The organism is Pseudomonas sp. GL_103, from assembly GCF_057835175.1.
Genome location: NZ_CM174420.1, coordinates 1,989,102 through 2,046,190, shown reverse-complemented (window position 1 = coordinate 2,046,190; position 57,089 = coordinate 1,989,102). Strand labels below are relative to the sequence as shown.

At 59.9% G+C, this 57,089-nt stretch carries 51 protein-coding genes and 1 tRNA gene (2 of these 52 cut by a window edge); 18 read left to right on the top strand and 34 right to left on the bottom strand.

Translation table 11 applies throughout. The annotated features are described in order from the left end of the window. The 4 genes in view from nirB to cobA are tightly spaced (at most 10 nt apart) and all read left to right on the top strand, a layout consistent with a single transcriptional unit that may run on beyond the window. A protein-coding gene (gene nirB / locus AC3IP0_RS09345) for a nitrite reductase large subunit NirB (protein ID WP_489319018.1) crosses the window boundary here: on the top strand, positions 1–2,251 show its 3' portion. The gene continues 203 nt to the left of window position 1, outside the view; only the last 2,251 of its 2,454 coding nucleotides appear in the window; its start codon lies off the left edge, out of view; it ends in the stop codon at positions 2,249–2,251. Further along, positions 2,248–2,565 carry a nitrite reductase small subunit NirD gene (nirD, locus tag AC3IP0_RS09340; protein WP_085723155.1) on the top strand — a complete coding sequence of 106 codons (318 nt, stop codon included), beginning with the start codon at positions 2,248–2,250 and terminating at the stop codon, positions 2,563–2,565. Before nirB ends, nirD begins: the two co-directional genes overlap by 4 nt. After that, positions 2,565–5,282 (top strand): nitrate reductase, encoded by a 2,718-nt coding sequence (locus AC3IP0_RS09335; protein ID WP_489327208.1) that lies wholly within the window; start codon positions 2,565–2,567, stop codon positions 5,280–5,282. The genes nirD and AC3IP0_RS09335 overlap by 1 nt, the downstream gene beginning before the upstream one ends. 10 nt (positions 5,283–5,292) lie before the next feature. After that, entirely contained in the window at positions 5,293–6,057 is a 765-nt protein-coding gene (gene cobA, locus AC3IP0_RS09330) for a uroporphyrinogen-III C-methyltransferase (RefSeq protein WP_102668979.1), read from the top strand. A gap of 73 nt (positions 6,058–6,130) precedes the next feature. Here cobA and AC3IP0_RS09325 read toward each other — a convergent pair whose 3' ends face one another. The 8 genes from AC3IP0_RS09325 to ppsA form a co-directional block, all read right to left on the bottom strand. Beyond that, positions 6,131–7,162, bottom strand: a complete 1,032-nt coding sequence (locus AC3IP0_RS09325) for an OmpA family protein (protein WP_489319016.1) — start codon at positions 7,160–7,162, stop codon at positions 6,131–6,133. 107 nt (positions 7,163–7,269) lie between these two features. Beyond that, positions 7,270–7,860: an RNA polymerase sigma factor SigX gene (gene sigX / locus AC3IP0_RS09320; protein WP_095945166.1), complete on the bottom strand. Its 591-nt coding sequence runs from the start codon at positions 7,858–7,860 to the stop codon at positions 7,270–7,272. A gap of 90 nt (positions 7,861–7,950) precedes the next feature. Next, the gene (locus tag AC3IP0_RS09315) at positions 7,951–8,775 is read right to left on the bottom strand and encodes a mechanosensitive ion channel family protein (protein ID WP_008048604.1); all 825 of its coding nucleotides are present in this window, start codon (positions 8,773–8,775) and stop codon (positions 7,951–7,953) included. A gap of 2 nt (positions 8,776–8,777) precedes the next feature. After that, positions 8,778–9,026 (bottom strand): hypothetical protein, encoded by a 249-nt coding sequence (locus tag AC3IP0_RS09310; RefSeq protein ID WP_008048593.1) that lies wholly within the window; start codon positions 9,024–9,026, stop codon positions 8,778–8,780. Positions 9,027–9,088: 62 nt separating this feature from the next. Then, positions 9,089–10,084, bottom strand: a complete 996-nt coding sequence (locus tag AC3IP0_RS09305) for a zinc transporter ZntB (RefSeq protein ID WP_489319015.1) — start codon at positions 10,082–10,084, stop codon at positions 9,089–9,091. A 26-nt stretch (positions 10,085–10,110) separates the two neighbouring features. Further along, positions 10,111–10,599, bottom strand: coding sequence for a ribonuclease E activity regulator RraA (gene rraA, locus AC3IP0_RS09300; RefSeq protein ID WP_414876898.1), 489 nt, complete (start codon positions 10,597–10,599; stop codon positions 10,111–10,113). 140 nt (positions 10,600–10,739) lie between these two features. Next, positions 10,740–11,729, bottom strand: a complete 990-nt coding sequence (locus AC3IP0_RS09295) for an alpha/beta fold hydrolase (protein ID WP_489327207.1) — start codon at positions 11,727–11,729, stop codon at positions 10,740–10,742. Between the two features lie 93 nt (positions 11,730–11,822). Further along, positions 11,823–14,198: a phosphoenolpyruvate synthase gene (gene ppsA / locus AC3IP0_RS09290; RefSeq protein ID WP_489319013.1), complete on the bottom strand. Its 2,376-nt coding sequence runs from the start codon at positions 14,196–14,198 to the stop codon at positions 11,823–11,825. A 174-nt stretch (positions 14,199–14,372) separates the two neighbouring features. On the opposite strand from ppsA, the gene ppsR reads away from it, so the two are divergent. Next, positions 14,373–15,191, top strand: a complete 819-nt coding sequence (gene ppsR, locus AC3IP0_RS09285; RefSeq protein WP_057399413.1) for a posphoenolpyruvate synthetase regulatory kinase/phosphorylase PpsR — start codon at positions 14,373–14,375, stop codon at positions 15,189–15,191. A 117-nt stretch (positions 15,192–15,308) separates the two neighbouring features. Here ppsR and prpD read toward each other — a convergent pair whose 3' ends face one another. The 6 genes from prpD to AC3IP0_RS09255 all read right to left on the bottom strand — a co-directional run bounded on the left by prpD (position 15,309) and on the right by AC3IP0_RS09255 (position 23,785). Then, the gene (gene prpD, locus AC3IP0_RS09280; protein WP_489319012.1) at positions 15,309–16,793 is read right to left on the bottom strand and encodes a 2-methylcitrate dehydratase; all 1,485 of its coding nucleotides are present in this window, start codon (positions 16,791–16,793) and stop codon (positions 15,309–15,311) included. A 154-nt stretch (positions 16,794–16,947) separates the two neighbouring features. Further along, positions 16,948–18,138, bottom strand: coding sequence for a 2-methylaconitate cis-trans isomerase PrpF (prpF, locus tag AC3IP0_RS09275; protein WP_489319011.1), 1,191 nt, complete (start codon positions 18,136–18,138; stop codon positions 16,948–16,950). Positions 18,139–18,205: 67 nt separating this feature from the next. After that, positions 18,206–20,800 carry a Fe/S-dependent 2-methylisocitrate dehydratase AcnD gene (acnD, locus tag AC3IP0_RS09270; RefSeq protein WP_489327206.1) on the bottom strand — a complete coding sequence of 865 codons (2,595 nt, stop codon included), beginning with the start codon at positions 20,798–20,800 and terminating at the stop codon, positions 18,206–18,208. 206 nt (positions 20,801–21,006) lie between these two features. Beyond that, positions 21,007–22,134 carry a bifunctional 2-methylcitrate synthase/citrate synthase gene (prpC, locus tag AC3IP0_RS09265; protein ID WP_489319009.1) on the bottom strand — a complete coding sequence of 376 codons (1,128 nt, stop codon included), beginning with the start codon at positions 22,132–22,134 and terminating at the stop codon, positions 21,007–21,009. A 44-nt stretch (positions 22,135–22,178) separates the two neighbouring features. Then, positions 22,179–23,069: a methylisocitrate lyase gene (gene prpB / locus AC3IP0_RS09260; protein ID WP_008061726.1), complete on the bottom strand. Its 891-nt coding sequence runs from the start codon at positions 23,067–23,069 to the stop codon at positions 22,179–22,181. Next, a complete protein-coding gene (locus AC3IP0_RS09255) occupies positions 23,066–23,785 on the bottom strand; it encodes a GntR family transcriptional regulator (RefSeq protein WP_008048579.1) in 720 nt (239 codons plus the stop codon). The genes prpB and AC3IP0_RS09255 overlap by 4 nt, the downstream gene beginning before the upstream one ends. A gap of 297 nt (positions 23,786–24,082) precedes the next feature. On the opposite strand from AC3IP0_RS09255, the gene rloA reads away from it, so the two are divergent. From rloA to pabB, 4 genes are all read left to right on the top strand, one after another. Continuing rightward, the gene (gene rloA / locus AC3IP0_RS09250) at positions 24,083–24,619 is read left to right on the top strand and encodes a retropepsin-like aspartic peptidase RloA (protein WP_046042906.1); all 537 of its coding nucleotides are present in this window, start codon (positions 24,083–24,085) and stop codon (positions 24,617–24,619) included. A gap of 5 nt (positions 24,620–24,624) precedes the next feature. Next, positions 24,625–26,160 carry an osmotic stress tolerance membrane protein RloB gene (gene rloB / locus AC3IP0_RS09245; protein WP_489319008.1) on the top strand — a complete coding sequence of 512 codons (1,536 nt, stop codon included), beginning with the start codon at positions 24,625–24,627 and terminating at the stop codon, positions 26,158–26,160. Continuing rightward, positions 26,160–27,146: an alpha-L-glutamate ligase-like protein gene (locus AC3IP0_RS09240; RefSeq protein WP_489327203.1), complete on the top strand. Its 987-nt coding sequence runs from the start codon at positions 26,160–26,162 to the stop codon at positions 27,144–27,146. Before rloB ends, AC3IP0_RS09240 begins: the two co-directional genes overlap by 1 nt. Positions 27,147–27,282: 136 nt before the next feature. Continuing rightward, on the top strand, positions 27,283–28,626 hold the full coding sequence (gene pabB, locus AC3IP0_RS09235; RefSeq protein WP_489319006.1) for an aminodeoxychorismate synthase component I: 1,344 nt from the start codon (positions 27,283–27,285) through the stop codon (positions 28,624–28,626). 85 nt (positions 28,627–28,711) lie between these two features. On the opposite strand, the gene thrH is transcribed toward pabB, so the two are convergent. Next, positions 28,712–29,329: a bifunctional phosphoserine phosphatase/homoserine phosphotransferase ThrH gene (gene thrH, locus AC3IP0_RS09230; protein ID WP_489319005.1), complete on the bottom strand. Its 618-nt coding sequence runs from the start codon at positions 29,327–29,329 to the stop codon at positions 28,712–28,714. 173 nt (positions 29,330–29,502) lie between these two features. On the opposite strand from thrH, the gene AC3IP0_RS09225 reads away from it, so the two are divergent. The 3 genes from AC3IP0_RS09225 (at position 29,503) to AC3IP0_RS09215 (ending at position 33,039) form a co-directional block, all read left to right on the top strand. Beyond that, positions 29,503–30,243 (top strand): phosphoadenylyl-sulfate reductase, encoded by a 741-nt coding sequence (locus tag AC3IP0_RS09225; protein WP_489319004.1) that lies wholly within the window; start codon positions 29,503–29,505, stop codon positions 30,241–30,243. Between the two features lie 478 nt (positions 30,244–30,721). Further along, on the top strand, positions 30,722–32,254 hold the full coding sequence (locus AC3IP0_RS09220; RefSeq protein ID WP_489319003.1) for an NCS1 family nucleobase:cation symporter-1: 1,533 nt from the start codon (positions 30,722–30,724) through the stop codon (positions 32,252–32,254). A 56-nt stretch (positions 32,255–32,310) separates the two neighbouring features. Continuing rightward, entirely contained in the window at positions 32,311–33,039 is a 729-nt protein-coding gene (locus AC3IP0_RS09215; protein ID WP_489319002.1) for an aspartate/glutamate racemase family protein, read from the top strand. 61 nt (positions 33,040–33,100) lie between these two features. Here AC3IP0_RS09215 and AC3IP0_RS09210 read toward each other — a convergent pair whose 3' ends face one another. Next, positions 33,101–34,024 carry a LysR family transcriptional regulator gene (locus tag AC3IP0_RS09210; protein WP_489319001.1) on the bottom strand — a complete coding sequence of 308 codons (924 nt, stop codon included), beginning with the start codon at positions 34,022–34,024 and terminating at the stop codon, positions 33,101–33,103. 124 nt (positions 34,025–34,148) lie between these two features. Between AC3IP0_RS09210 and AC3IP0_RS09205 the strand changes: the two genes are divergently transcribed. Beyond that, positions 34,149–34,895 carry a 3-oxoacyl-ACP reductase family protein gene (locus AC3IP0_RS09205; RefSeq protein WP_151213299.1) on the top strand — a complete coding sequence of 249 codons (747 nt, stop codon included), beginning with the start codon at positions 34,149–34,151 and terminating at the stop codon, positions 34,893–34,895. Positions 34,896–35,035: 140 nt separating this feature from the next. Here AC3IP0_RS09205 and AC3IP0_RS09200 read toward each other — a convergent pair whose 3' ends face one another. Then, complete coding sequence (locus AC3IP0_RS09200) at positions 35,036–35,731, bottom strand: HAD-IA family hydrolase (RefSeq protein ID WP_489319000.1); 696 nt, start codon at positions 35,729–35,731, stop codon at positions 35,036–35,038. 412 nt (positions 35,732–36,143) lie between these two features. On the opposite strand from AC3IP0_RS09200, the gene AC3IP0_RS09195 reads away from it, so the two are divergent. After that, positions 36,144–39,344, top strand: coding sequence for an RHS repeat-associated core domain-containing protein (locus AC3IP0_RS09195; protein WP_489327789.1), 3,201 nt, complete (start codon positions 36,144–36,146; stop codon positions 39,342–39,344). A 48-nt stretch (positions 39,345–39,392) separates the two neighbouring features. On the opposite strand, the gene AC3IP0_RS09190 is transcribed toward AC3IP0_RS09195, so the two are convergent. The 10 genes from AC3IP0_RS09190 to AC3IP0_RS09145 all read right to left on the bottom strand — a co-directional run bounded on the left by AC3IP0_RS09190 (position 39,393) and on the right by AC3IP0_RS09145 (position 44,224). Beyond that, entirely contained in the window at positions 39,393–39,575 is a 183-nt protein-coding gene (locus AC3IP0_RS09190) for a hypothetical protein (protein ID WP_489318999.1), read from the bottom strand. A gap of 107 nt (positions 39,576–39,682) precedes the next feature. After that, positions 39,683–39,865 carry a hypothetical protein gene (locus AC3IP0_RS09185; RefSeq protein WP_442100922.1) on the bottom strand — a complete coding sequence of 61 codons (183 nt, stop codon included), beginning with the start codon at positions 39,863–39,865 and terminating at the stop codon, positions 39,683–39,685. Positions 39,866–39,881: 16 nt separating this feature from the next. Further along, a complete protein-coding gene (locus AC3IP0_RS09180; protein WP_489319737.1) occupies positions 39,882–40,349 on the bottom strand; it encodes a hypothetical protein in 468 nt (155 codons plus the stop codon). A gap of 113 nt (positions 40,350–40,462) precedes the next feature. Next, on the bottom strand, positions 40,463–40,831 hold the full coding sequence (locus AC3IP0_RS09175; RefSeq protein ID WP_007988063.1) for a hypothetical protein: 369 nt from the start codon (positions 40,829–40,831) through the stop codon (positions 40,463–40,465). A 313-nt stretch (positions 40,832–41,144) separates the two neighbouring features. Next, positions 41,145–41,333, bottom strand: a complete 189-nt coding sequence (locus tag AC3IP0_RS09170; protein ID WP_032829518.1) for a hypothetical protein — start codon at positions 41,331–41,333, stop codon at positions 41,145–41,147. Positions 41,334–41,478: 145 nt separating this feature from the next. Continuing rightward, positions 41,479–41,799: a YbjQ family protein gene (locus AC3IP0_RS09165; protein ID WP_046042927.1), complete on the bottom strand. Its 321-nt coding sequence runs from the start codon at positions 41,797–41,799 to the stop codon at positions 41,479–41,481. After that, positions 41,796–43,073 (bottom strand): serine hydrolase domain-containing protein, encoded by a 1,278-nt coding sequence (locus AC3IP0_RS09160; RefSeq protein ID WP_489327201.1) that lies wholly within the window; start codon positions 43,071–43,073, stop codon positions 41,796–41,798. Before AC3IP0_RS09160 ends, AC3IP0_RS09165 begins: the two co-directional genes overlap by 4 nt. A gap of 125 nt (positions 43,074–43,198) precedes the next feature. Next, positions 43,199–43,531 (bottom strand): type II toxin-antitoxin system HicB family antitoxin, encoded by a 333-nt coding sequence (locus AC3IP0_RS09155; protein WP_150812359.1) that lies wholly within the window; start codon positions 43,529–43,531, stop codon positions 43,199–43,201. Beyond that, positions 43,528–43,782, bottom strand: coding sequence for a type II toxin-antitoxin system HicA family toxin (locus tag AC3IP0_RS09150; RefSeq protein ID WP_489327199.1), 255 nt, complete (start codon positions 43,780–43,782; stop codon positions 43,528–43,530). The genes AC3IP0_RS09155 and AC3IP0_RS09150 overlap by 4 nt, the downstream gene beginning before the upstream one ends. A gap of 352 nt (positions 43,783–44,134) precedes the next feature. Beyond that, positions 44,135–44,224: transfer RNA gene (locus tag AC3IP0_RS09145), tRNA-Ser, on the bottom strand. A 308-nt stretch (positions 44,225–44,532) separates the two neighbouring features. On the opposite strand from AC3IP0_RS09145, the gene AC3IP0_RS09140 reads away from it, so the two are divergent. From AC3IP0_RS09140 to AC3IP0_RS09130, 3 genes are all read left to right on the top strand, one after another. After that, complete coding sequence (locus AC3IP0_RS09140; RefSeq protein ID WP_008048453.1) at positions 44,533–45,222, top strand: crotonase/enoyl-CoA hydratase family protein; 690 nt, start codon at positions 44,533–44,535, stop codon at positions 45,220–45,222. Between the two features lie 214 nt (positions 45,223–45,436). Next, positions 45,437–46,159: a lysophospholipid acyltransferase family protein gene (locus tag AC3IP0_RS09135; RefSeq protein WP_489318986.1), complete on the top strand. Its 723-nt coding sequence runs from the start codon at positions 45,437–45,439 to the stop codon at positions 46,157–46,159. Positions 46,160–46,331: 172 nt separating this feature from the next. Beyond that, positions 46,332–47,303, top strand: coding sequence for a magnesium and cobalt transport protein CorA (locus AC3IP0_RS09130; RefSeq protein WP_489318985.1), 972 nt, complete (start codon positions 46,332–46,334; stop codon positions 47,301–47,303). A gap of 152 nt (positions 47,304–47,455) precedes the next feature. Here AC3IP0_RS09130 and AC3IP0_RS09125 read toward each other — a convergent pair whose 3' ends face one another. The 3 genes from AC3IP0_RS09125 to AC3IP0_RS09115 form a co-directional block, all read right to left on the bottom strand. Then, entirely contained in the window at positions 47,456–48,178 is a 723-nt protein-coding gene (locus AC3IP0_RS09125) for an amidotransferase (RefSeq protein ID WP_489327197.1), read from the bottom strand. A gap of 95 nt (positions 48,179–48,273) precedes the next feature. Then, positions 48,274–50,418 carry a 3-hydroxyacyl-CoA dehydrogenase NAD-binding domain-containing protein gene (locus tag AC3IP0_RS09120; RefSeq protein WP_489327195.1) on the bottom strand — a complete coding sequence of 715 codons (2,145 nt, stop codon included), beginning with the start codon at positions 50,416–50,418 and terminating at the stop codon, positions 48,274–48,276. A gap of 24 nt (positions 50,419–50,442) precedes the next feature. Then, positions 50,443–51,648, bottom strand: coding sequence for an acetyl-CoA C-acetyltransferase (locus AC3IP0_RS09115; RefSeq protein WP_489318982.1), 1,206 nt, complete (start codon positions 51,646–51,648; stop codon positions 50,443–50,445). Between the two features lie 604 nt (positions 51,649–52,252). Here AC3IP0_RS09115 and AC3IP0_RS09110 point away from each other — a divergent pair. Beyond that, positions 52,253–53,074 carry a c-type cytochrome gene (locus tag AC3IP0_RS09110; protein ID WP_489318981.1) on the top strand — a complete coding sequence of 274 codons (822 nt, stop codon included), beginning with the start codon at positions 52,253–52,255 and terminating at the stop codon, positions 53,072–53,074. 105 nt (positions 53,075–53,179) lie between these two features. Here the strand turns inward: AC3IP0_RS09110 and AC3IP0_RS09105 are convergent, their stop codons facing one another. The 4 genes from AC3IP0_RS09105 to AC3IP0_RS09090 all read right to left on the bottom strand — a co-directional run. Beyond that, positions 53,180–53,989, bottom strand: coding sequence for a transglutaminase family protein (locus AC3IP0_RS09105; RefSeq protein ID WP_477774675.1), 810 nt, complete (start codon positions 53,987–53,989; stop codon positions 53,180–53,182). Next, positions 53,986–54,936: an alpha-E domain-containing protein gene (locus tag AC3IP0_RS09100; protein ID WP_007971901.1), complete on the bottom strand. Its 951-nt coding sequence runs from the start codon at positions 54,934–54,936 to the stop codon at positions 53,986–53,988. Before AC3IP0_RS09100 ends, AC3IP0_RS09105 begins: the two co-directional genes overlap by 4 nt. 12 nt (positions 54,937–54,948) lie before the next feature. After that, on the bottom strand, positions 54,949–56,358 hold the full coding sequence (locus AC3IP0_RS09095) for a circularly permuted type 2 ATP-grasp protein (protein WP_056721849.1): 1,410 nt from the start codon (positions 56,356–56,358) through the stop codon (positions 54,949–54,951). Between the two features lie 411 nt (positions 56,359–56,769). Further along, positions 56,770–57,089, bottom strand: partial view of a ribonuclease E inhibitor RraB gene (locus AC3IP0_RS09090; RefSeq protein ID WP_007971898.1) — the 3' portion only. Its footprint extends 25 nt past the window's final position; 320 of the gene's 345 nt are visible here — the last part of the coding sequence; its start codon lies off the right edge, out of view; its stop codon occupies positions 56,770–56,772.

Genomic DNA, 57,089 nt, shown 5'->3' with positions numbered 1-57,089 from the left:
GTACCTGGAAAACAACATCAAGCTGCTGCTCAACCGCAAGGTGGTGGAGATCGACCGGGTCAAGCGCCGGGTCATTGCCGAAGACGGCAGCGAAGCCGAATACGATCGCCTGTTGATCGCCACCGGCTCGACGCCGTTCATCCTGCCCATTCCCGGCAACACCCTTGAAGGCGTGATCGGCTACCGTGACATCGCCGACACTCAGGCCATGATCGACACCGCGAAAACCCACCGTCACGCCGTGGTGATCGGCGGCGGCCTGCTCGGCCTGGAAGCCGCCAACGGCCTGATGCTGCGGGGCATGCACGTGACTGTGGTGCATATCGGCGAGTGGTTGCTGGAACGGCAACTGGACAAGACCAGCGGCCAGCTACTGCAAAGCGCGCTGGAATCTCGCGGCCTGCACTTTCGCCTGTGCGAGCAGACCCAGGCCTTGCACGACGCGGGCAACGGCCGGGTCGGCTCGGTGCAATTCAAGAACGGCGACATCATCCCCGCCGACCTGGTAGTGATGGCCGCCGGCATTCGCCCCAATACCGAACTGGCGGAGAAATCCGGCATTCCATGCAGCCGCGGGATTCTGGTCAACGACACACTGCAAACCTACGACCCACGGATCTATGCCATCGGCGAGTGTGCCAGCCACCGCGGCATTGCCTATGGCTTGGTGGCGCCGCTGTTCGAACAGGCCAAAGTCTGCGCCAACCACCTCGCCCAACTGGGGTTTGCCACCTACAAGGGTTCGGTGACCTCGACCAAATTGAAGGTTACCGGCATCGACCTGTTCTCCGCCGGCGACTTCATGGGCGGCGAAGGCACCGAGACCATCACCCTCTCGGACCCGATTGGCGGGGTCTACAAGAAACTGGTGATCAAGGATGACGTGCTGGTCGGCGCCTGCCTGTACGGCGATACGGCAGATGGCGGCTGGTATTTCCGGCAGATCCGTGAGAATCACGCCATCGGCGAGATCCGCGATCATCTGATGTTCGGCGAAAACGCTTTGGGCGACGTAGGACATCAAGGCCAGGACAAAGCCATGAGCATGGCCGACACCGCCGAAGTCTGCGGCTGCAACGGTGTGTGCAAGGGCACCATCGTCAAGGCCATTCAGGAACACGGGCTGTTCAGCGTCGACGACGTCAAGAAACACACCAAGGCTGCCAGCTCCTGCGGCTCCTGCGCCGGCCTCGTCGAACAGATCCTGATCAACACCGTGGGCGGCGCCGCGGACGTCAAACCGAAAAGCGAAAAGGCCATCTGCGGCTGCAGCGACCTCAACCACGGGCAAATCCGCCAGGCCATCCGCGAGCAGCATCTGCTGACCATCGCCGGCACCATGAGCTACCTGAACTGGCGCACACCCAACGGCTGCGCCACCTGCCGGCCGGCGCTCAACTACTACCTGATTTCCACCTGGCCAGGAGAAGCCAGGGATGATCCGCAATCGCGCCTGATCAACGAACGCGCCCACGCCAACATTCAGAAAGACGGCACCTACTCTGTAGTCCCGCGGATGTGGGGCGGCGTGACCAATCCTTCAGAGCTGCGGCGCATTGCCGACGTCGCCGACAAGTACAACGTGCCGATGGTCAAGGTCACCGGTGGCCAGCGCATCGACTTGCTGGGCATTCGCAAGCAAGACCTGCCAGGGGTGTGGAAAGACCTGGACATGCCGTCCGGCCACGCCTACGGCAAATCCATCCGCACGGTGAAAACCTGCGTCGGTAGCGAATTCTGCCGCTTTGGCACGCAGAACTCCACACAGTTGGGCATTGAACTGGAACATGACCTGTTCAACATGTGGTCGCCGCACAAGGTGAAGCTGGCTGTCTCCGGTTGCCCGCGCAACTGCTCGGAAGCCGGTATCAAGGATGTGGGAATTATCGGTGTGGACTCCGGCTGGGAGATGTACATCGGTGGCAACGGCGGGATCAAGACCGAAGTCGCGGAGTTCTTCGTCAAACTGAAAACCGCCGAAGAAGTGCGCGAATACAACGGTGCATTCCTGCAGCTCTATCGCGAAGAAGCCTTCTACCTCGAACGCACCGTGCACTACCTGCAACGGGTCGGCATGGAACATATCAAGAAAGCCGTGCTGGAAGATCCGGAGCGTCGCAAGGCGCTCAACGATCGCCTGCAATTCTCCCTGTCGTTCGAACAGGACCCGTGGAAGGAGCGCCTGGAACAGCCCCAGCTGAAAAAAGAATTCGACGTCATCCCCGTGAAAAACCTGGAGGTGCTGGCATGAACTGGCTGGATATCTGCGCACTGGAAGAGATCAATGCCCTGGGCTCACGGATCATCGCCGGACCAAAGGGAGACATCGCGATTTTTCGTACCAGCGACGACGAAGTGTTCGCCCTGGACGACCGCTGCCCGCACAAGGGCGGCCCGTTGTCCCAAGGTCTGGTCTACGGCAAGCGGGTGGCCTGCCCGTTGCACAACTGGCAAATCGACCTGCAAAGCGGCGAAGCCCTGGCCCCGGATATCGGCTGTGCCCATCACCATCTCGCCCGGGTGGAAAATGGCCGGGTGATGCTGGCCCTGCGGGATGCAGGCTGATGGACCGCCAGATCACTGCATCCACCTGCTGTTACTGCGGGGTCGGCTGCGGCGTGCTGATCGAGCACGACGGCGAGCGCATCCTCGGCGTCAGCGGCGACCCGGCGCACCCGGCCAATTTCGGCAAACTGTGCAGCAAGGGCTCGACCCTGCACCTGACCGGCGACTTGACGGCGCGGGCGCTGTACCCCGAACTGCGCCTCGGTAAAGGCCTGGCCCGCCACCGCACCGACTGGGACACCGCCCTCGATCACGCCACCAGCGTGTTTGCCGCGACCATTGCCGAACATGGCCCTGACAGCGTCGCGTTCTACATTTCCGGGCAACTGTTGACCGAGGACTACTACGCCTTCAACAAGCTGGCACGTGCCCTGGTAGGCACCAACAACATCGACAGCAATTCGCGCCTGTGCATGTCCTCGGCGGTGGTCGGCTACAAGCGCAGCCTGGGTGCCGACGCCCCGCCCTGCAGCTACGAAGACCTGGAGCTGAGCGATTGCGTGATGATCGTCGGCAGCAACATGGCCTACGCCCACCCGGTGCTGTTTCGCCGGCTGGAAGCCGCCAAATCCCGCCGGCCGCAGATGAAGGTCATCGTCATTGACCCACGTCGTACAGACACCTGCGATCTGGCTGACCTGCACCTGGCGATCTTGCCGGGCACCGACGTCGCCCTGTTCCATGGGATTTTGCATCTGCTGCTGTGGGAAGACTGGATCGATCGTGACTTCATCCGGGACCACACCGAAGGCCTGGCCGAGCTGAAAAACCTGGTGCGTGACTACACACCGCAAATGGTTTCGCAGCTCTGCGGAATCAGCCTCGGGCAATTGCAGCAATGTGCCGAATGGATCGGCACATCACCGAGCTTTCTGTCGCTGTGGTGCATGGGGCTTAACCAGTCCACCGCCGGCAGCGCGAAAAACAGTGCACTGATCAATCTGCACCTGGCCACCGGGCAGATCGGTCGTCCCGGCGCCGGACCTTTCTCCCTCACCGGTCAGCCAAATGCCATGGGCGGGCGGGAAACCGGCAGTTTGTCCAACCTGCTGCCCGGCCACCGCGATACCGCCAATCCGCAACACCGTGATCAAGTGGCGTCCTACTGGGGCGTCGAGCAACTGCCGGAAAATCCCGGGCTCACCGCAATCGAGCTGTTCGAGCAAGTGCGCAACGGCAAGATCAAGGCGTTGTGGATCGCCTGTACCAACCCCGCGCAATCCATGCCGGACCAGACAGCCGTGCGCGCAGCCTTGCAAGCCTGCCCGTTCGTGGTGTTGCAGGAAGCCTTCAGCACCACTGAAACCGCGAAGTTCGCCGACCTTCTGCTGCCCGCCGCCAGCTGGGGGGAAAAGGAAGGTTGCGTGACCAACTCCGAGCGGCGCATTTCCCACGTACGCCAGGCAATCGTCGCACCGGGTGAGGCGCGGCCGGACTGGGCAATCACCGTAGATTTCGCACAACGCCTGGAAAAACACCTGCGTCCCGGCCAAACCAGCCTGTTTGAATTTGATAATCCCGCTCAGGTCTTTGATGAATACAAACAACTGACTCAAGGTCGCGACCTGGATCTGTCCGGTATCAGCCATGCACTGATCGATCGTCTTGGCCCGCAGCAGTGGCCCTTCCCTGCAGGTGCCGTTGAAGGCACGGCACGGCTGTACGTCGACGGGGTATTTGCCACTGCCAATGGGCGCGCACAGTTCGTGGCCGATCCATACCGCGCCGCCAAAGAGCAACGCGATGCACGCTTCCCGCTGACCCTGATCACCGGCCGCCTGCGCGATCAATGGCACGGCATGAGCCGCACCGGCACCGCCGCGCAACTGTTCGGTCATGTCAGCGAAGCGGAGTTGAGCCTGCACCCGGACGAACTGCGCCGCCATCGCCTGCAGCCGGGGGATCTGGTCAGCCTGAAAAGCCGGCGCGGCGCAGTCGTCGTCGCGGTCGCCAGCGATGACAGCGTACGTCCTGGCCAGGCCTTTTTGCCGATGCATTGGGGCGACCGCTTTCTCAAGGGCGGGGTGAACAGCCTCACCCTGCCCGCATTCGATCCTTTGTCGAAACAGCCCGAACTTAAACACAGCGGCGTTCGCCTGGATCCGGTGGACTTGCCCTGGAAACTGTTCGCACTGATCGAGGGCGATGTTCAACGGCATTTTGAGACGCTACGACCGCTTTGTGAGGCGTTTTCCTACGTCAGCCTCAGCCTGGTTGGTCGTGAGCGCCCTGCCCTGCTTGTACGGGCTGCCAATACTTCAGCACCTTCGGCAGAACTGCTTAGCGAAATCGATAAAAACCTGGCGCTCGATGACGGCCCGGTGCTGGCTTACGACGATCCTCGGCGAGCCATTGGCAAGCGCGTGCGGATCGAAAATGGCCGGATCACTGCCATTCGACTGGCCGGTGAAACCCTTGCCCAACACTGGTTGCAGGGGCTGTGGCTGGAAGGTCGCGCGGACCAGCAACTGCGGCGCTGGTTGCTGGCGCCGCTGAGCGCACCACCGGGCAATCTCGACGCGCCCGTCAACGCGAACAAGATCCTGTGCAATTGCAAGAACGTCGGCCAGAACGCGATCTGCGCCGGTATCAGCCGTGGCCTGGACTTGCAGGGACTCAAGCAAGAACTGGGTTGCGGCACGCAATGCGGGTCCTGCGTTCCGGAAATCAAACGCCTGCTGGCTGCCACGGCGCAGCCAATCACCGTCTTCTCGTGAGGAAAACACTATGAGTGCAAAAGTCTGGCTGGTAGGTGCGGGCCCGGGTGATCCGGAGTTGCTCACGTTGAAAGCGGTACGCGCCTTGCGCGAGGCAGATGTTGTGCTGATCGATGACCTGGTCAATGTCGCGGTACTCGAGCATTGCCCTGGGGCGCGGATCATCCCGGTGGGCAAGCGCGGCGGCTGCCGCTCTACCCCGCAAGCGTTCATCCATCGCCTGATGCTTCGTTATGCCCGGCAGGGTAAATGTGTGGCGCGGCTCAAGGGCGGCGATCCGTGCATTTTCGGCCGCGGTGGTGAAGAGGCGCAGTGGTTGCGTGAGCGTGGGGTCGAAGCCGAGTTGGTCAACGGCATCACTGCCGGGCTGGCGGGAGCAACGCAATGCGACATTCCGCTGACTTTGCGCGGTGTCGCCCGCGGTGTCACGCTGGTCACCGCACACACCCAGGACGACAGCCAATTGAACTGGCAGGCACTGGCCCAAGGCGGAACGACGTTGGTGATTTACATGGGAGTGGCCAAGCTCGGTGAAATCCGCGAGCAGCTATTGGCCGGCGGCATGGCGACGGATACGCCCGTGGCCATGATTGAAAATGCCTCCTTGCCCCATCAACGGGAATGTCGGAGCACTCTCACAGACATGGATGAAGCTGCCTACAGATTCCAACTGAAAAGCCCTGCCATAATGGTGATCGGTGCAGTGGCAGCCTGTGCAACTCAATCGCTGTGGGAGCGTGAATTGCCTGTAATGGCGGCAGATCAGTCAGCTTAGTTTCATCTGTTTCACCAAATCGCAGACAAAGAAAAGCCCGGCCTGAGCCGGGCTTTTCAGAGCTGCGAGCTAATTACTTAGCCTGAGCTTCAACCTGCGCTTCTACGCGACGGTTAACTGCACGACCAGCGTCAGTTTTGTTGTCAGCAACTGGGCGGGATTCGCCGTAGCCAACGGACTGAACGCGGGACGACTCAACACCGTACTGGTTGGTCAGAACTTGCTTAACGGCGTTTGCACGACGCTCGGACAGTTTCTGGTTGTAAGCGTCAGGACCGACGGAGTCAGTGTGACCTTCAACAGTAGTGGTGGTGGATGGGTACTGCTTCATGAAGTCAGCCAGGTTCTTGATGTCGCCGTAGCTGTTTGGCTTGACTACCGACTTGTCGAAGTCGAACTTAACGTCCAGCTCTACACGAACGACTTCAGCAACAGCTGGGCAGCCATCAGCGTCAACAGTTACGTTGGCCGGGGTGTCCGGGCACTTGTCAACGTTGTCGCAAACGCCGTCGTTGTCGCTGTCGGAGCAAACTTCCGGAGCTGGAACTGGAGCAGCAGCAGGCTTGCTGCCGCCACCGAAGTTCACACCGATACCGACGCTAGGAGCCCACTCGGTGTTGCCCTGGTCGATGTTGTACTGAGCTTCAACGCCAGCACGGGCGTAGAAGTTGTCGGTGAAATACAGCTTGGCACCGCCGCCAACGTTGGCGAAGGTGGAACGGTTACGACCGTTCGAGCCGTTCTGGTCGATGCTCTGGTCGGAGAAACCGCCCGAGACGTAAGGACGCAGCATGTCGCCTGGGTTGTTGAAGTGGTACAGAGCGTCCAGAGCGGTGTTCGCGCCCTTAACGTTCTTGCCGTCGTTTGCACGGGCGTTGTGAACTTCGTCGTAAGCCAGACGCAGTTCAACGTCGTCTGTCAGGAAGTAACCGATAGAACCACCCGGCAGGATGCCGTCGTTCTTGAAGTTACGGTCGCTATCGAAATATTGCTTCTTTGCGTAGCCTTCGATTTCAACTGCGCCTTGGCCCTGTGCCAATGCGCCGAACGAAGTAGCGGCAATAAGAGTACCAATGGCCAAGCCCAAGGTGTTTTTCAGTTTCATCCGTTAAATCCCCATCTGGTGATTGTGAAGCAGTCCCGCAAACCGGGGGACAACTCGGCGGCAAGTCTAACAGAACTTGCCTACACGTAAGAGATATTTGCGCTGAACTAAGTTTCAGCAATGCCTGCAAATTTCTCACGCAATTTATCTAGAGCGCGTTTGTACCGCATTTTTGTTGCACTCAAACCCATATGCATGATGTCTGCGATCTCCTGAAACTCCAGCTCTGCGACAAAACGTAGCACCAGAATTTCCCGGTCAATCGGGTTCACATACACCAACCAGCGATCAAGTCCACCCTTTTCCTCAGGTTTCGGCGTCTTTTCTTCTGACGCTTCCTCGAGAGGGTCAAGACTCAATGCGTCCATCAAGCGACGCTTTCGCCGTTCCTTTCGATACTGTGTAATGCACTCGTTGTACGTGATGCTATATAGCCATGTCTTGAACTTCGATTTACCTTCAAAGTTCTTCAGGCCATACAGCACCTTCAACATGACCTCCTGACAGACATCGTCTGCGTCGCGATCGTTCCCGAGATATCGTGCACACACGTTAAATAATGTTCGCTGGTAACGCCGCATCAGTTCTTCATAGGCGCGCGTTACGTGAAACAGCTCGGAATGCGAGCGCGCGACCAACTCCTCATCAGAGAGCTCGCGGGGGTCGTAGCGCATGGATAACGATTGGGCTTTATTCAAAACAAGTCGGGCCGACAGTCAGGTCAATGTCCGCCGCAGCCAGCGTGAGCAGGCATTTTGCGGCGGCATACATTAGCAGGGTTTGCCGGGTTAGCGGCTACTCACATGCTGCTCAAGGAGGATCCGATTGGAAAGAGAGACTAGCTCACCCTCATCGGTCAGCAATGTGGTTTTAACCGTGCCGATCTCTTCGATTTGGCCTTCGACCTCGCCAACACGCACTTGTTGCCCAACCTGGTACAGCTCACGCACGTAGATTCCCGCAAGAATCTGGCCGGCAATTTCCCGGCTTCCCAACCCCATGGCCAGCGCTACCGCCAGACCAACGGTTATCAACACAATCACGATCACATGGTTCAGCAGGTCAGTCTTGACCTCCAACTGGCTGATCGCAACCGAAATACTGATGATAATCACCAGGCCCTGGGCAATCCGCCCAAGCCCTGAAGCATAGTCCAGACCCACGCCTTCTGCTGCTCCGCGCACCAGCCCGTTGGCCAGTTGCGCAAGCAAGACACCTACCAGCAACACCAGCGCCGCGCCGAACACCTTCGGCAAATACAACGCAAGCATGTCCAGCGTAGCTGAAACCCGCTCAAGGCCAAGGGATTCTGCGGCAGAAACCAGAAAAATAAGCAGAACGAACCAATAGACGATCTTGCCGATCAGGGTCGAAATAGGAACCTGCAACCCTGCGCGGGACAGCAATTTGGTCAGGCCGGTGCCGCCCATCAAGCGGTCAAGGCCCAGTTTGGCGAGCAATTTGGAAAGCAGGGTGTCGAGCAGCTTGGCCACGACAAAACCCAAAAGCAGCACGACCAGTGCGCCGAACAGGTTCGGAATGAAGTTCGCAACCTTGGTCCACAACGCAGTCATTGCAGTGACGAGGCTCTGAGTCCAGAGATCAAGTTCCATATTCAATCAGCCTTATCAGCAGTGCGAGCAGCAGGTTTACGAAGACGGGATACCGGCGCGACATGGGCCGATCCGTTATTCAGGGCGATCATCAGTGCGGGCAACCAGCGCCCCAGCAGGCTGAACAGATCACCGGCGCCGACCTGGCGGTTGGCGGTTTTCAACACACGCCCCAGGCACGCATCGTCGTCCCGGGTGGACGGTGAGGCGTTGAGCATGTCGCGTAAAGACTGTTCAAACGGATCGTGCATACGCACCTCTCGTGATGTCTGTGGGAGACGCGGTCAGTTTTGGTCGGGTCACATGGTTTCCCTCAGACCCAGCGCAAACGTCGGAACAACCACCACTGCCCCAGCGCCACCGAGACCATCACCAGGCAGGCGATCAGAAAGCCGTAAGGGCTGGCAGAGAATGGAATTCCACCGACGTTGATCCCCAAAAGTCCGGCCAGAAAACTCATCGGCAAAAAGATTCCGGTGATGATCCCGAAGCGATACATCGTGCGATTCATGCGCACGCTCAAGCGACGGTCCTCAGCCTCCAGGACCAGCCCCACCCGCTCCCGGGTCAATTCCAGCTCTTCGAGGTAGCGGGTCAGGCTGTTGTTCAATTCGTTCCAGTAGTCACCGTCGTCCTCGACGAACCAGGGCAACTTGATTCGCGTCAGTTGACCGAAAATATCCCGCTGCGGAGCAAGAAAGCGCTTCAATGCAGCCGCCCGGCGACGAATCTGCAAAACCGATCCGTGCTCAGGAGTATACCGTTCGTCGGCATCCAGCTTTTCTTCTTCCTCATCGACCACTTCCGAGAGACAGCTGACCAGATCCTGCACCTTGTTGGTGAGGTACTGCGCCATGCAAAGGATGAGTTCGGAGGCGGTTTTCGGCCCTTTGCCCTCGGACAGTTGCGCCAGCAACTCGTCAGTGGCACGCAACGGACGCAAACGCAGGGAAATGACACGCTGGGCAGAGCCGAAGATCCGCACCGACACCATGTCTTCCGGCTCGGCACCAGGGTTCAGATTGACCCCGCGCAAAAATAGCAGCAGCTCGCTGTCTGAAAGCTGTAAAAGTCGCGGGCGGGTGTTTTCTTCGAGTAACAGGTCACAGCTGAATTCGCTCAGACCGCTGGATTTGCGCAACCAGGTCCGGGTTTGCGGATGACTGCGATCCCAGTGCAGCCACAGGCTTTCATGGGCCTGCAGCTGCAAGTCATCGAGTTCAGTCCGGGCAATCGAACGCGCGCCGCCTTTACCGTCCAGCACCAGGGCATGCACCAGCCCCCATTGCGCGTTTTCTTCCTCGAACATCCGCACTCCTTTGGTCGACCAGCGCTTTATTCAGGCATTTTCAGCGGGCTGGGCGAGATGATCACGCCGTTGTTGTCCGCATAGATGTAATGGCCCGGGTGGAACGTCACGCCGGCGAAGGTCACGGCAACGTTGAGATCGCCGAGCCCGCGCCTGTCGGATTTCCTCGGGTGGCTGGCGAGGGCCTGAACGCCCAGATCGGTCTGTGCGATGATATCGACGTCACGGATGCAACCGTAGATCACCAGCCCTTCCCAACCGTTTTTCGCGGCTTTCTCGGCCAGCATGTCACCCAGCAACGCATGACGCAGGGAGCCGCCACCGTCTACCACCAGCACTTTGCCATTCCCCTTGAGCTCGACTTGCTCCTTGACCCGCGAGTTGTCTTCGAAGCACTTGATGGTCACGATTTCGCCGCCGAAGGAATCACGGCCGCCGAAATTGCTGAACATCGGTTCCAGCACCTGCACCAGTTCCGGATAGGCATCGCACAGGTCAGGCGTGAGGTAATGGATCATCGAGAAACTCCTGTGAAGAGGAAGACAGCACGAACTTCAGTGATGGCTCAGTCACGCAAAGTGACCAGAACAGCTCAATGCGTCATATCTTAGCCGCAAGCCGACCAGAGCGAAATGCCCTTGTTAGAGCATCGGGCTCAGATTGCCGCGGCAAAATCCTGTTGTGCTCCCGGCAAAGGTGTCTGCTGATCGGCCAGCCAGCGCGTCACCAAAGGCCAGACTTCAGCCTGGGCAGCCTTGCTGACGAGCATTTCCACGTGACCGAAATTGTCGCCAAAGCCCTGCTCGCGCCCCAGGTTGATGAATTGCTTGTGCTCGGAACCGAACTGTTCGAACAGCTTGCGGCACGCCCACGCCGGGTCCTGATGATCACCCGCGGCACTGACCGCCAGTACGGGCAACTTGACCTCGGCCAGGCCTGCCCACCAGTCCTTGTCAGCATCGCCGAAGCGCCCGAACAAGCCAAACCAGCGCATGCTTTCCAGGGCCAGGCCGACGGGCTCGTCCTCCGGGCCGCGCTTGAGCCTTGAGCCGGACAACTGGGCAAAACGCTTGAGAATGAAGCGACCGCTCCACTCCACCGGCGGAATCTTCAATGGCCAGTAGGTGCGGCTGACTTGTGTACCGAAAAACGCCGCCGAGGCCACGACCGGCTCACCGATGTACTCGCCACCCAGCGCTGCGGCCAGTGTAGTACCGCCCAGCGAGTGACCGATCCAGTGCGGCACCTGCCCGCTCTGTTCGCGCACGAACGCGCCAATGGCCGGCAGGTCATAGCGTGCGTAGTCGGCAACACGGTTCTTGCGGTAGTCGTGGTTACGCGGGGACAGGCCGTGACCGCGCATTTCCGGAATCCAGACGTCGAACCCCAGGCGGGCCAGGTAAGCGCCCAACCCCAGGCCCTTGGGAGAAAACCAGAACCGGCGATTGGAAAAGCTGCCGTGCAGCAGGATAACCGGCACGCCACGGGAGGATGACTCATCGGCCATGCCAAGGCGTGTCACAGCCAGTTCGACGGTGAAGTCGGGGCTGTTACCGGGTTTCAAACGATACACATCTTCGCTCAGATCACCGCGCCGTTCGGCGCTGATCAGGGCGACAGGAAATAGGTTGCTGCTGCTTTGCATAATCTCTTGCACAAAAAAGGGCGGCATCCAGATGGAGCCCGCCCTGCTTGAATCCAAAGAGGCCGGTCAATGACCGGCCTCTTCACTCATCGATCAAGCCTGCGCCTGACCCTCTGCCAGGAAGAACCAGGTTTCCAGTACGGAGTCCGGGTTCAACGAAACGCTTTCAATGCCCTGCTCCATCAGCCACTTGGCCAGGTCCGGGTGGTCCGAAGGACCCTGACCGCAGATGCCGATGTATTTGCCGGCCTTGTTGCACGCGGCAATGGCATTGGCCAGCAGCTTCTTCACCGCCGGATTACGCTCGTCGAACAGGTGGGCGATGATGCCGGAGTCACGGTCCAGGCCCAGGGTCAGCTGGGTCAGGTCGTTGGAGCCGATGGAGAAACCGTCGAAGAATTCAAGGAATTCTTCCGCCAGGATGGCGTTGGACGGCAGTTCGCACATCATGATCACGCGCAGGCCGTTCTGGCCACGGGCCAGGCCGTTTTCCGCCAGCAGATCCACCACCTGGCTCGCTTCGCCCAGGGTACGGACGAACGGCACCATGATTTCGACGTTGGTCAGGCCCATCTCGTTGCGCACGCGCTTGAGGGCGCGGCATTCGAGTTCGAAGCAGTCACGGAACGATTCGCTGATGTAACGCGACGCACCGCGGAAGCCCAGCATCGGGTTCTCTTCTTCCGGCTCGTACAACTTGCCGCCGATCAGGTTGGCGTATTCGTTGGACTTGAAGTCCGACAGGCGCACGATGACCTTTTTCGGCCAGAACGCAGCCGCCAGGGTGCTGATGCCTTCAACCAGTTTCTCGACGTAGAAGCCGACCGGATCGTCGTAACCCGCGATACGCTTGTCGACGCTTTCCTTGATATCCAGCGGCAGACCGCCGTAGTTCAGCAGTGCCTTGGGGTGCACGCCAATCATGCGGTTGATGATGAACTCCAGACGAGCCAGGCCCACACCAGCGTTCGGCAGTTGCGCGAAGTCGAAGGCGCGGTCCGGGTTGCCGACGTTCATCATGATTTTGAACGGCAGCTCCGGCATGGCATCCACGGAGTTCTTCTTGATGTCGAAGCCCAGTTCGCCTTCGAAGATGAAGCCGGTATCGCCTTCAGCACAGGAAACGGTCACGCCCTGGCCGTCTTTCAACAGCTGGGTGGCGTTGCCGCAACCTACAACCGCTGGAATACCCAGCTCACGGGCGATGATCGCCGCGTGGCAAGTACGGCCGCCACGGTTGGTGACGATGGCGCTGGCGCGCTTCATGACCGGTTCCCAGTCCGGGTCGGTCATGTCGGAAACCAGTACGTCGCCTGGCTGGACCTTGTCCATCTCGGACACGTCCTTGATGATGCGGACCTTGCCGGCGCCGATACGCTGGCCAATGGCACGGCCTTCCACCAGCACGGTGCCGGTTTCCTTCAGCAGGTAACGTTCCATGACGTTGGCCTGGGTGCGGCTCTTCACGGTTTCCGGACGGGCCTGCACGATGTACAGCTTGCCGTCGTCACCGTCCTTGGCCCACTCGATGTCCATCGGGCACTTGTAGTGCTTCTCGATGATCATCGCCTGCTTGGCCAGTTCGCTGACTTCGGCATCGGTCAGGCAGAAACGTGCGCGTTCAGCCTTGTCCACGTCGACGGTCTTGACCGAACGACCGGCCTTGGCCTCGTCGCCGTAGATCATCTTGATGGCCTTGCTGCCCAGGTTGCGGCGCAGGATGGCCGGACGACCGGCAGCCAGCGTGCCCTTGTGGACGTAGAATTCGTCCGGGTTCACGGCGCCTTGCACGACGGTTTCACCCAGGCCGTAGGCGCCGGTGATGAACACCACGTCACGGAAGCCCGATTCGGTATCGAGGGTGAACATCACGCCGGCGGTGCCGGTTTCGGAGCGGACCATGCGCTGCACGCCAGCAGACAGGGCAACCAGCTTGTGGTCGAAGCCCTGGTGCACGCGATAGGAAATGGCACGGTCGTTGAACAGCGAGGCGAACACCTCTTTGGCGGCGCGAATGACGTTTTCGACACCACGGATGTTCAGGAAGGTTTCCTGCTGGCCGGCAAAGGAAGCGTCCGGCAAGTCTTCGGCGGTGGCGGAAGAACGCACGGCCACGGCCATGTCAGGGTTGCCGGCGGACAGCGTGGCGAACGCGGTACGAATTTCGGCATTCAGTTTTTCAGGGAACTCGGCTTCCATGATCCATTGGCGAATCTGGGCACCGGTCTTGGCCAGGGCATTCACGTCATCGACGTCCAGGGCATCGAGCGCATCGTGAATCTGCTGATTCAGGCCGCTCAACTCCAGGAAATCACGATACGCCTGAGCGGTCGTGGCGAAGCCACCGGGCACCGATACACCGGCACCTGCCAGGTTGCTGATCATCTCGCCCAGGGATGCGTTCTTGCCCCCCACGTGCTCAACGTCGTCTTTGCCGAGCTTGTCGAGGGAAACTACGTACTCTACCAAGGTGATCTCTCCACTAACTGTGTTGGATAAGCTCAGAAACCGGCTGCTTAATTGAGCATTTACCGGCTATATGGCCTGGACCTGGAAAATAAGTGAGAATGCGGGCCAATGGCGGCCGGCAAATCGCGCCTATCATATCCAAGATTCGTCACTAGCTTAAGGCCCAAGGTGCAAATGAAACGATCTGCTTTCTTTATCTCCGATGGTACCGGCATTACCGCCGAAACCCTGGGTCAAAGCCTTCTGGCGCAGTTCGAAAACATTACCTTCAGCAAAGTCACGCGGCCGTACATCGACAACGTGGACAAAGCGCGGGCCATGGTACAACAAATCAACAAAGCCGCCGAAACCGACGGCTTCCGTCCGATTATCTTCGACACCATCGTCAATCAGGACATTCGTGAGATTCTCGCAACCTCGAATGGTTTCATGATCGACATTTTCTCGACGTTCCTGGCACCGCTTGAACAGGAACTGACCGAGCATTCTTCCTACACCGTGGGCAAGTCCCACTCCATCGGTGCCAACACCAATTACATGGAGCGTATCGAGGCCGTTAACTTCGCCCTCGACAACGACGACGGCGCCCGCACGCACTATTACGACAAGGCCGACCTGATACTAGTGGGCGTGTCGCGATGTGGTAAGACACCGACGTGCCTGTACATGGCGATGCAATTCGGTATCCGCGCAGCCAACTACCCGCTGACCGAAGACGACATGGAACGCCTGCAACTGCCAAACGCCCTGCGCGCCCACCAGCACAAGCTGTTCGGCCTGACCATCGACCCCGACCGCCTCACCGCAATCCGCAACGAGCGCAAGCCCAACAGCCGCTATTCGAGCTACGCCCAGTGCGAGTTCGAAGTGCGCGAGGTCGAGAACCTGTTCCGCCGCGCAAACATCCCGCACATCAACTCCACGCATTTTTCCGTGGAAGAAATCTCCGCGAAAATCCTTGTGGAGAAAGGTGTGGAGCGGCGGTTCAAGTAAACCTTTATTGCCTGTTCGGTCCTCATCGCGAGCAAGCTCGCTCCCACAGTTGATTTGTGCTCACCGCAGATCCCCTGTGGGAGCGAGCTTGCTCGCGATGAACGATAACTCGGTCTCCTAGATAACAAACAAATCCACAAACCGATTTACCGCTGTCGCCTCAAGCCTCGCCTGATCCTTGCACAGCGCGAAAATCTCCTCGCTACGCTGCCCCGCGAATCGTGTCAGCAAGTTCGCCCTGAATTTCTCCTCCAGCAACGGAATACCTTCAGCTCTACGCCGACGATGCCCAATCGGGTATTCCACGACGACGTTTTCCGTGCTCGAACCGTCCTTGAAAAACACCTGCACCGCATTGGCAATCGAGCGCTTGTCGGCCTCCAGATATTCACGGGTGTAGCGCGGCTCTTCGACGATGACCATTTTCTCGCGCAGCACATCGATGATCGGATGCGCCTTGTGGAAGTCATCTTCGTAATACTCCGCAACCAGGTTGCCGAAGGCCAGCGGCACGGCAGTCATGTACTGGATGCAGTGATCGCGGTCGGCGGCATTGGCCAGCGGGCCGACCTTGGAAATAATGCGAATCGCCGACTCATGAGTGGTAATGACGATCCGGTCGATTTCGTGCAGACGATTGCGCACTTGCGGATGCAGGGTCACCGCCGCTTCACACGCGGTTTGCGCGTGAAACTCGGCCGGGAAACTGATCTTGAACAGCACATTTTCCATCACATAACTGCCGTACGGCCGCGAAAAACTGAAGCCGCGCTTGTCTTCAGGCTTGAGTGCCAGATCACTATTGGTGTGGCTGAACAATACGTCGTAAAACCCCCACTGTTTGGCACTCAATACACCGGGAATACCCATTTCGCCGCGCATCGCCATGTCCGCCAAACGCACGCCACGACTGGACGCATCCCCCGCCGCCCAGGATTTACGAGAACCGGCATTCGGTGCATGCCGATACGTGCGCAATGCCTGACCGTCAGCAAAGGCGTGGGACAGCGCCGACAACAACTGCTCGCGATTGGCACCCATCAGCTTGGCGGTGACTGCGGTGGAGGCCACTTTCACCAGAATGACGTGATCGAGGCCGACACGGTTGAACGAGTTTTCCAGCGCGATCACACCTTGAATCTCATGGGCCATGATCATCGCTTCAAGCACTGTACGCACGGTCAGCGGTGCCACGCCATTAGCCAGGTGCTTTTGTGATAAATGGTCGGCTACCGCGAGAATACCGCCGAGGTTGTCCGACGGATGCCCCCACTCGGCCGCAAGCCAGGTGTCGTTGTAATCGAGCCAACGCACGATACAGCCGATGTCCCACGCAGCCTTGACCGGATCAAGCCGATAAGACGTGCCCGGAACCCGGGCGCCGAACGGTACAACGGTGCCTTCGACTACAGGCCCGAGATGCTTGGTGCACTCGGGAAAACGCAGGGCCAGCAAGCCGCAACCCAAGGTATCGATCAGGCAGTTGCGCGCGGTATCCAGCGCTTGCTCGGACTCAATCTTGTAGTTCAGAACGTAGTCGGCAATATCCTGCAGGACCTGGTCATAGTCGGGGCGGTTGTTCAGGTCGACGTTGGCGCTCATGTTCGATTCACTCTATGAAGTGGGTCGTTAATGGGACCTCGGTTCAGGGCAATGTAGGAGCTGCCGCAGGCTGCGATCTTTTGATCTCGATTCTAAAAAAAACAAAGTCAAAAGATCGCAGCCGGCGGCAGCTCCTACAGGGTTCGGTGCCGGATTAGAACGAGTCGCCTGGCACGCGAACGAAACCTTCCATCAACACCCGCGCACTGCGGCTCATGATGGCTTTGTTCACGGTCCAATCGCCGTTCACCTGACTGGCCTCGGCGCCGACGCGCAAGGTACCGGACGGGTGGCCGAAGCGCACCGCGTTGCGTTCGATACCGCCTGCCGCGAGGTTCACCAACGTGCCGGAAATCGCTGCGGCCGTACCGATCGCCACTGCCGCCGTACCCATCATCGCGTGGTGCAACTTGCCCATGGACAGTGCACGCACCAGCAGGTCGACATCGCCTGCGGCAATGGCTTTGCCGCTGGACGAAACGTAGTCCGCCGGCTTGGCCACGAAGGCCACTTTTGGCGTGTGTTGACGTTTGGCCGCTTCATCGATGCTGGAAATCAGGCCCATGCGCAATGCGCCGTAAGCGCGGATGGTTTCGAACATCAGCAAGGCTTTCGGATCGCCGTTGATCGCGCCCTGCAACTCGGTGCCCTTGTAGCCGATGTCTTCGGCATTGATAAAAATTGTCGGGATGCCGGCGTTGATCATGGTCGCCTTGAAGGTACCGACACCGGGTACTTCCAGGTCATCCACAAGGTTGCCGGTAGGGAACATCGAACCGCCGCCGCCCTCTTCGTCCGCTGCGGGATCGAGGAACTCGATCTGCACTTCGGCCGCCGGGAAGGTCACGCCGTCGAGTTCGAAATCGCCGGTTTCCTGTACTTCACCATTGGTGATCGGCACATGGGCGATGATGGTCTTGCCGATGTTGGCCTGCCACACGCGAACCACCGCCACGCCGTTGTGCGGGATGCGGCTGGCGTCCACCAGGCCATTGCTGACGGCGAACGAACCGACCGCCGCCGACAGGTTGCCGCAGTTGCCGCTCCAGTCCACGAAGGGCTTGTCGATGGACACCTGACCGAACAGGTAATCGACATCGTGATCGGCCTTGATGCTTTTCGACAGAATCACGGTTTTGCTGGTGCTGGAGGTCGCGCCGCCCATGCCGTCGATTTGCTTGTCGTACGGGTCGGGGCTGCCGATCACGCGCAGCAGCAACGCATCGCGGGCCGGGCCTGGGACCTGTGCCGTTTCAGGCAAATCCTTCAGGCTGAAAAACACGCCTTTGCTGGTGCCGCCGCGCATGTAGGTTGCTGGAATCTTGATCTGAGCTGCGTGAGCCATGATGCTCGTTACTCCTTACCTTGAAAACAAACGCGGGACTTGAAGTCCCGCGTCTGCACAGCTTGTTTTAGACGGCAACCGCCGATTCTTCGAGGAAGTCCTGGGCGAAGCGTTGCAGCACGCCGCCAGCCTCGTAGATCGACACTTCTTCGGCGGTGTCGAGGCGGCAGGTCACCGGCACATCGACGCGCTCGCCGTTCTTGCGATGGATCACCAGCGTCAGTTCGGCGCGCGGGGTGCGTTCGCCAATTACGTCGTAGGTTTCGCTGCCATCGATGGCCAGGGTGTGGCGGTTGGTGCCCGGCTTGAACTCCAGCGGCAACACGCCCATGCCCACCAGGTTGGTGCGGTGAATGCGCTCGAAGCCTTCGGCGGCAATCGCTTCCACACCCGCCAGACGCACGCCCTTGGCCGCCCAGTCGCGGGACGAACCCTGACCGTAGTCGGCACCGGCAATGATGATCAGCGGCTGCTTGCGATCCATGTAGGTCTCGATGGCTTCCCACATGCGCATCACTTTGCCTTCCGGCTCGACACGGGCCAGCGAACCCTGCTTGACCTTGCCGTTTTCCTGAACCATTTCGTTGAACAGTTTCGGGTTGGCGAAGGTCGCGCGCTGCGCGGTCAGGTGATCACCACGGTGAGTCGCGTAAGAGTTGAAGTCCTCTTCCGGCAGGCCCATTTTCGCCAGGTATTCGCCAGCGGCGCTGTCGAGCATGATGGCGTTGGACGGCGACAGGTGATCGGTGGTGATGTTGTCCGGCAGCACTGCCAACGGACGCATGCCCTTGAGCGGACGAGCGCCGGCCAACGCACCTTCCCAGTACGGCGGACGGCGGATGTAGGTACTCATTTCACGCCAGTCGTACAGCGGCGTAACTTTCGGGCCGGTGTCTTCGTGGATGGCGAACATCGGGATGTAGACCTGACGGAACTGCTCAGGCTTGACCGACGCCTTGACCACTGCGTCGATTTCTTCGTCGCTCGGCCAGATGTCTTTCAGGCGGATTTCCTTGCCATCCACCACCCCCAGCACATCTTTTTCGATGTCGAAACGGATGGTGCCGGCGATGGCGTAAGCGACCACCAATGGCGGCGAAGCGAGGAACGCTTGCTTGGCATACGGGTGAATCCGGCCGTCGAAGTTACGGTTGCCGCTGAGTACCGCAGTGGCGTACAGGTCGCGGTCGATGATCTCTTGCTGGATCACCGGGTCCAGTGCACCGGACATGCCGTTGCAAGTGGTGCAGGCGAAGGCCACGACGCCGAAACCGAGCTTGTCCAGCTCATCGGTCAGGCCGGCTTCATCGAGGTACAGCGCGACGGTTTTCGAACCGGGTGCCAGGGACGATTTGACCCATGGCTTGCGGGTCAGGCCGAGCTTGTTGGCGTTGCGCGCCAGCAGGCCGGCGGCGATCACGTTGCGCGGGTTGCTGGTGTTGGTGCAACTGGTGATGGCGGCAATGATTACTGCGCCGTCCGGCATTTGGCCCGGCACATCGTCCCAATGGCCGGAGATGCCTTTGGCGGCCAGATCCGACACCGCGACGCGGGCGTGCGGGTTGCTCGGGCCGGCCATGTTGCGCACCACCGAGGACAAGTCGAAGGTCAGGCCGCGCTCGTATTGCGCGCCTTTGAGGCTGTCAGCCCACAGGCCGACCTGCTTGGCGTAGTTCTCCACCAACTGCACCTGCTCGTCTTCACGGCCGGTCAGCTTGAGGTAGTCGATGGTCTGCTGGTCGATGTAGAACATCGCTGCGGTAGCGCCGTATTCCGGGGCCATGTTGGAGATGGTCGCGCGGTCGCCGAGGGTCAGCGCGGAGGCGCCTTCGCCAAAGAACTCCAGCCATGCGCCAACGACTTTTTGCTTGCGCAGGAACTCGGTCAGCGCCAGCACCATGTCGGTGGCGGTGATGCCCGGTTGCAGCTTGCCAGTCAGTTCGACGCCAACGCTTTCCGGCAGACGCATCCACGATGCGCGGCCGAGCATCACGCTTTCAGCTTCCAGACCGCCGACACCGATGGCGATCACGCCCAGTGCATCGACGTGCGGAGTGTGGCTGTCGGTGCCGACGCAAGTGTCGGGGAACGCCACGCCGTCGCGCACCTGGATCACCGGAGACATTTTCTCCAGATTGATCTGGTGCATGATCCCGTTGCCCGGCGGGATCACATCAACGTTCTTGAAGGCCTTTTTGGTCCAGTTGATGAAGTGGAAACGGTCTTCGTTGCGACGGTCTTCGATGGCGCGGTTCTTCTCGAACGCATCTGGATCGAAACCACCGCGCTCGACGGCCAGGGAGTGGTCGACGATCAGTTGGGTCGGCACCACCGGGTTGACTTGCGCAGGATCGCCGCCTTGCAGGGCGATGGCGTCACGCAGGCCGGCGAGGTCGACCAAAGCGGTCTGACCGAGAATGTCGTGGCACACCACGCGAGCAGGGAACCACGGGAAGTCGAGGTCGCGCTTGCGCTCGATGAATTGCTTCAGGGATTCGGTGAGCGTGGCCGGGTCGCAGCGACGCACAAGGTTTTCCGCCAGCACACGGGAGGTGTACGGCAGGGTGTCGTAGGCGCCAGGCTGGATCGCCTCGACCGCTGCGCGGACATCGAAGTAATCCAGGTGGCTGCCGGGCAGCGGTTTACGGAATTCAGTGTTCATCGGTCAGGACTCGGTCACGGTAGTTTCGAAAGGTGGGGCCTGGTGCCGGCACTGAACTGGACTCGGTCAAATGTGGGAGCGGGCTTGCTCGCGAAAGCGGTGTATCAGTCAACATCAATGTTGGATGTCAGTCCGTCTTCGCGAGCAAGCCCGCTCCCACAGTGGTCCCCGGTTCAGTCAGTAACCCGTGCGGTAGCCTCCACCATTCAGCGTTGTTCGATTGGTACGAACTTGCGCTGTTCAACGCCGGTGTACTCGGCGCTTGGACGGATGATGCGGTTGTTGGCACGTTGTTCGTACACGTGGGCGGCCCAGCCGGTCAGGCGCGAGCAGACGAAAATCGGTGTGAACAACTTGGTCGGGATGCCCATGAAGTGGTACGCCGAGGCATGGTAGAAGTCGGCGTTCGGGAACAGTTTCTTCTGCTCCCACATGGTCTTGTCGATGGCTTCGGAAACCGGGAACAACACCTTGTCACCCACTTCGTCAGCGAGCTTTTTCGACCAGCCCTTGATCACCTCGTTGCGCGGATCGTTGTCCTTATAGATCGCGTGACCGAAGCCCATGATCTTGTCCTTGCGCTCGAGCATGCCGAGGGTGCCCTTGATCGCGTCTTCCGGCGACGAGAAACGCTCGATCATTTCCATCGCCGCTTCGTTGGCGCCGCCGTGCAGCGGGCCGCGCAGCGAGCCGATAGCTGCGGTGATGCATGAATACAGGTCGGACAGGGTCGACGCGCAAACACGTGCGGTGAAGGTCGACGCGTTGAATTCGTGCTCCGCGTAGAGGATCAGCGAAACGTTCATCACCTTCACGTGCAGTTCGCTCGGCTTCTTGCCGTGCAGCAGGTGCAGGAAGTGGCCGCCGATGGACTGCTCGTCGCTCACGCAATCGATGCGCTTGCCTTCGTGGGTGAAGCGATACCAGTAGGTCATGATCGCCGGGAACGCGGCCAGCAGGCGGTCGGTTTTGTCGTGTTGCTCGGAGAAGTTGTTCTCCGGCTCCAGGTTGCCCAGGAACGAGCAGCCAGTACGCATCACGTCCATCGGGTGGGCGTCGGCGGGGATGCGTTCCAGCACTTCTTTCAGCGCTTGCGGCAGGTCGCGCAGCTTGCTCAGTTTGGCAACGTAGGCTGCCAGTTGCGCTTTGTTCGGCAGTTCGCCGTACAGCAGCAGGTAGGCGACTTCTTCAAACTGCGCGTCTGCCGCCAGTTCACGGACGTCATAACCACGATAGGTCAGACCGGCACCTGACTGGCCCACGGTGGACAGTGCGGTTTGCCCGGCTACCTGGCCACGGAGCCCGGCGCCACTGAGTACTTTTGCTTCGGCCATTGCTGTCTCCAATTTTTCTTGAATTTGTCAGGGAGTTCTTCGACTTACTTCTTCGCTGCGAACAACGCATCGAGCTTCTGCTCGAAGGTGTGGTAGTCGATGCGATCGTAAAGCTCCATGCGGGTCTGCATGGTGTCGATGACGTTCTGTTGCGTGCCATCGCGACGGATCGCGGTGTAGACGTTTTCTGCAGCCTTATTCATGGCGCGGAACGCCGACAGCGGGTACAGCACCAGGGATACGTCGGCAGCGGCCAGTTGCTCGGTGGTGTACAGCGGCGTCGCGCCGAACTCGGTGATGTTGGCCAGGATCGGCGCTTTCACACGGCTGGCGAACAGCTTGTACATTTCAAGCTCGGTGATGGCTTCCGGGAACACCATGTCGGCGCCGGCCTCGATGCACGCAGCAGCGCGATCCAGGGCAGACTCCAGGCCTTCCACCGCCAGGGCGTCGGTACGGGCCATGATCACGAAGCTGTCATCGGTACGCGCATCGACGGCCGCCTTGATGCGGTCGACCATTTCCTGCTGGGTCACGATTTCCTTGTTAGGACGGTGACCGCAGCGCTTGGCGCCGACCTGGTCTTCGATGTGAATCGCCGCCGCGCCAAACTTGATCATCGACTTGACGGTACGAGCGACGTTGAACGCCGAGGAACCGAAACCGGTGTCCACGTCCACCAGCAGCGGCAGGTCGCAAACATCGGTGATACGGCGCACGTCGGTCAGCACGTCATCCAGGCCGGTGATGCCCAGGTCAGGCACGCCGAGGGAGCCGGCAGCCACCCCGCCACCCGACAGGTAGATCGCCTTGAAACCGGCGCGCTTGGCCAGCAGCGCATGGTTGGCGTTGATCGCGCCGACCACTTGCAATGGATGCTCGCTGGCGACCGCATCGCGGAAACGCTGGCCTGGAGTGCTCTTGTTCAAACTCATGACTCACCTCGTTTGGCTGTCGGGTTAGCGCCGTCCTGGTAATGACGGGCGATGTTGCGTTTGGAGGCGCCGATGTGACGGCGCATCAACAACTCGGCCAGTTCACCGTCACGGTCGGCGATGGCATCGAGAATTCGGTGGTGCTCGGCGAACGCCTGGTGCGGGCGATTGGGCGTAGTGGAAAACTGGATGCGGTACATGCGCACCAGTTGATACAGCTCGCCGCAGAGCATTTGGGTCAGCGTGCGGTTACCGCTGCCCTGGATGATTCGGTAATGGAAGTCGAAATCGCCTTCCTGCTGGTAGTAGCCTCTCCCGGCCTGAAACGCCTCATCGCGTTCGTGGGTTTCCAGGACCCGACGCAGTTCGTCGATTTCTTCGAGACTCATGCGCTCGGCGGCCAGGCGACAGGCCATGCCTTCCAGGGATTCGCGGATTTCATATAGCTCAATCAGTTCGGCGTGGTTGAGCGACACCACCCGTGCGCCGACATGCGGTACGCGAACCAGCAGGCGCTGGCCTTCCAGACGGTGGATGGCCTCGCGCAACGGGCCACGGCTGATACCGTAGGTGCGCGCCAGTTCCGGTTCGGAAATCTTGCTGCCCGGCGCGATATCGCCTTTGACGATAGCCGCCTGAATGCGGCGGAAGACGTTCTCGGAAAGCGTCTCCGTATCGTCTTGCGTAGAAACCGGGGGATCGAGTTGATCCAGCATATTGTCGACACCTTGTAAGCCAATGCCGTAAAAACTAACGAATACAGGTGCATCAGTCAAAGGATAAATAGATATTGTCGACAATCGCCTGATAACCGGTTGCACCATAACGAAGCAACCCGTCTATTTATAGCCACCGGCCAGCGCTGGCGCCATCAAACCACCGTGCTAGAATGCCGCCCGCATTTGTTTGTCACATCTGCACTGCCTGTCATAAAACCCTGCCAGGCATACGAGGGAGCTTGCGCAGCGATGCCAGGGCCTTGAATCAAGTCGGACCGCTGCGCACCAGGATTTATGAGACTCAAGCCCTTCCCCACCTTCCTTTATTTCCTTTGCCTGCCCGGCTTCGCAATGGCCGGGGAAAAGACCGTGTATGGCCTCAATGAGTACGCATCGCTCAATGGCATCGATCTGGAAGTGGCGGCCAAACTCGACACCGGGGCGAAAACCGCTTCCCTGAGTGCACGGGATATCAAACGCTTCAAACGCAACGGAGAGTCGTGGGTGCGCTTTTACCTGGCCATCGACGCCGCCCATTCGCACCCGATCGAACGCCCGCTGGCCCGTGTCAGCAAGATCAAGCGCCGGGCCGGCGACTACGACCCGGAGGAAGGCAAGAAGTACACCGCCCGCCCGGTGATCGAACTGGACATCTGCATGGGCTCGGCCCTGCGCAGCATCGAAGTGAACCTGACCGACCGCAGCGCGTTCCAATATCCGCTCCTGATTGGCTCCGAAGCACTCAAGCGCTTCGATGCACTGGTTGACCCCAGCCTTAAATATGCTGCCGGCAAACCCGCCTGCACCACCGACGCTCATACCGCCGAGTAATTCAAATGCGCTCTCTTACCCTTCACCTGAAACTGCTGATCGCCATCCTGGTGGTGCTGGGCATTTCAGTTACGGCCTACCAGATCTTCGTGCTGGGCATCCCGGTGACCGAAGACGCCACCGACGACCTGTGGAACATCGACGCCAAGGTCGAGTTCGTCGCCAGTGCCAAGGACCCGGTCAAGATCCAGATGTTCGTGCCTCCGCTGAGCCGCGACTTCGTCAGCCTCAACGAGAGCTTCATCTCCAATAACTACGGCGTGGCCGTGAACCGGGTCGACGGCAACCGCAAGGTCACCTGGTCGGCACGCCGGGCCAAAGGCAACCAGACGCTGTATTACCGCCTGGTGCTGACCAAGCGTTATTCCGGCGAGAAAGCCAAGATCAAAGGCCCAACCTTCCGCGACAGCATGACCATCGAGGGCCCGGAAAAAATCGCCGCCGAAGCCCTGCTCGCACCGATTCGCCAACACTCGGCCGACGTCGAAACCTTCGTCGGCGAAGCCATCAAGCGGGTCAACAACCTCAACGACGACAACGTAAAACTGTTGCTGGCCGGCGATCCTTCCGCCGCGCACAAGGCGAAAATCGTCGAGTTGCTGCTGTCCATCGCCCACGTGCCGGTCGAGAAGGTCCACACCATCCGCCTGGTGGCCGATCAGCCGCAAATGCCGGAACTGTGGCTGCGCAGTTTCAATGGCACCGACTGGCTGTATTTCAACCCGGAAACCGGTGAACAGGGCCTGCCGAGCGACCGCCTGCTGTGGTGGACCGGCGACGAAAATCTGATCACCGTCGATGGCGGCAAGAAAGCCAACGTGACCTTCAGCCTGAACAACAGCGAAATGAACGCCATTCGCCTGGCCAAGCTGACCGACGAAAACACCGACGCCAACTTCCTCGAGTACTCGTTGTACGGCCTGCCGCTGCAAACCCAGCAGACCTTCATGATCATGGTGATGATCCCGATCGGCGTGCTGGTGATCCTGATCCTGCGCAACCTGATCGGCATCCAGACCCTGGGCACCTTCACCCCGGTGCTGATCGCCCTGGCCTTTCGTGAAACCCAGCTCGGCTTCGGTATCGTGCTGTTTACCATCATCACGGCGCTGGGCCTGTCGCTGCGCTCCTACCTTGAGCACCTGAAACTGCAAATGCTGCCGAGGCTGTCAGTGGTGCTGACATTCGTGGTGGTGCTGATTGCGGCCATCAGCCTGCTCAGCCATAAACTCGGCCTGGAACGCGGCTTGTCGGTGGCGCTGTTCCCTATGGTGATCCTGACCATGACTATCGAACGCCTGTCGATCACCTGGGAAGAGCGCGGCGGTGGCCATGCCATGAAAGTGGCCATCGGCACGCTGTTCGCCGCGTCCCTGGCGCACCTGATCATGACCGTGCCGGAACTGGTGTACTTCGTGTTCACTTTCCCGGCGATCCTGCTGATCCTGGTGGGCTTCATGCTGGCAATGGGCCGTTATCGCGGTTACCGCCTGACCGAACTGGTGCGCTTCAAGGCCTTCCTGAAAAAGGCTGACGCCTGATGTTCGGCCTCTGGAAGACCTGGAAGGCCCTGGAAACCCGGGGCATCATGGGGATCAATCGGCGCAACGCAGACTACGTGCTCAAGTACAACAAGCGCAGCCTGTACCCGATCGTCGATGACAAGATCATCACCAAGGAACGCGCCATCGCCGCCGGCATTCATGTGCCGGAACTCTATGGGGTGATTTCCACCGAGAAGGAAATCGACAATCTCGAAGAGATCATCGGCGCACGCAGTGACTTCGTGATCAAACCGGCCCAGGGCGCTGGCGGCGATGGCATCCTGGTCATCGCCGACCGCTTTGAAGGGCGTTATCGCACGGTGTCCGGCCGGATTATCAGCCATGAAGAAATCGAGCACCAGGTTTCCAGCATCCTGACCGGCCTGTACTCCCTGGGCGGTCACCGCGACCGGGCGCTGATCGAATACCGGGTGATTCCGGACCAGATCTTCAAGAGCATCAGCTATGAAGGCGTACCGGACATTCGCATCATTGTTTTGATGGGCTACCCGGTGATGGCCATGTTGCGCCTGCCGACGCGCCAGTCCAACGGCAAGGCCAACCTGCACCAGGGCGCCATCGGTGTCGGCGTGGACCTGGCCACCGGCCTGACCCTGCGCGGCACCTGGCTGAACAACATCATCAACAAACACCCGGACACCACGAACGCGGTGGATGGCGTGCAACTGCCCTACTGGGACGGTTTCATGAAACTCGCCGCTGGCTGTTATGAGTTGTGCGGCTTGGGCTACATCGGTGTCGACATGGTCCTGGACCAGGAAAAAGGCCCGCTGATTCTGGAGCTCAACGCCCGGCCTGGGCTGAATATCCAGATTGCCAATGACTGCGGCCTGACGTTGCGTACTCATGCGGTCGAGGCGCGGCTGGAAGACCTCAAGGCTCGTAGCGTGACCGAAACGGTCGAAGAGCGCATGGCGTTTGTGCAGGAGATGTTTGGGCATATTCCTGCAGTCGAAGGCTGATCTTTTGTGGCGAGGGGGCTTGCCTCCTCGCCACAAGAGTGTGCGGCCACATGCTTCTTTCCGACATCCCTCTAGGACCAAATCCTGCAGAGGACTACAATCGCCACCCCGCCTCGATGGCTGACTTCCCCCGCCCATGTTGACCTGCTCCGTACACCCGCTGCCCTATCGCGCCAACCCCGCCGAATATTTCGCGGCGATTCGCCATGCACCCGGTGCCGTCCTGCTCGACAGTGGCCGCCCCAGCGCCGACCGTGGTCGCTATGACCTGCTCAGCGCCTGGCCATTGGAGCAACTGACGGTATCGCCCGACGAAAGTGGCGACGCTTTCCTGCAACGCCTGCGCGATAACCTGACACGCCTGGGCGAAGCCAGTCTGCCGGCACCTTACGAGTTGCCGTTTGCCGGTGGGTTGATCGGCTACCTGAGTTACGACTTCGGCCGACATCTGGAGCGCCTGCCGAGCCAGGCCCGTGACGACCTGCATTTGCCCGACGCGCGTTTCGGCTTGTACGGCTGGGCATTGATCAGCGATCACCTGTCGCTGACCAGTCAATTGGTGTTCCACCCGTCCCTGCCCGACAGCGAGCGCCAGCGCCTGATCGAACTGTTCAGCCAGCCTGCACCGCAAGTGTCCGCGCCCTTCAAACTGCTCACCCCGATGACTGCCGAGTTGAGCGCTGACGAGTATCAACAGGCCATCGAGCGCATCCAGCAGTACATTCAGGCCGGCGACTGTTACCAGGTCAATTTCGCCCAACGGTTTCGCGCGCCCTGCCAGGGTGATTCGTGGGCCGCTTACTGCGCGCTGCGCGCTGCGTGCCCGACGCCTTTTTCCGGCTTCCAGAGCTTGCCTGATGGCGATGCCGTACTCAGCCTGTCGCCGGAACGCTTCGTCAAAGTCAGCCAGGGCCATGTGGAAACCCGCCCGATCAAGGGCACTCGCCCGCGGGGCCTGACGCCAGAGCAAGACGCCGCGAACGCCGCCGAATTGCTGGCCAGCCCCAAGGACCGCGCGGAAAACCTGATGATTGTCGACCTGCTGCGCAATGACCTCGGTCGCACCTGCCGCACCGGCTCGGTACGGGTGCCGGAACTGTTCAGCCTGGAAAGCTATCCGAACGTGCACCACCTGGTAAGCAGCGTCACCGGTGAACTGGCGGATGAGCGCGATGCGCTGGACCTGATCGCCGGCAGCTTCCCCGGCGGCTCGATTACCGGCGCGCCAAAGATTCGTGCCATGCAGATCATCGACGAACTGGAGCCGACCCGGCGTGGCCTGTATTGCGGTTCGTTGCTGTACCTGGACGTGCGCGGCGAGATGGACAGTTCCATCGCCATCCGCAGTTTGCTGGTCAAGGACGGGCAGGTGTGTTGCTGGGGCGGTGGCGGGATTGTTGCGGATTCGGAGTGGCAGGCTGAGTATCAGGAATCGATTACCAAGGTGAAGGTGCTGCTCGACACTTTGCAGAACCTTTAAAAGCATCGCGAGCAGGCTCGCTCCCACAGGTTCGCCGCAATACCTGTGGGAGCGGGCTTGCCCGCGAAGGCGTCAGACCAGGCGACTACAGACTCAACGTCCGGTTCGAAGCCTTGATGAACTCCTGCTTCAGCTCTTCAAACGTATGCACCGCCGGGAACTGCGGGAATTGCGCAATCACGTTGTCCGGCGCATGAAACAGAATCCCGGCATCGGCCTCGCCCAGCATTGTGGTGTCGTTGTAGGAATCCCCTGCCGCGATCACCCGGTAGTAGAGGCTCTTGAAGGCCAGGACCGACTGACGCTTGGGATCTTTCTGACGCAGTTGATAGTCAGTGACTCGCCCGCTGCCGTCAGTAATCAGACGATGGCAGAGCAAGGTAGGGAAGCCCAGCTGGCGCATCAGCGGCTGGGAGAACTCATAGAAGGTGTCCGACAGGATCACCACCTGGAAGCGCTCGCGCAGCCAGTCGACGAACTCGATGGCGCCGTCCAGCGGCTTAAGCGTGGCGATCACTTCCTGAATGTCGGAGAGCTTCAGGCCGTGCTCGTCGAGAATCCGCAGGCGCTGCTTCATCAGTACGTCGTAGTCGGGAATGTCCCGGGTGGTGGCCCTGAGGGATTCGATCCCGGTTTTTTCGGCGAAGGCGATCCAGATTTCCGGAACCAGCACACCTTCAAGATCCAGACAGGCAATTTCCACAAGACACTCCCATTTGTATTGATTATTGAGTCGAGCGAGCAAAAAGACTGCCGAACTCTAGCGACTCGGGCCTGCCTGCGCAACGCAGAGGATGCCCCGGCCCGTGCAGCTTTTTGTTACCATCGACCCCATATAGAGCGCCCAGCGCCACCGACCTGTAGGAAGCCGCCCTGATGAGCCCAACGTTCGACGTCGTGGAACTCGCCACGACCTATGCCAACAAGTCCGCCCAGGACATTCTGAAATTCGCTTTTGCCGAGTTCGGCGATGACCTGTGGATATCTTTCAGCGGCGCCGAAGACGTGGTGCTGGTGGACATGGCCTGGAAGCTGAACAAGAACGTCAAGGTGTTCAGCCTCGACACCGGCCGCCTGCACCCCGAGACCTACCGCTTCATCGATCAGGTGCGCGAGCACTACAAGATCGACATCGAACTGGTGTCGCCGGACCACACCAAACTCGAACCGTTCGTTAAGGAAAAAGGCCTGTTCAGTTTCTACAAGGACGGCCATGGCGAATGCTGCGGCATCCGCAAGATCGAACCGCTGCGCCGCAAGCTGTCCGGCGTGAAAGCCTGGGCCACCGGCCAGCGCCGGGACCAGAGCCCCGGGACCCGCAGCGCCGTCGCGGTGATGGAAATCGACACCGCGTTCTCCACCCCGGAACGCACCCTGTACAAGTTCAACCCGCTGGCGCAAATGACCAGCGAAGAGATCTGGGGCTACATCCGCATGCTGGAACTGCCGTACAACAGCCTGCACGAACGCGGTTTCATCAGCATCGGCTGCGAGCCCTGCACCCGCCCGGTACTGCCGAACCAGCACGAGCGCGAAGGCCGCTGGTGGTGGGAAGAAGCGACGCAGAAGGAGTGCGGGCTGCATGCGGGGAATATCATCAGCAAGTCGAAAGGCTGATCCCAAGCCTTGTGAAATCCCCACATTGGTCATGTGTCAGCCCTCAAAAAATGTGTACACACGAATGTCACCATCGGTGCCATTTGTGTGTGCACTTTTAGTTTCAGCGCCCCAAAAAGTTACATCTCCTTTCTCATCACCTCGCCTGCATCCCCCTCTCAAAAAATAAATACCTGTTCAATCGGTCAATTTAAATTTTCTATTTTTCAGTCATTTATCCGTTATCGATAACAAAACGAAATGAGCACTGGTTTTTATAGAATCGCGACTGGCATGGATCTGGCTTAAGTGCATACATGTTTTGTATACAATCAAATCAAAACATACACACACTTTAGATCCGCAAGCCTGAAGCGCCCTATCCCGTACAGGCTGCAGATGCCCCGTAACCAATGATATTCGCCACCCGCGACGAAGATTTGTCGAGCCAACGCTCATGCACAGTCATCGCGGCGTCGAACATCAGGAGCCTGCCGGAATGCGTACTAGTCTCTCCAATAACAACATCGCGCTGGATCTACCCTCCTCCCATTCCACCCACAATCAGGCGCATCACGCCCCCGTGGTGCTCAGTCCCCGATTGCACAACAAGGACCTGGCACCGACCAAGTCCGAAGGCCGGCGCTGGGGCCGCTACAGCATCTTTGCCCTGTGGACCAACGATGTGCACAACATTGCCAACTACTCGTTTGCCATCGGCCTGTATGCCCTTGGCCTGGGCGGCTGGCAGATCCTGTTGTCCCTGGGGATCGGCGCGGCGCTGGTTTACTTCTTCATGAACCTGTCTGGCTACATGGGCCAGAAAACCGGGGTGCCGTTTCCGGTCATCAGCCGGATCAGTTTCGGCATTCACGGTGCGCAGATTCCTGCATTGATCCGCGCCGTGATCGCCATCGCCTGGTTCGGTATCCAGACGTACCTTGCGTCCGTGGTCTTTCGCGTGTTGTTGACGGCGGTCCATCCCGGGTTCGCCGACTACGACCACGACTCGATCCTCGGCCTGTCGACCCTGGGCTGGGTGTGTTTCGTCGCGATCTGGTTCGTGCAACTGGCGATCCTTGCCTATGGCATGGAGATGGTGCGGCGCTACGAGGCGTTTGCCGGCCCGGTGATTCTGCTGACCGTCGCCGCCCTCGCCGCGTGGATGTACGCCCAGGCCGATGCGACGATTGCCTGGTCGATCCGCGAGCCGCTGACTGGCGGCGAGATGTGGCGCAACATCTTTGCCGGTGGCGCACTGTGGCTGGCGATCTACGGCACCTTGATCCTCAACTTCTGCGACTTCGCCCGATCTTCGCCGTGCCGCAAGACCATCAAGGTCGGAAATTTCTGGGGCTTGCCGGTGAATATTCTGGTGTTCGCCAGCATCACGGTCCTGCTGTGCGGCGCGCAATTTCAGATCAATGGCCGGATCATCGAAAGCCCGACCGAGATCATCGCCTCGATCCCCAACACCTTCTTCCTGGTGCTCGGCTGCCTGGCGTTCCTGATCGTCACCGTGGCGGTGAACATCATGGCCAACTTCGTCGCCCCGGCGTTCGTGCTCAGCAACCTGGCGCCCAAGTACCTGACTTTCCGCCGCGCCGGGTTGATCAGCGCGACTATCGCCGTGCTGATCCTGCCCTGGAACCTCTACAACAGTCCGCTGGTGATCGTGTATTTCCTGTCCGGCCTCGGCGCCCTGCTCGGCCCGTTGTACGGGGTGATCATGGTCGACTACTGGTTGATTCGAAAAGGCCAGGTCAACGTGCCGCAGTTGTACAGCGAAGACCCGAACGGCCCTTATTACTACAGCCGCGGGGTCAATTTGCGCGCCGTGGCGGCGTTCATTCCTGCCGCCCTGATCGCCATCGTCCTGGCCCTGGTGCCGGGGTTCCACAGCGTATCGCCGTTCTCCTGGCTGATTGGTGCCGGCATCGCCGGGATGCTCTATCTGATCATCGCCAAGCGCCAACCGCACTACGCCGATGTCAGCGGCGAAGCCATCGCGGTCGAAAACGTCAGCCATTAACTCCATGGAGGCCCGGCAATGTCGGGCCGCAGAACCATCCGCAATAAGGACTCCCCATGCGCATTCTCGTGGTCAACGTCAACACCACCGAATCCATCACCCAGGCCATCGCCCGCTCGGCGCAGGCCGTCGCGTCGCCCGGCACGGAAATCGTCGGCCTCACCCCGCACTTCGGCGCCGACTCCATCGAAGGCAACTTCGAAAGTTACCTCGCGGCCATCGCGGTCATGGACCGGGTGATGTCCTACGACCAGCCATTCGACGCCGTGATCCAGGCCGGTTACGGCGAGCACGGTCGTGAAGGCCTGCAGGAACTGCTCAATGTGCCGGTGGTGGACATCACCGATGCTGCCGCCAGCACGGCGATGCTTCTCGGCCACGCCTATTCCGTGGTCACCACCCTCGACCGTACCGTGCCGCTGATCGAAGATCGCCTCAAGCTCTCCGGCCTCTGGGATCGTTGCGCCTCGGTACGGGCCAGTGGTTTGGCAGTGCTGGAACTGGAGCACGAACCGCAGCGCGCACTGGAGGCCATCGTGCATCAGGCCGAACTGGCGGTGACCCAGGACAAGGCCGAAGTGATTTGCCTGGGCTGCGGCGGCATGGCCGGACTGGACGAGCAGATTCGCCGACGCACCGGGGTACCGGTGGTGGATGGGGTGACAGCGGCGGTGACCATTGCCGAGTCGCTGGTGCGCTTGGGCCTGTCGACGTCGAAAGTGCGAACCTATGCGACGCCGCGGCCGAAAAACATCATTGGTTGGCCGGCACGGTTTGCCCGGTAGACCGCGTTATCGTTCATCGCGAGCAGGCTCGCGATGGCCGCCCCACGGTTTCAAGACTTGCTCAAACAGCACTAAACCTCTGCCCCAACCCCCGCTCGGCAAACTGCTCAATGATGAAATCGACAAACGCCCGGGTCTTGCCGGGCAGCAGTTTGTGTTCGGCGTAATAGATGGAGGTGTAGCCGTCGTCGATGTACCAGTCCGGCAACACCCGCTGCAACCTGCCCGACTCCAGATAGCCCGAGGCAAACGGCATGCTCACCAGCGCAATGCCCAGACCCTGCGCGGCCGTGGCGCAGGCGGCCTCGGAATCGCTCATGGTCATCCGCGCCTTGAGCGTCAACGGGCTGTGTTGCTGATTGCGGTGGGTCAACTGCCAGGAGCGCACCCGACCGGTTTGCGGCGAACGGATCAGAATCCCGTCATGGTGCTTGAGGTCATCCGGCTCGCTGATCGCCGCGTGTGTCTCCAGGTAGTCCTGCGTAGCCACCAACACCCGATGCGCCGGACTCAGCCGGCGGGCCACCACGCCTTGAGGCAATTCGAAGCCGCCGCCGATTGCCGCATCAAAGCCCTGCCCGATCAGATCGACCTGGCGGTTGTCGAAGTGCCAGTCCGGGTTGATCGCCGGGAATCGCCGCAGAAACTCGCCGAGCATCGGCACAATGTACAGGCAGCCAAATACCGTCCCCATGCTGACTTTCAGGGTGCCCGCCGGCTGCCCTCCGGCGCTGGCGAGATTGGCCACGGCATTCTGGATCGTGTGCAGGCTGCCGCTGACTTCGCCGAGAAACAACTGACCGGCCTCCGTCAGGGTCAGGCTGCGAGTGCTGCGCTGGAACAACCTGACACCCAGGCGCGCCTCGAGCTTGGCAACGCTCTTGCCCACCGCCGCCGGTGTCAGACTCAAGCGACGCGCCGCTTCAGCAAAGCTGCCGACCTCGGCACTGCGCACAAAGCATTCGATACTGCTGAAGGTTTCCATAGGCGCCACTATAAACTTTTGGTTTACACAGACTATCGCAATTATGGTCTACACAGCAGGTAATCCTGAATCGATACTAGGCGCCATCAACCGGGACATCTCGCCTCGGGACTTGGAGATCGACATGACTACTCAGAACCTCAGCGGCAAAGTGGCATTGATTCAAGGTGGTTCCCGCGGTATCGGTGCCGCCATCGTCAAGCGCTTGGCCGCTGAAGGCGCGACCGTTGCCTTCACTTACGTCAGCTCCACGGCCAAGGCCGAAGAACTGCAAGACAGCATCACCGCCAAGGGCGGCAAGGCCCTGGCCATCAAGGCCGACAGCGCTGACGCCGACGCGATCCGCGGTGCCGTGTCCGCCACGGTAGAAGCCTTCGGTCGCCTGGATATCCTGGTCAACAATGCCGGCGTACTGGCGGTTGCACCGCTGGCCGAGTTCAAACTCGAAGACTTCGACCAGACCCTGGCCATCAACGTACGCAGCGTGTTCATCGCCACCCAGGCCGCCGCCAGACACATGACCGAAGGTGGTCGCATCATCAACATCGGCAGCACCAACGCCGACCGCATGCCCTTCGCCGGTGGCGGCCCGTACGCAATGAGCAAGTCGGCGCTGGTCGGCCTGACCAAAGGCCTGGCCCGTGATCTCGGTCCGCAAGGCATCACCATCAATAACGTGCAACCGGGCCCGGTCGATACCGACATGAATCCGGCCGAGGGTGACTTTGCGGAAAGCCTGATCCCGTTGATGGCCGTGGGCCGTTACGGCAAGGCCGAAGAGATCGCCAGCTTCGTCGCCTACCTCGTCAGCCCTGAAGCCGGCTACATCACGGGAGCCAGCCTGACCATCGACGGTGGTTTCGGCGCCTGATGCGTGTCAGCCAACCGCAATAACTGTGGGAGCGAGCCTGCTCGCGAAGAGGGAGTATCAGACACGTTGATGTTGTCTGAAACACCGCTTTCGCGAGCAGGCTCGCTCCCACATTTGCCAGAGTCACCCCGTCTTTTTTGCTAGGCCCACTCTAGCGCCGGCAAACCAAAAGCACTCGGCACAAACCCCTTCAGCGTACGAAGAATGCCATCAGCATGTGCGTACTTTGCGTCGGCCATTGCCGCATCCGGGATTGCAATCGCCGTCATCCCCGCCGCTTTCGCCGCGGTGACACCAAAAGGCGAATCCTCGAACACCAGGCAATCTTCCGGTGCAACCCCCAGACGCCGCGCCGCCGTCAGGAAAATATCCGGTGCCGGTTTGGCCGCGCCCACCTCGGGGTCATCGGCGGTGACGATGAAGTCGAACAAGGCGAACCAGTCGCGGTGCAAGGTGGTTTTCTGGCCGAATGACTGACTCGAAGAACTGGTGCCCACGGCAATGGGAATGTTGTTGGCCTTCAGATGCCGTACCAGCTCCTGCGCGCCAGGCATTGCCTGCGCGGTAGGAAAACGCTCGCGCATCAGCGGCTCGCGGATCACCAGAAATTCTTGCGCCGTGATCGGCAAGTCCAGCGCTTCAACCACATAGCGCGCCAAATCGCCCGCGCCCCGGCCAATGATGTTCTGTTTGATGCTCCAGTCGAACGTCCGGCCGTAACGCGCGGCAATGATGGACGTGACTTCGGTGTAGATGCCCTCTGTATCCAGCAACAAGCCGTCCATATCGAAAATCACGGCCTTGATCGGGCCGAATGCTTTCAGTGGTGCATTCATCGCATCTGATCCGTTTTCTAAGGCATCCGGGGCAGCTCAGGTACGGCCGATGCCCCATGGATTAAAGGATTCAGCAGCATAGCGAGCACCGCCGGCTCAGGGCAATGATCAAATCCCGATCGACGCCGAATGGTCCTCCGCGATTAAGCGAATTGCCCTACAGCAAGCGCCACCTTTCCCGACTTCTTTCCTTGCCGATCCCCCGCAGAGTTTCGCGCTCCACACTCCGCCAAGCGAAAGACAGCAGATGTTCGATCCCCAAGAGGTATTGGCATGCCCCGCCAGCGGTCCCCTGACACTTCGCTCCGGCAGGCATGAACGCCACGAGGACGCCTCCAGACAGGCGAAAAACCCCAACGGCTACAGTGCAGAAACCGTCGAGCGCACTGCCACCCACAACGGCACTGTGTCGATGGTTACCGGCGAAGGACTGCTGCCCCTCACCGACGGCACCCTCGACGGGATCCTGCCCTTCGACTTCACCCGTCTCTATCGCACCAGTGCCGTCGAAATCGACAGCGGCCTCGGTTTTGGCTGGAGCCATTCGCTGTCCCAGCACCTGGAACTCCACGGCGAGCAAGTGCTGTGGATCGACCCCGAAAACCGCCGCACGCCCTTTCCCCGGCCGACGGCAGAGCGCCCGGTGATCCACAACAGCCTGTCGCGGGCGGCGATTTACCTCGGCGAGGAGCCGGACGAACTGATCCTCGCCCTGGCCGGCGAGCGCGCGCGGTTCTACCACTTTCATGACGGCCGGCTCAGCGCGATCAGCGACGCCTACGGCAACCGCCTGACGGTGCAGCGGGACCGCTGTGACCGGATCCAACGCCTGGACAACGGCGCCGACCGCGCCTTGCTGCTGCGTTACGACCTCAAGCACCTGGTGGCCGTCGACTATCAGGTGTTTCAGCGCGGCGACCCCGAGGCGAACACCTGGCGCACCGAACAGACACTGGTCAACTACCGCTACGACGCCCGCCAGCGCTTGATCGAGGCAACCAACGCCGCAGGTGAAAGCGAGCGTTATGACTACGACGAGCAGCACGTCATCCTGCAACGGCAACTGGCCGGCGGCGCGAGTTTCTTCTGGGCATGGGAACGCTGCGGCAAGGCAGCCCGCTGCATCCATCATTGGGCCTCGTTTACGCAGATGGAGGCGCGTTACGCCTGGGACGATCAAGGCTGCGTGACAGTGAACAGCGCCGACGGTAGCGAAGAGGTTTACGTTCATGACAACCGCGCACGGTTGGTGCGCCAGGTCGGGCCCGACGGCGGTGAGCTGCACAGGGCCTACGACGATCAGGGCCGCCTGATCGCCGAGCAGGACGCCCTCGGCGCCGTCACCGAGTACCACTATGACGAAGCCGGCCGGCTGATCGCGCAGCTTGCGCCCGATGAGGCGCCAATGTCCTGCGACTATCGCCACGGCTTCCTGCGCACCCTCACCCGTGGTCAGGCGACGTGGACCTGTCAGCGCAATGCCCAGGGCGATATCACTGCCGTCTCCGATCCCGACGGGCAGATCACCCGCTATTTCTACGACCCGCAGGGGCGCTTGCTGACGATCCGCTTCCCCGACCAGAGCGGTCACCGGTTTGTCTGGAACGCCTTGGGGCAACTGTTGGAGGAAACCTTGCCGGACGGTGCCCAGCGCACTTTTTCCTACGATGTGCTGGGCCGGCGGATTACCCGGCAGGACGAACACGGTGCCGTCACCGGCTATGAGTGGGACGCCGTGGGGCGACTGACCAGGACCACGCTGCCCACCGGTGCCTGCCGTGTCTATCGCTACAACGCCTACAGCCAGGTCACCGCCGAAACCGACGAACTGGGACGGGTAACCCGCTACGAATACGCCGACGACCTGCACTTGGTCAGCCGTCGGATCAACCCCGACGGCAGCGCACTGAAGTACGGCTACGACCATGCGCAACTGTTGCTCACCGAGATCGAAAACGAGGTCGGCGACACCTATCGGCTGGACTACACGCCGGGCGGATTGATCCGACAGGAAACCGGCTTCGATGGCCGTCGTACCACCTATGCGCATGACTGTAATGGCCGGTTGCTGGAGAAAACCGAGTTCGGCGACGACGGTTCGCAACTCGTCACACAGTACCAACGCGACAGCGCCGGGCGCTTATTGCTCAAGACCCTGCCCGACGGGGCCAGGGTCGAGTACCACTACGACAACTTCGGGCGACTGGTCCGCGTGGATGACGGTCAGGACCATCCGCTGGCGTTCGAATACGACCGCCTGGGCCGGCTGATTACCGAGCATCAGGGCTGGGGCACCCTGCGTTACGGCTACGATGCCTGCGGTCGACTCAAGCGGCTGCGTCTGCCGGACGGCTGTGTCCTTGTCTACCACCACGCCAAGGGGGGCATCCTCACTGCCATTGATCTCAATGGCACGCGCCTGACCAGCCACCGTTGTGTCGGCGGGCGCGAACAGCAACGCCAACAGGGCCTGCTGCTCAGCGATTACGCCTACGACGAGCAAGGCCGTTTGCAGCTCCATGCCGTCAGCCAAAAGCAACGACCGCTGTACCGCCGCGAGTATGTCTACAGCGCCAAGGGCAATCTCCTGCAGATTGCCGACAGCCGTTACGGCCAACGCCACTATCAATACGATGCGCTCGACCGCCTGACCGGCGTACGCCACGCCCGCGACCCGTTCGCGGAGAACTTCAACCATGACCCGGCCGGCAACCTGCTGATCCACGGTCGTCCGGGCCCGTTCGTGCTCCAGGGCAACCGTCTGCGCCGCCACTGCAACAGCCACTACGTCTACGACGCCTTTGGCAACCTGATCCGTGAACGCCGCGGGATGCCGCGCCAGGTCACCCAATACACCTACGACAGCCAGCACCGCCTGATCAGCGTCAGCACCCCGGACGGTAAAAGTGTCAGCTACCGCTACGACGCCTTCGGCCGGCGCACCCGCAAAACCGTCGACGGCCAGACCACGCAATTCTTCTGGCAAGGCGACCAGCTCATCGCCGAAAGCGCTCCCAGGCACTACCGCAGTTACGTTTACGAACCCGGCAGCTTCCGCCCGCTGGCGCTACTCGACGGCAAGGGCCGGGCAGACGTCTGCCCGTTCTACTACCAGCTCGACCACCTTGGAACCCCGCAGGAACTGACCAGCTACGGTGGAGCCATCGTCTGGTCGGCCAAATACACCGCCCACGGCAAACTCCGCGAAGTGAGCCACGGCGACGGTGAACGACTCGAACAGCCGCTACGGTTTCAGGGGCAATACTTGGACGCCGAGAGCGGTCTGCACTACAACCGCCATCGCTACTACCATCCGGACATCGGTCGTTATCTGACGCCGGATCCGGTCAAGCTGGCCGGTGGGTTGAACCCGTATCGGTACACCCGGAACCCGACGGGGTGGGTGGATCCATTGGGGTTGGGCGGGAATTGCCCGCAGGCGAACACGCAGGGATGCTCGGCGCCACATCGGGAAAGAGGGGTAAAGGTTGATGAGGGAGAGCCTGATGCGCCCTCTCCAAAACCTTCGAATAAATACCTGTACCGCGGAGACTCACGGGAGCCACGGGAAGTTTTTGTAACCGGATTTGAACCCCTCGGACCGACGCTTTAAAGAAGCAATCGGGACCGGGCTTGCTCACTGTCGCTTCGTAATGGCTAGCTAAGCCGCGCCATCGTCCCGTTCTTCTGGATCGGCCTCGATATCGTCGTCGCTCGGAACCTGCTCCACACCTGCATCATCATCGTCCGGCGGTCGTTGGTCGCGGCTCAAGGAATCGGTAGGCGACGGCAGCGGATACTCCGGTGTTTCATCAACGTCAGGGACTTTCCGATCAGTGTTCATATCGCACCTCCCGTGTGAACTGAGGTGCAGATCACGACCTGGCGAGGACCGGGCGATGGACGCGTTCGATCAGTTGGACAACCGGTGAATCCGCCAACTCGGCTCGATCAATCTTCGTCCTCTTCCTCATCCTCAAACTCAATATTCCCCACATCGCCCAAATCATCAGCATCGTTAAGCGGCACCGTCGCATCATCCATCAGCGATCCCGGATCTTCATTGCCGGGATCGTTGATAGATGGCAGTCCGCTCGGGCCCTTTTCTTCCTTGCCTTCGCTTTTCGCAGTCATGGGATGCCTCGCTCAACTAGTGATGCTTTTTGTGGTGCTTGTTCGAGTGTTTATGACCGTTACCGGAATGGGAATGACCGCTGTCGCTCCCCAGATCATTGCCGACCGCACCGCCGGCTGCACCACCCAAGCCTGCGCCGATAGCCGATCCGGTCGAACCGCCAAGACTGTTGCCGACCACCGATCCACCCGCCGCGCCCAAACCACCGCCTACCGCCGCCTCGGTGCGACTGCGCTTGGGCGCGGCAATGGCACTACCGGCCGCTCCGCCGACACCTGCACCAATCGCTGCCCCCGTGCTGCCACCCACCTGGCCACCGACAACGTTGCCCAACACCCCACCAAGACCACCGCCTACCGCGGCATCTCCATTACCTCCCGCCAGCGCCACCTGAGAGATCAGCAATCCAAAAACAATCGCAGGCACCATCAATAGTCGAGCATTCAGGCTTCCGTTTTTTTTGCCGTTGGTTTTCGGGTTCATGGCACGCCTCGCATTCTTCCAGGGTATGGAAGATTTGAGCTGCTGCGGCGTGAAACGTTCATAAATGAAAAAGCCCGGCATCAGGCCGGGCTCTTTCCAAATCTGAATCAGGATCAGTGACGCTTGTGACCATTGGCCAGGTTGCTGCCTACGCCGCCGCCCAATGCGCCGCCCAGGCCTGCACCGATGGTGGCACCGGACTTGCCGCCGAGGCTATTGCCGATCACCGAACCACCGGCCGCGCCGACACCGCCACCGATAGCAGCGCTGGTGCGATGACCTTTTTTTGCGGCAACTGCGCTGCCCGCCGCGCCAGCGACGCCCGCACCAATCGCGGCGCCAGTGCTGCCGCCCATCTTCTGGCCGACCACGTTACCCAATGCGCCGCCCAAGCCGCCGCCCAGCGCGGCAGTGCCGTCGCCAGCCATTGCACCTTGAGCAACCAGAAGCCCCAGAACCAGAGCAGGCAGAGTTAAACGCATGACAAAAACCTCAAAAAATAGGGGTACACAAAAAGGGGGGCGAGATTGAATGCTTTTGCGCGGATAAAGTCCAGCACGCCGGTCCAACTTCGCGATTGGCGACGGTTGGACAGCGTTTAGCGAAAAGGTTTTATCGCGGACAAAAAAAAGCCCGCTGGGGAAACGGGCCAGGTGTTGCTTTCTAACGGATGAGTCGAGATTAAGGAGGGCACTGTGAAAAGTTTGTGAAAAATCACCCTTTTCAAAAAAATTGTCATAAAACTTTTCAGGCATGAAAAACCCCGCTCTATGACGGGGTCTGCCTGACGTTCGGTTACTTCCTGACCGGTGCTGTCACCTTGGGTAAAAATTTGCCCTTCAGTACCCGGCACGCCCTGGTCTTGATCTTGTCGACCTCAGTCTGGTCCTCGCCGAAACTGGCCACATACTGGGTCTGACCACACCGCACGGAGTTGTTGATCGGAAATTCTGCGCCATCGTCCTCGATATACGGATCAGCCATCTCTTCACCCCTTTCAAAAGCGCAATCGACACCGGCAAGCCCTTTGCCTGAAAGAATATCGATCGCCAAGGTTTTTCAGACTAGCCGGTCACTAACGGACCTGCCGTTCGGATTTCCCCGTCACCGACGAATGGCTTCTCACCTTTTACCTCAGCTTGACCGCCGTCCCGGTCACAAACACCACGACCATCCCACCCTTGCCGGCCGGCATGCTGATCTCATAATCAAGCCCGACCACCGCGTCCGCCTGAAGCGCCTGCGCCCGCTCCTTGATTTCATCGGTGGCCTGAATGCGTGCTTCCTTCAACGCTCGTTCCAGTGTCTGGGAGCGCCCGCCGAAAAAGTCGCGCATCCCGGCAAACACGTCGCGGACAACGTTGATCCCTTGCACCGACTCGGCGCTGACGATGTCCAGGTAGGCGGTAATTTGCCGGCCTTCGATGGAGTGGGTCGTGGTGATGATCATGGGTGTTCCTTCCTGTTCAGATATTCAGCCAATGCATCAAACGCCGGCAAAGTGACGGGATCATTGGCCGAGTTGTTGGCCACCGGATGGGATGCGTAGCGGACGATGACCATTTCGGCCTTCGGGTCGACATAGATGCGCTGACCATGGACCCCACGCGCCATGAACGCCCCGCCCTCCTTGTCCGTCACCCACCACATCGACCGGTAACTCCAGCCTTTGAGCAATGTGTACCCCGCCTTGGCGAAAGCCTGCCTATCACCGCCGCCACGGATATCGTCGATCACTGCCTCTGGCACGATCTGCTGACCGTTGAACCGACCGCCGTTACGCAACATCTCGCCAAAACGCGCCGGATCCCGTAACCCCGTATTCAGGCCACCACCGGCGAACGGCGTGCCGATGGAGTCCACGGTGAAATAACCGTCCTGCTCGGCACCCAATCGGCTCCAGATGTTCTCCGACAGCAGTTGCGCAACATTGCGGCCGGTGGCGCGGGCAATGACCCAGCCCAACACGTCGGTGTTGACGGTTTTGTAGGCAAATGCTTTGCCGTGCTGACCTTGCGGTTGCACCGTCTGCAGAAACTCGTAGTAACTGCGAGGTCCCTCATACCCCTTGGGTTTGGGCAACGGGTTGCCTGCCCGGGCATGGGCCCAGACCTCGGCATTCGGGTCCGCGTAATCCTCGCTGTATTTGAGGCCCGTGGTCATGTCGAGCACCTGCCGTACCGTGGCGCTGCCAAACGCAGAGTCCTTCAGTTCCGGTACATATTCGGATACCCGCTTGTGAGCATCGATGCGCCCCTGCGCCACCAACATGGCACCCAGCGTGCCGACCACGGACTTGGTCACTGACATCGCGGCATGCTGGCCGTCCGGCTTCAACACGCCGAAGTAACGTTCGTAGACAACTTTCCCGCGGTGCATCACCACAATGCCATCGGTGTAAGTGGCCGCGAGGGATTGCTCCCAGGTCATCGGCGCCTTGGCGCCAAGGGGGACGAAACTGATCCCGTCGATATCTTTGCGTAGTGCTATCTCCAGAAGAACCGGAGCACCCAGACCGCGTGAAACGTTGATCGTCGGCATCAGTTGCCGAAAATTCGAAACACTCCAGCGCATCGCCGGGAACTGGAAATAGCTGCCGTCTTCAAAACGCACGGTGCGATCAGCGGGGGGTGGCGAACCTGCCATCCAGCCCAGCCTGGCGGGATCGCTGGCTTCGGCGTCGGGAAAAGTTGCAGGGGCGGATGCAAGGGCCAGTGATGACATGGCAACTATCGACACAGCCGCGATGAGCCTGGCTGCGCCGCGAAAACGGGCGCGAGGATAGAGCATGATGTCGATTCCGTTCGAAGAGTTTGAGCAGTCTACAGCCGGATTGGCTTGTTCACTGTTTAAGCATGGGCCTCGCGATCAAGAACATCAGCGACCCACTGATTGATACTTTTGTGGGCTAACTGAGCTTTCACAGCAACCGTCGCGTGAAGGGCTGGGGCCAGGCGCAGACTGAGGTGGCCTGAATAGGGTTTCTGTGGAGTCCGACCTAGTTTGGCGCAAGTCTCCAGATAATCGGTGACGGCCTCTTCGAATGCGGTGCGAAGTTCTTTGACTGACTCGCCGTGAAACCCGACAACATCCTTGATGCCCGCAATGTGGCCGACGAACAGGCCGTCTTCGTCGCTGTACTCGATCCGGGCTGAGTAGCCGTTGTAGTTCATTACGTTCACGGTGTAACTCCTGCTTGTTCAAGGAAAGCCCGGGCGTCACGCACCTGGTAGGGCTTGGCTTCTTTGTCGGGGTGGGGCCGGTGAAAGGTGGCCACCACGCCATTCAGTTCAAAACGTACTCGCGAACCATTGCCTTCGATAGTTCCGGCCCCTGCAGCGCCGAACAAGGATTCGATGCGGGACCACTCCATTGTGGCCGGGGCTGATCTTGAAAATACGGCTTTGAGGGTGCTGAGTTGTTTATTATTCATGGTATTATATCATGATACCGTAAAGGGTTTAGCAACCGAGAATGCATCGCTGATGTGTGGGAGAACCCTCTAACGCACGCTTAAAAAAACGCCGCTTATCCAGAACAGGAAAGCGGCGTTTTCGTGTGGAAGAAGCGTTTTGCTTTTGCACGGCAAACAGGATATCGGGGGGACTCTCGCCGGGGTTGTAGGCAATTTCCGAGAGTTGCGTAAAGCATTACGCTTGCTGCGTTTTTAGCCGGTCACTACCTTGTTGGCCTAACTTGGGCGGGATACGTCTTCTTTTCAGACGCCAAAAACCACAAACCCCCGACTTTCTCTAGGAAAATCAGGGGTTTGTGTTTACTGAATGTGGCGGTGAAGGAGAGATTCGAACTCTCGATACAGTTTCCTGTATACACACTTTCCAGGCGTGCTCCTTAAGCCACTCGGACACTTCACCGTATCTCTTCAAACAAGTTCTGTCTGTCGAGGCGCGCTAATGTAGTCGAAAGCATTTCCGATGGCAAATATTTTTTTCAGAATTTTCATGCGGTTAACGCGATTCAGCGTTTCCGGTCGTTCCGGGCCATGGCAAACCGGCCAATCTCCGGCTTCGTGCCCTCTTCTATATAGAGGGGAATGCGCAGCAGGCACGGCGGGCTACGCTTGGCGGGCGGGCAAAGGGTGACTGGCGGGTCAGTCACGGCGCTTTACCTGGCTTGCGGCGGTGGGTAACGTCTGCCCAACTTTATTGAAAGGAATAGCGTCATGAGTGAGTTGATTTCCTACCATCTCGAAGACGGTATCGCGACCCTGACCTTGAGCAATGGCAAGGTCAACGCCATCTCTCCGGATGTGATTGCCGAGTTCAACGCTGCGCTGGATCGGGCCGTGACTGATCGTGCGGTGGTGATCATTACCGGCCAGCCGGGCATTCTCTCTGGCGGTTACGACCTGAAGGTGATGACGGCCGGCCCCAGGGAAGCCGTGGCACTGGTGACCGCCGGTTCGACCCTGGCCCGCCGCCTGCTGTCGCACCCCTTCCCGGTGATCGTGGCGTGCCCGGGGCATGCGGTGGCCAAGGGTGCGTTCCTGCTGTTGTCTGCCGACTATCGCATCGGCGTTGAAGGCGCCTTCAGCATTGGCCTGAACGAAGTGCAGATCGGCATGACCATGCACCACGCGGGCATCGAGATTGCCCGTGACCGCCTGAACAAGGTGGCGTTGCAGCGTTCGGTGGTCAACGGCGAGATGTTCAATCCACAAGGCGCCGTGGCGGCCGGTTTCCTTGATGTCGTGGTCTCGCCTGAAGAACTGCAAGGCGCGGCACTGGCGGCGGCTCGTCAGTTGAAGAAGATCAACATGACCGCGCACAAGAACACCAAATTAAAAGTGCGCAAAGCACTGCTGGAGGCCCTGGACAACGCGATCATCCAGGATCAGGAACATTTGGGCTAAGCCCGGATTTGCTTCAACGAAAAGCCCGACGGTCGTGTCGGGCTTTTTCATACATGCCGGTGTTAAACGTCTGCAAACGCTCTAGACCGCATCTGACCAAATAGTCGGAAACATCAGCTCAAACATCGGCCATCTCCCACTTCCCTGGGAGCAATTGCCGAAAACAGTGCACATCCGTACACTGCGCCACCTTTTGTCCCGGTGGGGCCTGTAAATGCTGTTTTTGTTACGTATGTCATTGATGGGCCTGCACTTTATCGCGGCAGGTGTGCTGGGGGTGATTCTCGGCCTGTGCCGGCCATTCAATCCGGACAACAGCCGCCTGTGCGCACGCCTGTACGCATGGCCGGCCATGTGTATTTTGCGTTTGCGGGTGAAGGCCGAAGTCGGGCCATTGATGGATAAACCTGACAGTTGCGTGATCATTGCCAATCACCAGTCCAACTATGACCTGTTTGTGTTTGGCAACGTGGTGCCCCGCCGTACCGTGTGCATCGGCAAAAAGAGCCTGAAATGGGTACCGCTGTTCGGGCAGTTGTTCTGGCTGGCCGGCAATGTGCTGATCGACCGTGGCAATGCGCAAAAGGCGCGCAAGTCGATGTTGACCACCACCCACACCCTGCAAAACAAAGACACCTCGATCTGGGTTTTCCCGGAAGGCACGCGCAACCTGGGTGAGGACTTGCTGCCCTTCAAGAAAGGCGCCTTTCAGATGGCCATTGCCGCCGGGGTGCCGATCGTCCCGGTGTGTGTCAGCAGTTACGTCAAACACATGCGATTGAACCGCTGGCGCAGCGGGAAAATCCTGATTCGTTCGTTGCCGGCGATTCCCACCGCCGGATTGAGCCTGGACGATATGCCCATGCTGATTGCCCAGTGCCGCGAGCAGATGCGTGAATGCATCAAATCGATGGACCGGCAACTGCAAGCCGCTTGAATGAAGCCCGCCTCGTGCGGGTTTTCTTTTGCCTGCGTGCTTTTGCCGGCGAACTCCGCAGATTTCACTGACTCTCAAGCAGCAGACAAGGCTAAGCTGAACACTGCCTGCCACGGCCTTCTTTAGTAATAGAAAGCGTCCAATAAAAGCTGCCAAAAAGTGAATCAAGATCATGGGTAGAGTTGTTGCTGCTGCGGTTTACAGCGCTGGTAAGAAAGTCACCAATATCACCCTCGACGAAGGCGCAGCCTGGGCTGCCAAACCTGGTCACTTTGTCTGGATCGGCCTCGAAGAGCCGAACGCCGAGGAACTGTATAACTTGCAACGCCAGTTCAACCTGCACGAACTGGCCATCGAAGACGCCCTGGAAAAACACAGTCGCCCGAAGCTGGAAACCTTCGGCGATGCGCTGTTCATCGTCACATATTCGCCAATACGCGAAGACGGCAAACTCAAGTTCATCGAGACGCATATCTTTGCCGGCAATGGCTACATCATTACTGCGCGCAACGGTCACTCGGCGTCCTACGCCTACGTCCGGCAGCGCTGTGAGGCACGTCCGCTGTTGCTTGAACATGGGGAAGATTTCGTACTCTATGCCATCCTCGATTTCGTGATTGAAAATTACCAGCCGATGGGCGAAGCGATCCATGCCGAGATAGATGAGCTGGAAAGCAACGTAATGTGCGGCTCGCTGAATGAGCACGATATTCAAAAGCTTCACAGTCTGCGCCGCGATGTATTGCGTTTGCGCCGGTTTGCCGCACCGATGGTGGAGATCGGTGAAGAACTGCAAAAGCTGAGATTTCCATTCATCGACAAGAACATGCGTCCGTACTTCCGCGATGTGCAGATTCATGTCACGCGGCAGATGGAGGACCTGGCGACCCTGGCGGACATTGCCAGCCAGACCATCGAGGTCGGGGTACTGCTGGAAGCCTCACGCCAGAGCGTGGTGCAGCGCAAGTTTGCCGCTTGGGCGGCGATTCTGGCGTTCCCGACGGCGGTGGCGGGGATTTACGGGATGAACTTCGAGAACATGCCAGAGTTGACTTGGCATTACGGGTATTTCGGGGTGGTGGGGTTTATTACGGTGGGTTGTGTGAGTTTGTGGGCGAGTTTCAAGAAGTCCGGGTGGTTGTAGGAGCGAGCTCGCGAAAAACCCAAGGACGCCGCTGTGTGCCTGGTTCAACGCGCTATCGTTCACGACCTTCGCGAGCAGGCTCGCTCCCACATTGATCTCTGCGACACCGAAGATCCACTGTGGGAGCGAGCCTGCTCGCGATGCTTTTAGCTTCAAACAGCGGTTGGCTTGTGCGCCACAAACCGCATCATCCACTCGGCAACCGTGGTGCCGTGGTGTTCCTGTTCCAGGCTCGCGATCCCTTTGGAGTAGACCTGCTCGCCCAGTGCCTGTTGGCGAATCTCCAGCAGGGCACGAGAATAGTCGTGGATGAATTCCGGATGCCCCTGGAAGCACAGCACCTGATCGTTGATGTGGTAGGCGGCAAACGGGCAGAAGTCGCTGGAAGCGATGACCGTGGCATTCTCCGGCAGCGACGTGACCTGATCCTGGTGGCTGATCAGTAGCGTCAATTCTTCGCGGACCGGGTTCATCCATGGCGCCTTGGCGGCCAATTTGTAGTTGTGGGTGCCGACGCCCCAGCCCTGAGTCGCACGCTCGCTCTTGCCACCGAGCAGCAACGCCAGCAACTGATGACCGAAGCAGACGCCCAGCAACTTGTCGCCGCGCTCGTAGCGGGTCAGCAGATATTTCTTGAGGGTTTCGATCCACGGGTCGCTGCCGAAAGAGTCGGCCTTGCTGCCCGTCACCAGGTAGGCGTCGAACGTCAGGTCGTCGCTTGGGTACTCACCCTGCACCACGTTGTAGACCGTGAACTCGGCGGCAATCGGCTGCTGCGAAAACAGGTGTTTGAACATCTGCCCGTAGCCCTGATATTGGTCAACCAATTCCGGACGCAGGTGGTCGGTTTCCAGAATGCAGATGCGTAACGACATAAAAAATACCTGACACGTGATGGGAATAATGCACACCCCAGAGCCTGCCTTGAAACGCTGTGACAAGGCAAGCCCCGAAATGCATCATCTCCCCCTTAGAACGCCTCCCCTTTGGCGGCCTTCTCCAGCAGCAAGGCGGGAGGCGCGAACCGCTCGCCATACTGTGTGGCCAGATACTGGGCTCGGGCCACAAAGTCCTGCACGCCGTACTGGTTGATGAACTGCAGCGCACCGCCGGTCCAGGCGGCGAAACCGATGCCGAAGATCGAGCCAACGTTGGCATCCGCCGTCGAGGTCAACACCCCCTCCTCCACACAGCGCACGGTTTCGATGGCTTGCACGAACAGCAGACGATCACGCACGTCCTTGGGCGAAATCTGCCCGTCGGCTTTCTCGAAGCGGGTTTTCAACTCAGGCCACAGGTGTTTCTGGCCGCCCGCCGGATACTCGTAGAAACCTCCACCGCCAGCCTTGCCCGGACGCTTGAACTCATTGAGCAACAAGTCAATCACGGTAAATGCCGGGTGTTCTGTCAGCGGCTTGCCTTCTGCTTGCAGGTCCTTGGCCGTTTGCAGGCGGATATGGTTCATCAGGCTGAGGGAAACTTCGTCAGAGATCGCCAGCGGTCCTACCGGCATGCCGGCCTTGCGCGCTTCAGTCTCGATCATCGCCGCGCTCACGCCCTCACCCAGCATGGCAATGCCTTCATTGGTGAAGGTGCCGAACACCCGCGACGTGAAGAAACCGCGGCTGTCATTGACCACAATCGGGGTTTTCTTGATTTGCAGGACGTAATCGAAGCCGCGGGCCAGGGTTTCATCGCTGGTGTTGGCGCCCTTGATGATTTCCACCAGCGGCATTTTTTCCACGGGGCTGAAAAAATGCAGGCCGATGAACTTGCTCTGATCGGGCACGGCACACGCCAGGCCGCTGATCGGCAAGGTCGAGGTGTTGGAGGCGATCACCGCGTCCGCGCCGACGACCTTCTGCGCCGCCAACGAGACTTTGGCCTTCAAATCCCGATCCTCGAACACGGCCTCGATGATCAGGTCACAACCGGCCAGGTCGGCATCGCTTTCGCTGGTTTGAATGCGTGACAGAACGGTGTCGCGTTGCTCGATGCTCATTTGTCCGCGAGCGACTTTCTTGTCCAGCAGCGCCGCCGAATGCGCCTTGCCCTTCTCAGCCGCCGCAAGGCTGATGTCCTTGAGCACCACCTCGATCCCCGCCGACGCGCTGACAAACGCGATACCGGCGCCCATCATTCCAGCGCCGAGCACGCCGACCTTGCGGGTGACATAGGGCGCAAAACCTTGAGGCCGCGAGCCGCCGGCATTGATTTCGTTGAGCTGAAACCAGAACGTACCGATCAGGTTCTTCGAGACCTGACCGGTGGTCAGTTCGGTGAAGTAGCGGGTTTCGATCAGGTGCGCCGTGTCGAAGTCCACCTGGGCGCCCTCGACCGCCGCACAGAGGATTTTCTCTGGCGCGGGCATCGTGCCCTGGGTTTTGCTGCGCAGGATCGACGGTGCAATCGCCAGCATCTGCGCGACTTTCGGGTTTGACGGTGTGCCACCCGGTATCTGGTAGCCCTTCACGTCCCAGCACTGCACCGCCGCCGGATTGGCCAGAATCCACGCCCGCGCCTTGGCCAACAGGTCTTCGTGATCGCTCGCCAGCGCATCGATCAATCCTGCCTGCAACGCCTGTTGTGGCCGCACCTTCTTGCCTTCAAGCAGATAAGGCAGGGCTTTTTCCAGGCCGAGCATGCGCACCATGCGCACCACGCCTCCGCCGCCTGGTAGCAGGCCGAGGGTGACTTCCGGCAGGCCGAGTTGCACCGACGGGTTGTCCAGCGCCACGCGGTGATGGCAGGCCAGGCAGATTTCCCAGCCGCCACCCAATGCAGCGCCATTGATCGCCGCGACCACCGGCTTGCCGAGGGTTTCCAGGGTGCGCAACTGGCCCTTGAGGCTCAGCACCATGTCGTAGAAGGCCTTGGCCTGAGGTTTGCCGACCTTGATCAGTTCGTTGAGATCGCCGCCAGCGAAGAAAGTCTTCTTGGCCGAGGTGATGATCACACCGGCGATGCTGTCATTGTCGGCCACCAGGCGCGCAACGCAGTCAGCCATGGCCTCGCGGTACACCGCGTTCATGGTGTTGGCGCTCTGGCCCGGCATGTCGATGGTCAGGACGACGATCTGGTCCTGGTCTTTTTCGTAACGAATGGCTTCGTTCATAACTGGATTCCTTGAAGTCCGGGCTCAGAGGCGTTCGATGATGGTGGCAATGCCCATGCCGCCACCGACACACAGGGTCGCGAGGCCGTAACGCAGGCGTCGGGCCTCCAGTTCATCGAGCAGCGTGCCGAGAATGGCGCAACCGGTGGCGCCCAGCGGGTGGCCCATGGCGATTGAGCCGCCGTTGACATTGACCTTGTCCGGATCGACGGCCATGTCCTTGATGAATTTCAACACCACCGACGCAAACGCCTCGTTGACCTCGAACAGATCGATGTCTTCGACCCGCAGCCCGGCCTTGGCCAACGCCTTGCGGGTCGCTGGCGCGGGGCCGGTGAGCATGATGGTCGGATCGGTGCTGGTGACTGCCGTGGCGACAATTCGCGCCCGGGGCTGCAAGCCTAGCGCCCGGCCCTTGGCTTCGGAGCCGATGAGCATCAGCGCCGCGCCATCGACTATTCCTGAACTGTTGCCGGGAGTGTGCACATGGTTGATCCGCTCGACATGGCTGTAGACCCGCAGCGCGGTGGCATCGAAGCCCATCTGCCCCATCATCTCGAAACTCGGCTTGAGCTTGCCCAGGCCTTCCAGGGTCGATTCGGCGCGGATGAACTCATCGTGATCGAGCAGGATGATGCCGTTCTGGTCCTGCACCGGCACCAGCGACTTGTTGAACGAACCGTCGGCCCGCGCCCGCGCAGCCTTTTGCTGGGAATGCAGCGCGTAGGCATCGACATCCTGACGGCTGAAGCCTTCAAGGGTGGCGATCAGGTCGGCACCCACGCCCTGTGGCGTGAAGTGACTGTGCAGGTTGGTCGCCGGGTCCAGCGCCCAGGCCCCGCCATCGCTGCCCATCGGCACCCGGGACATCGACTCGACACCACCGACCACCACCAGGTCTTCGAAGCCGGAACGCACTTTCATCGCGCCGAGGTTCACGGCCTCCAGCCCCGAAGCACAGAACCGGTTGATCTGTACTCCCGCCACGCAGACATCCCAATCGGCCACCTGGGCGGCGGTCTTGGCGATGTCGGAACCTTGATCGCCAATCGGTGTCACGCAGCCGAGCACCACATCATCAACCTGGCTGGTGTCCAGCGCCGTGCGCTGTTGCAGTGCGGTGAGCAAACCGGCAACCAGGTTCACCGGTTTGACGCTGTGCAAGGCGCCATCGGCCTTGCCTTTGCCACGGGGCGTGCGTAACGCGTCGAAAATCAATGCTTGGGTCATGACGTCCTCGAACCGCAGTGCAGGTGGGTAAATACCGAGTGCCCACTCTTGGCCCGAGCCGCGTTTGATTCAATGACCGCAGCGCTCACAGACGTTGACGCTCACGCTCAGACGGACGGTAGTCAGCTACCCGATTAACCGATTCACGACAGCAAGCTGTCTAGCCAACGGGCGCCAAAGAAGCTGGCAATAGGCCTCATGCCTTTTTTAAAGCGAATCGCAAGAACACCATACGAAATGGATCTAAACCAAGCGTAACGCGGGCTCTAAGGTGAACTTGTACGAAGTTGTCGTCGGGTTTTGCCGAGGCACTCGTCACTACAGGAAGTGCAACGCGCTGCCATCATGGAGCTATGCGGGCAGGCACCAGGAAATAACAAAAAAGGCGGTCAAGCCATGTTCAAACAATCGAAAGTACGTCAAGCCGGGCTCATCCTTTTCGCCACCACGCTGTTGTTGATATTGCCGAACCTGACCAAGGTCATCGGCTAATCGCGTCTAAAAGATACGGCGTCACAGTTTTTTGAATTGCCACTCTCAAAATGTGACTGGCCCGCTACCCGGGCCAGCGTGGCTGTGCCAATCTTTGCGGCACTTGCACGACATGGACGGCGATCACTTGAAAATGCTCATTCTGCTCGGGGCCATGCTGTTCGGCTCGCCCCTGTATGCCGCACAGCTGAACCTGGAGCTGGGCGCGAACAGTCGCACCTGGCAGACCGAGCAATTGCTCAAGCATCCTCAGGTTCAAACCATCAACATCAGCAACGATGTTTCCTACAAACGGGACATGAGTTACCGCGCCGTGCCGCTGTCCGTACTGCTGACCGGCATCAAGCCTGAGGACCACCTGCAAGCCGTGGCCCTGGATGGCTTTGCCGCCGAAATGACTGCGGCACCGCTGCTCAATACCCAAGGTGCACAGGCGTGGCTGGCGATTGAAGACCCGGCCAAACCCTGGCCACCGCTATCGGAAGGCAAGCCAGGCGCCGGGCCGTTCTATCTGGTCTGGAGCAATCCGCAGGCCGGCAATATCAGCCCCGAACAATGGCCGTTCCAAGTGGCGAGCATCAAACGCCTGTCGCCCGTGGCCGAGCGCTTCCCTGCCCTGCTGCCCGATCCGGCCTTGAAGGCGGATGATCCGGTGAACAAGGGATTTGCGTTGTTCCAGAAGAATTGCCTGGCCTGCCATCGACTCAATGGCGCCGGGGACGCGCAATTCGGACCGGACCTGAATATTCCGTACAACCCGACCGAGTACTTCGGCGCGGACTTCCTCAAGCGCTACATCCGCGATCCACAGAGTTTGCGCCAGTGGCCACAGGCGAAGATGCCCGGGTTCTCGGCCGAGGTGTTGCCGGACGGGGATCTGCAGATGCTGGTGGGGTATTTGCAGCATATGGTCGGGCGCAAGGTTAAGCCCTGACACACGTCCTCGTAGGAGCTGCCGCAGGCTGCGATCTTTTGATCTTTATTATCAAAATCAAAAGATCGCAGCCTGCGGCAGCTCCTACAAGGGTGATCCATCAGATTATTGCTGCTGCACTGAAATCACCGGCGCTGGCGTCGGTGAAACCAGCACCTTGGCGTGCATCTGCTCACACCCGCCGCCCCGGCGCATCCCGCGCACCGGGCAGGCATCCAGGTAATCCAGGCCCACCGCCAGTTTCAGGTGACGTTCAGGCCGGGCCAGTTCATTGGTCACGTCGAAGCTGTACCAGGCATCATCCAGCCAGGCTTCGGCCCAGGCGTGGCTGGCCAGGTGTTCGCTGTTTTCGCTGTACAGATAGCCCGACACATAACGCGCAGGAATGCCCAGGCTGCGGGTGCAAGCGAGAAACGCATGGGTATGGTCCTGACACACGCCAGAGCGTCCGGCAAAGGCCTGGGCCGCGCTGGTGTCCACTTCCGTGGAGCCCGGCGTGTAGGTCATATGCTGGTTGAGGCCATGCATCAGATCGATCAGCGCCGTGCGATCGCGGCGTTGCTTGCATTCCTTCTCGGCGAACGCCCGCAGAGCGGCGTCGGCCTCAGTCAAACGGGTGAAGCGCAGAAACGGCAGTGCCGACTGACTCTCGTGTTCGGCCTCACGCAGTTCGTCGATATCGACCTGGCCACGGGCGCCGATGATGATCGCCTCATGGGGCTCGTCCATGGTCAGCACATGCAGGATGTTGCCGAACGGATCGAGTTGCGCGCGCACCGGACGCGGCAGGTCGAGCTGCCAGCTGAGCACGTGCTGGCGCTCGCTGTCGTGGGGAGTCAGACGCAGATACTGGATGCTCGCCCGCACCTTGTCTTCGTAGTGATAGGTGGTCTCGTGGCTAATGGAAAGTCTCATGCGGCCTCCAGATAAGAACTGTGAATCGCGTTACCCAACTGGCGCACCAGCGGGATGAACTCGGTCAGCCAGGCATGCAGGCCTTCTTCGAGAATTTCATGGATGCCGGTGTAGCGCAGGCGTGCGTCCATTTCTGCCGCCAGTCGTTGTGCGGGACGTCCATTGGCCCCCGGCAATTGCGCAAGGATCTGGTCGATTTCTTCGGTGCAGGCGCGCAGGGATCGCGGTACATCGGCCCGCAGCAACAGCAATTCGGCGACATGCCGGGCGCCAGGGGCGTCGCGGTAGATTTCCGTGTAGGCCTCGAACGACGACAACGCCCGCAACAACGCGCTCCATTGGTAATACGCGTGAGCGGTGCCATCGCTGACCGCTTCGGCCTGATCGCCGGCCATTTCGTAGCGGGCATCGAGCAGGCGCAAGGTGTTGTCCGCACGCTCGATAAAGGTCCCCAGACGAATGAAACGAAACGCGTCGTTACGCATGATGGTGCCGTAGGACGCGCCCCGAAACAGGTGGGAACGTTCCTTGATCCACTCGCAGAAACGGCTCATGCCGTAGCGACTGAGACCCTGTTCGGCGATGCCGCGAATTTCCAGCCAGGTGGCGTTGATGTTTTCCCACATGTCGGCGGTGATGCGCCCACGCACCGCATGGGCGCTGGCCCGAGCGGCACCGAGGCAGCTGTAGATGCTCGCCGGGTTGGCCGCATCCAGGGCGAAGAAATGCAACAGCCGTTCGGCATGCAGTTCGCCATGGCGCTCCAGGTAATCGTCCAGGGTGCCGGTGATCAACAGCGGCATGGCCAGTTCGTGCAAACCGTCGCCGCGACCGTCCTGCGGCATCAGCGACAGCGAATAGCTGATGTCGAGCATCCGGGCGAGGTTTTCCGCGCGCTCCAGATAACGCGACATCCAATACAAATCCGAGGCAGTTCTACTTAACATGACAGGCTTCCTTTAATCCTCGACCACCCAGGTGTCCTTGGTTCCGCCGCCCTGGGAGGAGTTGACCACCAGGGAGCCTTCGCGCAGGGCGACACGGGTCAAGCCGCCGGGCACGACCCGGGTTTCACGACCCGACAGGACAAACGGCCGCAAGTCGATGTGGCGTGGCGCAATGCCGTTTTCGACAAAGGTCGGACAGGTCGATAGCGACAACGTCGGTTGCGCGATATACGCATGGGGCTTGGCGATGATCCGCGCGCGGAAGGCTTCGATTTCCGCCGCCGTCGCTGCCGGCCCCACCAGCATTCCGTACCCGCCGGAGCCCTGGGTTTCCTTGACCACCAGTTCAGGAAGATTGGCCAGCACGTGGGAAAGCTCAGACGGATTACGGCATTGCCACGTAGGAACGTTCTTCAGGATCGGCTCTTCATCGAGGTAGAAACGGATCATGTCGGTAACGAACGGATACACCGACTTGTCGTCCGCCACCCCCGTGCCTATGGCATTGGCCAGCACCACGTTGCCGGAACGGTAGGACGACAGCAGCCCAGGTACGCCGAGCATCGATTCCGGGTTGAAGGCCAGGGGATCGAGGAAGGCGTCGTCGAGGCGACGATAAATCACGTCGACCGCTTTCGGCCCGTCGGTGGTGCGCATGTAGACCTTGTCGTCACGCACGAACAGGTCCGCGCCTTCCACCAGTTCCACGCCCATTTCCCGCGCCAGGAACGCATGCTCGAAGAATGCACTGTTGAAGCGCCCCGGCGTTAGCACCACCACGCTCGGGTTATCGATGGGGCTTGAGCTTTTCAGGGTATCGAGCAACAGGTTCGGGTAATGGTCGATGGGGGCAATGCGTTGCGCCGCGAACAGCTCGGGGAACAGGCGCATCATCATTTTGCGGTCTTCGAGCATGTAGCTGACGCCGCTCGGTGTACGCAGATTGTCTTCGAGCACGTAATACGTGCCGTCGCCGTCGCGCACCAGGTCGACGCCGGAGATGTGCGAATAGATATCGCGGTGCAGATCCAGGCCCTGCATCGCCAACTGGTACTGCTCGTTGGCCAGCACCTGCTCGGCCGGAATGATGCCGGCCCTGATGATGCGCTGCTCGTGGTAAAGGTCGGCGAGGAACATGTTCAACGCCTTGACCCGCTGGATGCAGCCGCGCTCGACAATCCGCCATTCGCTGGCGGGGATGCTGCGGGGAATGGTGTCGAAGGGAATCAGGCGCTCTGTCCCTTGCTCATCACCGTAGAGCGTGAAAGTAATCCCGGCGCGATGAAACAGCAGATCGGCCTCGCGTCGCCGTTGTGCCAAAAGCTCGTCAGGCGTTTCGGCCAGCCAACGGGCAAACTCCCGATAATGCGGGCGGACCTGGCCGCCGGCATCGTACATCTCATCAAAATAGGTGCGGATCATGCCGTACTCCTTGTCACTCGGACGTCCAGACCTTCGCAAGGCCCGTGCCATCGGCATAAACGCTTAAATTTCAATCGGTTGGATAATCAAGACACACACGCCGCACCAATCCTGTGCGGTAAATGCCCCAACCTGATTGCCCCCGCTTCATTGCAAGGCGTGGTGGTCGCCTATCACCAGCATAGCCAGAGTTGATTTCACTGCCTGGCAACGGGTGCGGATAATCCAGGCATTCGCTGAAAAGCTCACCGAACTTCCCTTTTAGCCGCCTGTTTTGGGCGGTTTTTTTTGCCGTTGTCAAAATGAAAGCAAAATCAAAAGATCGCAGCCTGCGGCAGCTCCTACAGGCCTTAAATGAAAACGGCCAACCCGAAGGTCAGCCGTCATTGCTGGTTGTCACTGTTCATAAGGTTATGCGAGTCGCCCTCGTACCTCCTGTTTCACACCCCAGCCTTCGATGATGCCGCCCAGAGGCTCGACCACTGCTTCGAAACCCTGTTCGAAGTCGCCGATGTCGTCGTAGGTGGCATACATGACCTTGCACAACTCCAGCGCCCAGGCGCCATCGTCGCGCACACTGACTTGCGCATCCAGGGATTCACCACGGTGGAAATGACCTGCCGCCCTGCGTGCCCGCTCCTCGTCCGGGAAAATGGCGTAGAACTCGATGGGATGAAACCGCGAAAAGTCAAAACCGCCTTCTTTCATGCGGCGCAGCACGCTGCTGCTGA

Excerpts from the sequence above, each read along its gene's own strand:
- nirD (WP_085723155.1), top strand. The coding sequence starts at position 2,248 with ATGAACTGGCTGGATATCTGCGCACTGGAAGAGATCAATGCCCTGGGC.
- AC3IP0_RS09335 (WP_489327208.1), top strand. The coding sequence starts at position 2,565 with ATGGACCGCCAGATCACTGCATCCACCTGCTGTTACTGCGGGGTCGGC.
- cobA (WP_102668979.1), top strand. The coding sequence starts at position 5,293 with ATGAGTGCAAAAGTCTGGCTGGTAGGTGCGGGCCCGGGTGATCCGGAG.
- AC3IP0_RS09325 (WP_489319016.1), bottom strand. The coding sequence starts at position 7,162 with ATGAAACTGAAAAACACCTTGGGCTTGGCCATTGGTACTCTTATTGCC.
- AC3IP0_RS09315 (WP_008048604.1), bottom strand. The coding sequence starts at position 8,775 with ATGGAACTTGATCTCTGGACTCAGAGCCTCGTCACTGCAATGACTGCG.
- AC3IP0_RS09310 (WP_008048593.1), bottom strand. The coding sequence starts at position 9,026 with ATGCACGATCCGTTTGAACAGTCTTTACGCGACATGCTCAACGCCTCA.
- AC3IP0_RS09305 (WP_489319015.1), bottom strand. The coding sequence starts at position 10,084 with ATGTTCGAGGAAGAAAACGCGCAATGGGGGCTGGTGCATGCCCTGGTG.
- AC3IP0_RS09295 (WP_489327207.1), bottom strand. The coding sequence starts at position 11,729 with ATGCAAAGCAGCAGCAACCTATTTCCTGTCGCCCTGATCAGCGCCGAA.
- ppsR (WP_057399413.1), top strand. The coding sequence starts at position 14,373 with ATGAAACGATCTGCTTTCTTTATCTCCGATGGTACCGGCATTACCGCC.
- prpD (WP_489319012.1), bottom strand. The coding sequence starts at position 16,793 with ATGAGCGCCAACGTCGACCTGAACAACCGCCCCGACTATGACCAGGTC.
- prpF (WP_489319011.1), bottom strand. The coding sequence starts at position 18,138 with ATGGCTCACGCAGCTCAGATCAAGATTCCAGCAACCTACATGCGCGGC.
- acnD (WP_489327206.1), bottom strand. The coding sequence starts at position 20,800 with ATGAACACTGAATTCCGTAAACCGCTGCCCGGCAGCCACCTGGATTAC.
- prpC (WP_489319009.1), bottom strand. The coding sequence starts at position 22,134 with ATGGCCGAAGCAAAAGTACTCAGTGGCGCCGGGCTCCGTGGCCAGGTA.
- prpB (WP_008061726.1), bottom strand. The coding sequence starts at position 23,069 with ATGAGTTTGAACAAGAGCACTCCAGGCCAGCGTTTCCGCGATGCGGTC.
- AC3IP0_RS09255 (WP_008048579.1), bottom strand. The coding sequence starts at position 23,785 with ATGCTGGATCAACTCGATCCCCCGGTTTCTACGCAAGACGATACGGAG.
- rloA (WP_046042906.1), top strand. The coding sequence starts at position 24,083 with ATGAGACTCAAGCCCTTCCCCACCTTCCTTTATTTCCTTTGCCTGCCC.
- rloB (WP_489319008.1), top strand. The coding sequence starts at position 24,625 with ATGCGCTCTCTTACCCTTCACCTGAAACTGCTGATCGCCATCCTGGTG.
- AC3IP0_RS09240 (WP_489327203.1), top strand. The coding sequence starts at position 26,160 with ATGTTCGGCCTCTGGAAGACCTGGAAGGCCCTGGAAACCCGGGGCATC.
- pabB (WP_489319006.1), top strand. The coding sequence starts at position 27,283 with ATGTTGACCTGCTCCGTACACCCGCTGCCCTATCGCGCCAACCCCGCC.
- AC3IP0_RS09225 (WP_489319004.1), top strand. The coding sequence starts at position 29,503 with ATGAGCCCAACGTTCGACGTCGTGGAACTCGCCACGACCTATGCCAAC.
- AC3IP0_RS09220 (WP_489319003.1), top strand. The coding sequence starts at position 30,722 with ATGCGTACTAGTCTCTCCAATAACAACATCGCGCTGGATCTACCCTCC.
- AC3IP0_RS09215 (WP_489319002.1), top strand. The coding sequence starts at position 32,311 with ATGCGCATTCTCGTGGTCAACGTCAACACCACCGAATCCATCACCCAG.
- AC3IP0_RS09210 (WP_489319001.1), bottom strand. The coding sequence starts at position 34,024 with ATGGAAACCTTCAGCAGTATCGAATGCTTTGTGCGCAGTGCCGAGGTC.
- AC3IP0_RS09205 (WP_151213299.1), top strand. The coding sequence starts at position 34,149 with ATGACTACTCAGAACCTCAGCGGCAAAGTGGCATTGATTCAAGGTGGT.
- AC3IP0_RS09200 (WP_489319000.1), bottom strand. The coding sequence starts at position 35,731 with ATGAATGCACCACTGAAAGCATTCGGCCCGATCAAGGCCGTGATTTTC.
- AC3IP0_RS09195 (WP_489327789.1), top strand. The coding sequence starts at position 36,144 with ATGGTTACCGGCGAAGGACTGCTGCCCCTCACCGACGGCACCCTCGAC.
- AC3IP0_RS09190 (WP_489318999.1), bottom strand. The coding sequence starts at position 39,575 with ATGAACACTGATCGGAAAGTCCCTGACGTTGATGAAACACCGGAGTAT.
- AC3IP0_RS09185 (WP_442100922.1), bottom strand. The coding sequence starts at position 39,865 with ATGACTGCGAAAAGCGAAGGCAAGGAAGAAAAGGGCCCGAGCGGACTG.
- AC3IP0_RS09180 (WP_489319737.1), bottom strand. The coding sequence starts at position 40,349 with ATGAACCCGAAAACCAACGGCAAAAAAAACGGAAGCCTGAATGCTCGA.
- AC3IP0_RS09175 (WP_007988063.1), bottom strand. The coding sequence starts at position 40,831 with ATGCGTTTAACTCTGCCTGCTCTGGTTCTGGGGCTTCTGGTTGCTCAA.
- AC3IP0_RS09170 (WP_032829518.1), bottom strand. The coding sequence starts at position 41,333 with ATGGCTGATCCGTATATCGAGGACGATGGCGCAGAATTTCCGATCAAC.
- AC3IP0_RS09165 (WP_046042927.1), bottom strand. The coding sequence starts at position 41,799 with ATGATCATCACCACGACCCACTCCATCGAAGGCCGGCAAATTACCGCC.
- AC3IP0_RS09160 (WP_489327201.1), bottom strand. The coding sequence starts at position 43,073 with ATGTCATCACTGGCCCTTGCATCCGCCCCTGCAACTTTTCCCGACGCC.
- AC3IP0_RS09150 (WP_489327199.1), bottom strand. The coding sequence starts at position 43,782 with ATGAATAATAAACAACTCAGCACCCTCAAAGCCGTATTTTCAAGATCA.
- AC3IP0_RS09140 (WP_008048453.1), top strand. The coding sequence starts at position 44,533 with ATGAGTGAGTTGATTTCCTACCATCTCGAAGACGGTATCGCGACCCTG.
- AC3IP0_RS09135 (WP_489318986.1), top strand. The coding sequence starts at position 45,437 with ATGCTGTTTTTGTTACGTATGTCATTGATGGGCCTGCACTTTATCGCG.
- AC3IP0_RS09130 (WP_489318985.1), top strand. The coding sequence starts at position 46,332 with ATGGGTAGAGTTGTTGCTGCTGCGGTTTACAGCGCTGGTAAGAAAGTC.
- AC3IP0_RS09125 (WP_489327197.1), bottom strand. The coding sequence starts at position 48,178 with ATGTCGTTACGCATCTGCATTCTGGAAACCGACCACCTGCGTCCGGAA.
- AC3IP0_RS09120 (WP_489327195.1), bottom strand. The coding sequence starts at position 50,418 with ATGAACGAAGCCATTCGTTACGAAAAAGACCAGGACCAGATCGTCGTC.
- AC3IP0_RS09115 (WP_489318982.1), bottom strand. The coding sequence starts at position 51,648 with ATGACCCAAGCATTGATTTTCGACGCGTTACGCACGCCCCGTGGCAAA.
- AC3IP0_RS09110 (WP_489318981.1), top strand. The coding sequence starts at position 52,253 with ATGGACGGCGATCACTTGAAAATGCTCATTCTGCTCGGGGCCATGCTG.
- AC3IP0_RS09105 (WP_477774675.1), bottom strand. The coding sequence starts at position 53,989 with ATGAGACTTTCCATTAGCCACGAGACCACCTATCACTACGAAGACAAG.
- AC3IP0_RS09100 (WP_007971901.1), bottom strand. The coding sequence starts at position 54,936 with ATGTTAAGTAGAACTGCCTCGGATTTGTATTGGATGTCGCGTTATCTG.
- AC3IP0_RS09095 (WP_056721849.1), bottom strand. The coding sequence starts at position 56,358 with ATGATCCGCACCTATTTTGATGAGATGTACGATGCCGGCGGCCAGGTC.